General features: G+C 66.1%; 47 protein-coding genes and 1 tRNA gene (2 of these 48 cut by a window edge). 14 read left to right on the top strand and 34 right to left on the bottom strand.

Annotated features, from left to right (window positions below):
* The 17 genes from addA to ACZ1J6_RS09120 form a co-directional block, all read right to left on the bottom strand.
* Nucleotides 1-2,260, bottom strand: the 5' portion of a protein-coding gene (gene addA, locus ACZ1J6_RS09200) for a double-strand break repair helicase AddA (RefSeq protein ID WP_431568366.1). The gene continues 1,295 nt to the left of window position 1, outside the view; 2,260 of the gene's 3,555 nt are visible here — the first part of the coding sequence; the start codon lies at nt 2,258-2,260; its stop codon lies beyond the left edge, outside the window.
* Nucleotides 2,257-5,292, bottom strand: a complete 3,036-nt coding sequence (locus ACZ1J6_RS09195; RefSeq protein ID WP_431568365.1) for a PD-(D/E)XK nuclease family protein — start codon at nt 5,290-5,292, stop codon at nt 2,257-2,259. The genes addA and ACZ1J6_RS09195 overlap by 4 nt, the downstream gene beginning before the upstream one ends.
* Nucleotides 5,285-6,010 (bottom strand): nucleotidyltransferase family protein, encoded by a 726-nt coding sequence (locus tag ACZ1J6_RS09190; RefSeq protein ID WP_431568364.1) that lies wholly within the window; start codon nt 6,008-6,010, stop codon nt 5,285-5,287. The genes ACZ1J6_RS09195 and ACZ1J6_RS09190 overlap by 8 nt, the downstream gene beginning before the upstream one ends.
* Nucleotides 6,007-7,005 carry an aminoglycoside phosphotransferase family protein gene (locus tag ACZ1J6_RS09185; RefSeq protein WP_431568363.1) on the bottom strand — a complete coding sequence of 333 codons (999 nt, stop codon included), beginning with the start codon at nt 7,003-7,005 and terminating at the stop codon, nt 6,007-6,009. Before ACZ1J6_RS09185 ends, ACZ1J6_RS09190 begins: the two co-directional genes overlap by 4 nt.
* 98 nt (nt 7,006-7,103) lie before the next feature.
* Nucleotides 7,104-7,595: a tRNA (adenosine(37)-N6)-threonylcarbamoyltransferase complex ATPase subunit type 1 TsaE gene (tsaE, locus tag ACZ1J6_RS09180; protein WP_431568362.1), complete on the bottom strand. Its 492-nt coding sequence runs from the start codon at nt 7,593-7,595 to the stop codon at nt 7,104-7,106.
* On the bottom strand, nt 7,592-9,946 hold the full coding sequence (locus ACZ1J6_RS09175) for a sensor histidine kinase (RefSeq protein WP_132262090.1): 2,355 nt from the start codon (nt 9,944-9,946) through the stop codon (nt 7,592-7,594). The genes tsaE and ACZ1J6_RS09175 overlap by 4 nt, the downstream gene beginning before the upstream one ends.
* Before the next feature lie 207 nt (nt 9,947-10,153).
* Nucleotides 10,154-11,572 carry an adenosylhomocysteinase gene (ahcY, locus tag ACZ1J6_RS09170; RefSeq protein WP_207912788.1) on the bottom strand — a complete coding sequence of 473 codons (1,419 nt, stop codon included), beginning with the start codon at nt 11,570-11,572 and terminating at the stop codon, nt 10,154-10,156.
* Nucleotides 11,573-11,783: 211 nt separating this feature from the next.
* Nucleotides 11,784-14,000, bottom strand: a complete 2,217-nt coding sequence (gene katG, locus ACZ1J6_RS09165) for a catalase/peroxidase HPI (RefSeq protein WP_431568797.1) — start codon at nt 13,998-14,000, stop codon at nt 11,784-11,786.
* 736 nt (nt 14,001-14,736) lie between these two features.
* On the bottom strand, nt 14,737-16,239 hold the full coding sequence (locus ACZ1J6_RS09160) for an L-lactate permease (RefSeq protein ID WP_431568796.1): 1,503 nt from the start codon (nt 16,237-16,239) through the stop codon (nt 14,737-14,739).
* 8 nt (nt 16,240-16,247) lie between these two features.
* Nucleotides 16,248-17,294, bottom strand: a complete 1,047-nt coding sequence (locus ACZ1J6_RS09155; RefSeq protein WP_134094992.1) for a 2-hydroxyacid dehydrogenase — start codon at nt 17,292-17,294, stop codon at nt 16,248-16,250.
* A 149-nt stretch (nt 17,295-17,443) separates the two neighbouring features.
* Nucleotides 17,444-18,403: a L,D-transpeptidase family protein gene (locus tag ACZ1J6_RS09150; RefSeq protein WP_243654113.1), complete on the bottom strand. Its 960-nt coding sequence runs from the start codon at nt 18,401-18,403 to the stop codon at nt 17,444-17,446.
* Between the two features lie 122 nt (nt 18,404-18,525).
* Nucleotides 18,526-18,789: a GlsB/YeaQ/YmgE family stress response membrane protein gene (locus tag ACZ1J6_RS09145; protein WP_132262080.1), complete on the bottom strand. Its 264-nt coding sequence runs from the start codon at nt 18,787-18,789 to the stop codon at nt 18,526-18,528.
* A 281-nt stretch (nt 18,790-19,070) separates the two neighbouring features.
* Nucleotides 19,071-19,835: an enoyl-ACP reductase FabI gene (gene fabI, locus ACZ1J6_RS09140; protein WP_132262078.1), complete on the bottom strand. Its 765-nt coding sequence runs from the start codon at nt 19,833-19,835 to the stop codon at nt 19,071-19,073.
* 12 nt (nt 19,836-19,847) lie between these two features.
* Entirely contained in the window at nt 19,848-21,056 is a 1,209-nt protein-coding gene (locus ACZ1J6_RS09135) for an ABC transporter permease (RefSeq protein WP_431568795.1), read from the bottom strand.
* Entirely contained in the window at nt 21,056-21,832 is a 777-nt protein-coding gene (locus ACZ1J6_RS09130) for an ABC transporter ATP-binding protein (RefSeq protein ID WP_431568794.1), read from the bottom strand. Before ACZ1J6_RS09130 ends, ACZ1J6_RS09135 begins: the two co-directional genes overlap by 1 nt.
* 11 nt (nt 21,833-21,843) lie before the next feature.
* Nucleotides 21,844-23,175 carry an efflux RND transporter periplasmic adaptor subunit gene (locus ACZ1J6_RS09125; RefSeq protein WP_132262072.1) on the bottom strand — a complete coding sequence of 444 codons (1,332 nt, stop codon included), beginning with the start codon at nt 23,173-23,175 and terminating at the stop codon, nt 21,844-21,846.
* A 1-nt stretch (nt 23,176) separates the two neighbouring features.
* Nucleotides 23,177-24,658 (bottom strand): efflux transporter outer membrane subunit, encoded by a 1,482-nt coding sequence (locus ACZ1J6_RS09120; protein WP_431568793.1) that lies wholly within the window; start codon nt 24,656-24,658, stop codon nt 23,177-23,179.
* A 249-nt stretch (nt 24,659-24,907) separates the two neighbouring features.
* Between ACZ1J6_RS09120 and ACZ1J6_RS09115 the strand changes: the two genes are divergently transcribed.
* From ACZ1J6_RS09115 to ACZ1J6_RS09105, 3 genes are all read left to right on the top strand, one after another.
* Nucleotides 24,908-25,804, top strand: a complete 897-nt coding sequence (locus ACZ1J6_RS09115) for a LysR family transcriptional regulator (protein ID WP_132262068.1) — start codon at nt 24,908-24,910, stop codon at nt 25,802-25,804.
* Nucleotides 25,805-25,999: 195 nt separating this feature from the next.
* The gene (locus ACZ1J6_RS09110) at nt 26,000-27,187 is read left to right on the top strand and encodes a ThuA domain-containing protein (RefSeq protein ID WP_465128056.1); all 1,188 of its coding nucleotides are present in this window, start codon (nt 26,000-26,002) and stop codon (nt 27,185-27,187) included.
* Nucleotides 27,188-27,358: 171 nt separating this feature from the next.
* Nucleotides 27,359-28,222 carry an aldose 1-epimerase gene (locus tag ACZ1J6_RS09105; protein ID WP_431568791.1) on the top strand — a complete coding sequence of 288 codons (864 nt, stop codon included), beginning with the start codon at nt 27,359-27,361 and terminating at the stop codon, nt 28,220-28,222.
* Between the two features lie 34 nt (nt 28,223-28,256).
* Here ACZ1J6_RS09105 and hutC read toward each other — a convergent pair whose 3' ends face one another.
* Together hutC and ACZ1J6_RS09095 are read right to left on the bottom strand one after the other, a co-directional pair.
* A complete protein-coding gene (gene hutC, locus ACZ1J6_RS09100) occupies nt 28,257-28,985 on the bottom strand; it encodes a histidine utilization repressor (protein WP_132262063.1) in 729 nt (242 codons plus the stop codon).
* Nucleotides 28,982-30,364 (bottom strand): formimidoylglutamate deiminase, encoded by a 1,383-nt coding sequence (locus tag ACZ1J6_RS09095; protein ID WP_431568790.1) that lies wholly within the window; start codon nt 30,362-30,364, stop codon nt 28,982-28,984. The genes hutC and ACZ1J6_RS09095 overlap by 4 nt, the downstream gene beginning before the upstream one ends.
* 86 nt (nt 30,365-30,450) lie before the next feature.
* Here ACZ1J6_RS09095 and hutI point away from each other — a divergent pair, with 86 nt between their 5' ends.
* The 4 genes from hutI to hutU all read left to right on the top strand — a co-directional run bounded on the left by hutI (nt 30,451) and on the right by hutU (nt 35,891).
* Complete coding sequence (gene hutI, locus ACZ1J6_RS09090; RefSeq protein WP_431568789.1) at nt 30,451-31,665, top strand: imidazolonepropionase; 1,215 nt, start codon at nt 30,451-30,453, stop codon at nt 31,663-31,665.
* Complete coding sequence (gene hutH / locus ACZ1J6_RS09085; RefSeq protein ID WP_431568788.1) at nt 31,662-33,260, top strand: histidine ammonia-lyase; 1,599 nt, start codon at nt 31,662-31,664, stop codon at nt 33,258-33,260. Before hutI ends, hutH begins: the two co-directional genes overlap by 4 nt.
* Nucleotides 33,261-33,405: 145 nt before the next feature.
* Nucleotides 33,406-34,212 (top strand): N-formylglutamate deformylase, encoded by an 807-nt coding sequence (gene hutG, locus ACZ1J6_RS09080; RefSeq protein ID WP_431568787.1) that lies wholly within the window; start codon nt 33,406-33,408, stop codon nt 34,210-34,212.
* A gap of 14 nt (nt 34,213-34,226) precedes the next feature.
* A complete protein-coding gene (gene hutU, locus ACZ1J6_RS09075) occupies nt 34,227-35,891 on the top strand; it encodes a urocanate hydratase (RefSeq protein ID WP_431568786.1) in 1,665 nt (554 codons plus the stop codon).
* 25 nt (nt 35,892-35,916) lie between these two features.
* Here hutU and ACZ1J6_RS09070 read toward each other — a convergent pair whose 3' ends face one another.
* Together ACZ1J6_RS09070 and ACZ1J6_RS09065 are read right to left on the bottom strand one after the other, a co-directional pair.
* Nucleotides 35,917-36,972 carry a patatin-like phospholipase family protein gene (locus ACZ1J6_RS09070; protein ID WP_431568785.1) on the bottom strand — a complete coding sequence of 352 codons (1,056 nt, stop codon included), beginning with the start codon at nt 36,970-36,972 and terminating at the stop codon, nt 35,917-35,919.
* 101 nt (nt 36,973-37,073) lie between these two features.
* A complete protein-coding gene (locus ACZ1J6_RS09065) occupies nt 37,074-37,823 on the bottom strand; it encodes an SDR family oxidoreductase (RefSeq protein ID WP_431568784.1) in 750 nt (249 codons plus the stop codon).
* 101 nt (nt 37,824-37,924) lie between these two features.
* Between ACZ1J6_RS09065 and ACZ1J6_RS09060 the strand changes: the two genes are divergently transcribed.
* Together ACZ1J6_RS09060 and mtgA are read left to right on the top strand one after the other, a co-directional pair.
* A complete protein-coding gene (locus tag ACZ1J6_RS09060; protein ID WP_431568783.1) occupies nt 37,925-38,305 on the top strand; it encodes a winged helix-turn-helix transcriptional regulator in 381 nt (126 codons plus the stop codon).
* A gap of 133 nt (nt 38,306-38,438) precedes the next feature.
* Complete coding sequence (mtgA, locus tag ACZ1J6_RS09055; RefSeq protein WP_134095177.1) at nt 38,439-39,104, top strand: monofunctional biosynthetic peptidoglycan transglycosylase; 666 nt, start codon at nt 38,439-38,441, stop codon at nt 39,102-39,104.
* Nucleotides 39,105-39,116: 12 nt separating this feature from the next.
* On the opposite strand, the gene ACZ1J6_RS09050 is transcribed toward mtgA, so the two are convergent.
* From ACZ1J6_RS09050 to ACZ1J6_RS09040, 3 genes are all read right to left on the bottom strand, one after another.
* Complete coding sequence (locus ACZ1J6_RS09050) at nt 39,117-39,530, bottom strand: DUF1801 domain-containing protein (protein ID WP_431568782.1); 414 nt, start codon at nt 39,528-39,530, stop codon at nt 39,117-39,119.
* 114 nt (nt 39,531-39,644) lie between these two features.
* Entirely contained in the window at nt 39,645-42,158 is a 2,514-nt protein-coding gene (locus ACZ1J6_RS09045) for a TonB-dependent receptor (protein WP_314463496.1), read from the bottom strand.
* A gap of 315 nt (nt 42,159-42,473) precedes the next feature.
* The gene (locus ACZ1J6_RS09040; protein WP_279388296.1) at nt 42,474-42,608 is read right to left on the bottom strand and encodes a hypothetical protein; all 135 of its coding nucleotides are present in this window, start codon (nt 42,606-42,608) and stop codon (nt 42,474-42,476) included.
* Between the two features lie 51 nt (nt 42,609-42,659).
* On the opposite strand from ACZ1J6_RS09040, the gene ACZ1J6_RS09035 reads away from it, so the two are divergent.
* Nucleotides 42,660-43,496, top strand: a complete 837-nt coding sequence (locus ACZ1J6_RS09035) for a cation diffusion facilitator family transporter (RefSeq protein WP_465128055.1) — start codon at nt 42,660-42,662, stop codon at nt 43,494-43,496.
* Here ACZ1J6_RS09035 and ACZ1J6_RS09030 read toward each other — a convergent pair.
* Entirely contained in the window at nt 43,493-44,359 is an 867-nt protein-coding gene (locus ACZ1J6_RS09030; RefSeq protein WP_431568781.1) for a VOC family protein, read from the bottom strand. The genes ACZ1J6_RS09035 and ACZ1J6_RS09030 overlap by 4 nt on opposite strands.
* A 181-nt stretch (nt 44,360-44,540) precedes the next feature.
* Between ACZ1J6_RS09030 and ACZ1J6_RS09025 the strand changes: the two genes are divergently transcribed.
* Nucleotides 44,541-45,128, top strand: coding sequence for a nuclear transport factor 2 family protein (locus ACZ1J6_RS09025; RefSeq protein ID WP_431568780.1), 588 nt, complete (start codon nt 44,541-44,543; stop codon nt 45,126-45,128).
* 38 nt (nt 45,129-45,166) lie between these two features.
* Here ACZ1J6_RS09025 and ACZ1J6_RS09020 read toward each other — a convergent pair whose 3' ends face one another.
* The 6 genes from ACZ1J6_RS09020 to sppA all read right to left on the bottom strand — a co-directional run bounded on the left by ACZ1J6_RS09020 (nt 45,167) and on the right by sppA (nt 51,866).
* On the bottom strand, nt 45,167-45,460 hold the full coding sequence (locus tag ACZ1J6_RS09020) for a hypothetical protein (protein ID WP_465128054.1): 294 nt from the start codon (nt 45,458-45,460) through the stop codon (nt 45,167-45,169).
* Between the two features lie 72 nt (nt 45,461-45,532).
* Nucleotides 45,533-46,795: an ATP-dependent Clp protease ATP-binding subunit ClpX gene (gene clpX, locus ACZ1J6_RS09015; protein ID WP_132262033.1), complete on the bottom strand. Its 1,263-nt coding sequence runs from the start codon at nt 46,793-46,795 to the stop codon at nt 45,533-45,535.
* A gap of 151 nt (nt 46,796-46,946) precedes the next feature.
* On the bottom strand, nt 46,947-47,615 hold the full coding sequence (clpP, locus tag ACZ1J6_RS09010) for an ATP-dependent Clp endopeptidase proteolytic subunit ClpP (RefSeq protein WP_132262031.1): 669 nt from the start codon (nt 47,613-47,615) through the stop codon (nt 46,947-46,949).
* A gap of 173 nt (nt 47,616-47,788) precedes the next feature.
* The gene (gene tig / locus ACZ1J6_RS09005) at nt 47,789-49,366 is read right to left on the bottom strand and encodes a trigger factor (protein ID WP_134095014.1); all 1,578 of its coding nucleotides are present in this window, start codon (nt 49,364-49,366) and stop codon (nt 47,789-47,791) included.
* A gap of 77 nt (nt 49,367-49,443) precedes the next feature.
* A tRNA-Leu gene (locus tag ACZ1J6_RS09000) sits at nt 49,444-49,527 on the bottom strand.
* 455 nt (nt 49,528-49,982) lie between these two features.
* Nucleotides 49,983-51,866: a signal peptide peptidase SppA gene (gene sppA / locus ACZ1J6_RS08995; RefSeq protein ID WP_431568777.1), complete on the bottom strand. Its 1,884-nt coding sequence runs from the start codon at nt 51,864-51,866 to the stop codon at nt 49,983-49,985.
* A gap of 179 nt (nt 51,867-52,045) precedes the next feature.
* Here sppA and ACZ1J6_RS08990 point away from each other — a divergent pair, with 179 nt between their 5' ends.
* Together ACZ1J6_RS08990 and ACZ1J6_RS08985 are read left to right on the top strand one after the other, a co-directional pair.
* Nucleotides 52,046-53,041, top strand: coding sequence for an aspartate carbamoyltransferase catalytic subunit (locus ACZ1J6_RS08990; RefSeq protein WP_132262027.1), 996 nt, complete (start codon nt 52,046-52,048; stop codon nt 53,039-53,041).
* Entirely contained in the window at nt 53,038-54,279 is a 1,242-nt protein-coding gene (locus ACZ1J6_RS08985) for a dihydroorotase (protein WP_431568776.1), read from the top strand. Before ACZ1J6_RS08990 ends, ACZ1J6_RS08985 begins: the two co-directional genes overlap by 4 nt.
* A 255-nt stretch (nt 54,280-54,534) precedes the next feature.
* On the opposite strand, the gene ACZ1J6_RS08980 is transcribed toward ACZ1J6_RS08985, so the two are convergent.
* The 3 genes from ACZ1J6_RS08980 to ACZ1J6_RS08970 are packed head-to-tail and all read right to left on the bottom strand — an operon-like array spanning nt 54,535 to nt 57,038.
* Complete coding sequence (locus tag ACZ1J6_RS08980) at nt 54,535-55,788, bottom strand: SPOR domain-containing protein (protein ID WP_431568775.1); 1,254 nt, start codon at nt 55,786-55,788, stop codon at nt 54,535-54,537.
* Between the two features lie 15 nt (nt 55,789-55,803).
* A complete protein-coding gene (locus ACZ1J6_RS08975; RefSeq protein ID WP_431568774.1) occupies nt 55,804-56,310 on the bottom strand; it encodes a hypothetical protein in 507 nt (168 codons plus the stop codon).
* A 2-nt stretch (nt 56,311-56,312) separates the two neighbouring features.
* Entirely contained in the window at nt 56,313-57,038 is a 726-nt protein-coding gene (locus tag ACZ1J6_RS08970; RefSeq protein ID WP_132262023.1) for a ParA family protein, read from the bottom strand.
* Between the two features lie 398 nt (nt 57,039-57,436).
* Here ACZ1J6_RS08970 and ACZ1J6_RS08965 point away from each other — a divergent pair, with 398 nt between their 5' ends.
* Nucleotides 57,437-57,671 carry the start of an SPOR domain-containing protein gene (locus tag ACZ1J6_RS08965; RefSeq protein ID WP_431568773.1) on the top strand. The gene runs 770 nt beyond the window's last position, so the window shows 235 of its 1,005 coding nt (coding positions 1-235); it begins with the start codon at nt 57,437-57,439; the stop codon falls past the right edge of the window.

Here is a 57,671-nt window from a genome sequence, read left to right as displayed (position 1 = left end):
GCCAGTGCAACATGGCCTGCGGCGGCGCGAAGTCGGCCAGGGCCAGCAGATCGCCGAGTTGCTGCAGCACCGCCGCGATCTCGGCACCGGAACCGGCGCGCAAGTGTTCCCAGAGATGCCTGTGCCGGTCGCGATAGGCGTGGCGCAGCAATTGCTCCTGGCTCCAACCGACGAGCGGGGATACCAGCAGCGCGGCGAGGTTGAGATCGTCAAGCGGCTGCACCGCGAAACGCAGCGCCGCGATCAGGTCCTTCACGGCCAGCGGCGCACCCAGGCGCAGACGGTCGACGCCGGCCACCGGCACGCCGGCCGCGTGAAGCCGCGCAACGATCAGCCCCGCAAGTTCCTTGCGCTGGCGCACCAGCACCATCACGTCGCCCGCACCCGCACGGCGCGGCTTGCCCTTGTTCAGCGTGAAGCCCGGCCCCGAGGGATCGAGCCATTCGCGGACCTGCTGCGCGATGCGTTCCGCCATCTGCCGGTCCGGGCGGGAGAGCCAGTTGGGCTGCTGCCCGTCGTGCTCCTCCGCGCCCTCGTCATCTGCCAGCGGCGCGTCGTCGTCTTCGCCGCTCTGCTCCGAGACAGGCTGCCACAAGGCGACATAGCCCGGACGCTCCTGCCCGACATGGGGCTCGGCCGGACGATCGAGGCCGAAGCTGGCATGGCCGATGCCGGCAATGGCCTCGTCCACGAAGTCGAGCACGCGCTGCGCCGTGCGGAAGCTGCGGTCCAGCCCGAGTTCCACCAGCGGCCGCGCGGACAGGTTGCTGCGCAGCATATCGGCATTTTCAGCCGCCTCGCGCATCTTGCCCCGCACGCGGTCTGCCGCGCGGCGGAAGTTCTCGGGGCTGGTGCCCTGGAACCGGAAGATCGCCTGCTTGTAATCGCCCACGACGAACAGGGTGCGCAGCAAGGGGGGCTGCCCGTGACGTTCCCCGTGTTCCACGGCATGTTGACGCTCGTGCTGGCCCAGCCCGGCCCAGAACTCCTCCGCCATGGCGAAGACGATGTCCCACTGCGCGGCATTGGTGTCCTGCGCCTCATCGACCAGGATGTGATCGAAACGGCGATCCAGCTTGTAACGGATCCAGTCCGCCGAAGCCTGACCGCGCAGAAGATCGGCGGCGCGGCGGATCTGGTCGTCGAAGTCGATCAGGCCTTCGCGCTGCTTGGCCTCGTCCCAGGCAAGCGCGAAAGCCCGGCCGAGCCGCAATGCCGGCACGAGCCGCTCGGCCAGGCCGAGCAGCGCCTTGACCTCGCGAATGCGGGCAAGGCCCTCGCCGACGCGCAAGGCATAACCCTCGTAGTCGGGATCGCGCTTGGACAAGTGGTTGAGGCTGCGAACCGAATCGTCCTTGGTGAACAGCGCGGCATGAACATCGTCGATACCCTCCGCCCGGCGCGCCGGAGACTGGGTGAGCCAGGGCACCAGCACGTCGGTTGCCTTGTGGGCGGTGGCGGTGTTCCAATCGGCCAGGACTTCGCAGCACCGGCGCAGCGAGCGCACATCGAAGCCGTCGTCCGCACACATTTCCGCGAGCAGGTCGTCCCCGGCGTCGGCGGGCAGGCCGAGCAGGCGCACGACATGGCTGCGGATGTCGCCCGCCTGCCACGATCCCGGGCCGAACCAGGCCTCGCGCGCACCGGCGCAGCGCAGCAGGAACTCGACGACCGAATCCGGCCCGTGCCGCAGCGAGAGCTGGGCGATAGCTTCCAGCAGCGGCGCACCGTCGAAAGGATCGTTCTCCGCCGCGACCAGCAGATCCGCCAGGACCTGCCGTGCCAGCAGGGCGCGCTCGCGGTCCTCCATCGGCCGGGCGCCCGGCACCAGCTCCGCCTCCAGCGGGAACGTCGCCAGCAGCCACTGCGAGAAGGCGTGGATGGTGTCGATACGAAGCCCCCCGCCCGGACTGTCGAGCACCGCGGTGAACAGCGTTCGCGCACGGGCGCGCGTGTCCAGATCGGTCGGCGCGCCGATCGCGTCGAGCCGCTGGAATAGCTGGGTATCTTCCAGCCGCACCCATTCGGCCAGGGTGCCGTTGATGCGCGCGGCCATTTCGGTGGCGCCGGCCTTGGTGAACGTAAGGCACAATACCTGGGACGGCTCCACCCCCTCCTGCAGCAGGAGGCGCAGCACGCGGGAAGACAGCACTTGCGTCTTGCCCGTGCCCGCCGAGGCCGAAAGCCAGACGGTATCGCGCGGATTGACCGCCAGCATCTGGTTGCCGTGCAGCGGATGGACGGCGGCAGGACCGCTCATGCCCCCTCCTCCGTGGCACTGCCCTGCACGCGTTCACGGCTGCCGAGCGAAGTGATCCATTCATCGAGACGCATCAGCTGGTCGTAATCGGCATAGGACCCGAGCTCGGGGTTGAGACGCGCGGTGAAAGGCTCGTTGCCGAGGATCCAGCGGTCCAGTGCATCGTTCAGGTAGCGCTCGGTTTCCGGCAGGAAATCGTCCGGTTCGATCCCGGAGCGGCGCTTGCCGACCTTGAGCGGGGTGGCGGCGTAGCCGAACTGGTTCTTGTCCTTGGCCATCGACCAGTATTCGAAGCCCCCCGCCTCGCCTTCGATCTCGCGGCCCTGCATGTCCTTGAAGCCGCCGGCTTCGGCGATCAGCGCGATCAGGCCAAGCTGCAGCGCGAAACCTTCCTCCACTCGCCGCGGAGTGGGCGGCGAGCCCGTCTTGTAGTCGACCACGGCCAGCGTCCCGTCAGCCTGGCGGTCGATGCGGTCGGCGCGGCCGTGGATACGGATGTCGCGGTGGCGCATGTCGCCCCAGGCCTCGCTCGCCACCACACGCCGCCCCTCGGTCTTGTGCCGCAGCACGAGGTCGCGAAAGGTGTCGAGCGCGGCCGAGAGACGCGGCCACCACAGCGCGCGCATCAGCGGATGGGCGTTCTTCTCGGTCAGCACGGACTGGGCAATCGTGTGCAGCCCGTCGACCGGCTCACCCGCCTTGTGCCAGTCCTCCAGGATCTTGTGCGCCACTTCGCCCTTCCACGCCGCGCTCGGTTCGGCATCGAGCGCGTCGAGCTTGCGGAGGCGCAGGATCGCATTGGCGTAGAATTCGTAGGGATCGCCCCGCAGGCGGTCCAGCCCGGTGACCGCCAGGTCGACGCGGCGCTGCTCGGGCGCCGGCATGGGCTGCGGCCGAGGGTGCGGCGGCACCGGTGCGGCATCGTCCAGCATGCGTGCCAGGCGCAGCGCCTCCGCTTCGATATGACGCTCACCCTGCTCGCCGAGCAGCGCCTTGACCCGCAGCACGAAGCGCGAGGGGATCACCGGCCCCCCGGCATCGCGCAAGGCCCAGCTCAGCACGACGTCCGGCGCTCCCAGCGCGGCGGCCAGATCGTGCGCGGCAAGGCCGATGCGGAAATCGGCCCCCGGCACGCCGAGCGCGCGCAGCACAGCAGGCGGCAACAGGGCGTCCTGCGAGGGGGAAGCGGGCCAGACGCCTTCCACCAGCCCCCCGCAAATGACCAGGTCGGCGCGGCTCATCCGCGCTTCCAGCAGGCCGTAGATCGCCACGCGCGGATGGCCGCCCCAGGGCGGGCGCACCGAGACGCGGTCCATCGCATCGCGCAGCATGGCGTGAAGTTCGCGCGGATCGAACAGCGTTCCCGCAGAACCGGCCGCCGCGCGCAGTTCCTCGACCAGGGCGCTCAGTGCCCGGCCGTCGGGACCGCCCCAGATCGCTTCGCCGCACATCGCCTCGGCCGCGTCGGCAAGCCTTCCCAACATGAAGTCCAGCGGATCGCCTTCGCTCAGCGCGAAGAGCGGCGCGAGCATCGCCTCGACCTCGCCCCACCAGCCTTCCAGCTTTTCCTGCACCGCCAGTTCGGCCAGGGCGGCAAGACCGGCCCCGGGGCGCGGCCCGCGCAGTGCCAGGTCCAGTCGGCGGGCATTCTCGAGCCAGCGGGCACGGCCTTCGCCGCCCCCTGCCAGCGGATGGATCAGCAGGGCGATCAGCGGCACGGGCGCGGCCTGCTCCGCCATCACTTCGGCCAGCAGCAGCAGCAGGCGGCCAGAGGCGGTCTGCGCGAGCGGGCGTCCTGCGGTGTCGTCCGCCTCGATGCCCCAGCGGGTGAGATGGGCGACGACCCGCCCCGCAAGCCCGCGGTCAGGCGTAATCAGCGCCACGCGGCGTTCCGGGACTTCCAGCGCCTGGCGCACCAGCACCGCGATGGCCTGGGCTTCCTGCTCGGGATGAGTGCTTTCCATCAGCCGCACCCCGGCCAGCCGTCGCTTCTCGGGACCAAGCGCGACCCAGGCCGCCGATGCGCGGGGCGGCAGGAACAAGTTGGAAATCACGGTGCTGCGCTCGGCCGGCGAGGCGCCCAGCCCCGAACGGTGCCAATGCGCTACCTCCTCGCGCGAAATGCCCATGCGATTGAGCAGCAGCTTGAGGTGATATTGCGGATGGGTGACGGCATCGCCCCGGCCGAACGGCGGATCGTCCGGACTGTCGGGACGCCCCGCCGTGCCGAGTTCGTCCCAGACTTCCGGCGGCAGGGAAAGATCGAAATCGGGCAGGACCACGCTGCCGCCGGGCAATTCGCTGACCACGCGCAGCAATCTTGCCAGCGAAGGCGAGGCACTGGTCACACCGGCCGCAACGATGGGATAGGCCGGCGGCGAGGCCTGCCATTCGCGGGCGGCGTGCTCGAACAGGAGGTTGCGGCGCTCCGGCGCGTCGATCTCGCCGCGCTCGGCCAATTCCGCGATCCAGTGCTGCTGCACTTTCAGGAACGTGCGCGTATTGTCGGTCCAGTGGCCGGCCAGATCGCCGACGATGCCGATCACCCGTTCGCTCATCAGGTCGATCGGGGCGATGCCTTCCACCAGCAGGCGGTCCATCGTGCGCCCCAGTTCCCAGGCGCGGCGCAGCAGGGCGGCGCCCTTTCCGGCCTCGGCGCCCTCTACCTCGCGCAGGAAGTGAGCGATGCGGAGCCAGCGCCGGGTCGGATCGGCCGCGGGCGGGATGTCAGAGGCACCGAGCGGATCGAGCAAGGGCCCCAGCGTCTCGTCCAGATCGAGATCGCCCACCACCACCATGCGCGGCAGCAGAAGACCCGGCCTGTCGGTCGTGCCGGAAAAGCGCACGAAAGCCTCGGTCACCGTGCGGACCGTGCGGCGGCTTGGCAGCAGCAGCGTCAGCCGCGCCAGGCCCAGTTCACCTTCGGCGTAACGCGGCACCAATCCCGCCACCAGGGCGTCTGCGAAGCCGCGGTGAGCGGCAATCGAGAATACGCGCGGCCCTCTCTTGTCGGGCCCCGCCCTGTCAGGCACGGGTCAGCCATTCCTCGGTGGGCTTGATCGCGGTCGGCTCGCCCACTTCGAACCAGAGCCCGGTATGGGAAATGCCGTAGAGGCGCCCTTCCTTGATGGCGCGGTTCCACAACACGTTGGTCGAGAATGGTCCTTCCGGCGCATCGCGCAGGAGGCGCTTCGATACGATCTGGATGCCCGAATAGATGAAGGGCGCGATGCGGCCCTGCTTGCGGCGGGCGATGCGCCCTGCGGGATCGAGGTGAAAGTCGCCCTCGCCCCGATAATTCACCGCGCGCGGATGCGAGACCAGCAAGAGCAGTGCATCCATGATTTCCGGGTTCCAGGCCCGCGAAAGCTCGTGGAACACGTCTTCCGGTCCGTCGAGCCAGATATTGTCGCTGTTGAGGCAGAAGAACGTCTCGGGCAGCAGCGGCGCAGCCTTGACCATCCCGCCGCCGGTTTCCAGCAGGCGTTCGCGCTCGTCCGACACGGTGACCTGCGGCCCCTTGTGGCGCGCCTTGAAGTGGCCTTCCAGCGCGTCGGCAAGGTAATGGACATTGACCACCGCCTTCTCGACCCCGGCCGCATCGAGTTTGTCGAGCGCGTGGTCGATCAGCGACTTGCCGGCGACGCGCACCAGCGGCTTGGGCTGGGTGGCAGTCAGCGGCCGCATCCGCTTGCCGAGGCCGGCGGAGAGCACCATGGCCGTATCGCTGGCCAGCTTCACTTCGTTCATGCCGCGTAGCTCCCGCCATTGGCGTCGCGCAAATGGGCGGGGATATTGGCATCGAACCAGCGCGCGACCGGCTCCAGTGCCGGATGCGCCAGGTCGCGTTCGAGCATCGCCCAGACGCGGGGGATCAGTTCCAGATAACGCGACTTGCCGTCACGCCGCCAGAGACGCACGAAAATGCCGATGATCTTGGTGTTCCGCTGCGCGCCGAGGCGGGCATAGTCCGCCAGGAACGTCTCGGGATCGGCATCGGTGGCCTGGATGTAATGGTCGAACATCTCGGCCTCCAGTTCGGGCGAGACATCGCGGCGCGCGTCCTGCAGCAGCGAGACCAGATCGTAAGCGGGATGGCCGATCAGCGCGTCCTGGAAATCGAGCAGGCCCTGCTTTTCCAGCGCGCCGAGCAGCATGATGTTTTCGGCGTGGTAATCGCGCAGCACGGTCACGCCCGGGCGCTGGCGAGGCAGCAGTTCACCCATCACCGCTTCCCAGGCGGCGGTGAAGCCCGCGGAATCGACGTAGAGGTTCTGCGCCGTGCAGTACCAGTCGATGAACAGGCGCACCTCGCGCTGATACTCGCTCATCGAATAGTCGAGGAAAGGCCCCGGCGGCAGCTGGCGGAGCTGCGCCAGCACGTCCACGGCGCCGCGGTAGACGGCCTCTTCGTCGTCCTGCCACTGGTCGAGATAGTCGCGCATCCGTGCGTGGCCGAAGTCCTCGATCAGCACGAGCCCGCGTTCCGCCCAGTCCGCCAGGATGCGCGGCGCGCGCAGCCCGTTGGCATCGAGCCAGCGCGCGGCGCGCAGGAACGGCGTGGGATCCTCGTTGGGCGGCGGCGCATCCATCAGCATCGCCGTTTCGCCATCCGCGCGGGTAACGCGGAAATAGCGCCGGAACGAAGCGTCCCCGGCAAGCGGTTCGACGGCGGCGCCTGCCCATCCGGCGTCGGCCAGGAAGGGTTCGAGGTCCTCGGGAAGGTTCGCTGGGTTCGTGCTCATTTCGGGATTCGCCCTAGAGCATTTTCAAGTCGGGTGGAAACACCTGACGACTCGGAAAATGCGACAAACAAACAACGGTGATCGCTGTTCCGATAAAATCAGAACCCAAGGCGATCCCGCCAATCGGGCCCCGGCTCGACAATGGCGGTCCGCCCGTCGCCCGCAACTTCCAGCGTGATCGAGAGACAGGCCGGCTCATGGGCGAAGCCGCCCGCGTGATCGGGCCACTCGGCGAGCAGCACGGCGCCTTGCCGATAGTCGTCCAACCCGATCTCATCGGCCTCGGACGGATCCTGGAGCCGGTAGAAATCGGCATGGACCAGCGGCAGACGCACGCCCGGACGGCCGGAATCGGGCTCGCCTGCAGGAGACACGTCGCCCTGCGGCGGATCGTAGACTTCGATGATGGCGAAGCTCGGCGACGGCACTTCGCCTTCGTGCCCGAGGGCGGCGATGATGGCGCGGGCGAGCGTTGTCTTGCCCGCGCCGAGACCGCCGGTGAGGGCGACGACGTCATCGGGGCGCAACCGATCGGCAATGGCGCGGCCGAAGCGTTCCATCGCGGCAAGGTCGGGCAATGCAATCTTCACGGAAGCTCCACCAGCGCGCTGGTACCTTGGCCGGGCTCCGAAGCGAGGCGCAGCGCGCCGCCATGCGCCTCGACCAGTTGGCGCGCGAGCGGCAGGCCCAGGCCTTGGCTGCGCTCCACCGACTTGCCGTCGGCGCTGGCCTTCATGCCGTCAAGCGCCAGGGCCACGCTGCGGCTGTCCATCCCCGCTCCCTGGTCCTGGACCAGGATCTGGAGCCATTCCCCGTCACCCGACTTGCGGCGGCCGAGCTGCACCAGGATGCGCTGGCCCTGCCGGGAGGCGGCAATGGCATTGTCGACGAGATGGCCGACGGCCCGCGCAAGCCGCTTGCGATCGCCGGAAATCGGCCGCAGCAGGCCGCTCGCCTGAAGATCCAGCACCAGCCCCGCCTTCTGGAGCCGCGACGCGCGCTCCTCCACCACGGAGCGGATGAAGGGCATCGGGTCGATCTCTTCCTTCTTCAGCGGCAGCAGCCCCGCTTCGCCCTGCGAAAGGTCCAGCAGGCTGTCGATATGATCGCCCAGCGCTTCCACGGAAGTGAGGATCGCCTCGATATATTCGCGCCCGCTGTCCGAAAGCTCGCCGCCGACGCCCGCCTCCAGCAGTTCGGCGAAACCGCCGATCGAGGTGAGCGGCGTGCGCAGTTCGTAGCTCATCTTGGCAAGGAACCGGGTCTTGATCGTATCCGCCTCGATCAGCGCCGCATTGCTCTCGCGCAGCGCGGCCTCGGCCTTCTGCGAATCGGTAATGTCGAGCACGGCCAGCAGCCCGTTGCCATCGGGCAGCGGCACGCCCGCGAACTCCAGCATGCGCCCGTCAGCCAGCGCGATGCGGCCGCCCTTCTGCGCCCGGTCCAGCGTGGCGGTGCGCATGACGCTGCCCACCGTCTCCGCTTCGGCCGGCCGCTTGAGGCGCGGCGCGATCTTCTTGAGCAGGTCCTGCATATGCGGATGGGTGTCGAGAAAGTCGCTGTCGAGCCCCCAGTCGGCGGCGAAGCGGCGGTTCCATATCTGCATGCGCCCGTCCGGCGCGAAGACCGCAATCGATTCGAACAGACTGTCGAACGTGGCCGTGCGGGTGCGCAGAAGGGTATCGCGCACGGCCGACAGGCGCAGCTGCTCGGTGCGGTCCTCGGCGATCAGCATCAGCCCGCCATCGGGCACCGGCTGGGCGACGATGCGCAGATGCGTGCCGTCCGCCAGGGTCCAGGCTTCCTCGCTCGCTTCACCCGAAGCGAACCAGGCCGCCTTCTCACGGCGCCAGGCGGGGAAATCGCGCGCTTCGGGCACGCGCCCGGCATCGCGCGCAGCATCGAGCAGGCGCTCGAAGGCAGGAAGATCCTGCATGGCCTGCGCCGAGAGCTTGAACAGGCGCTGGAACGGCTGGTTGGCGAACGTCAGGCGCTTCTTGGCGTCGAACTGGGCCACGCCTGCCGAAAGCTGATCGAGCAACCCGCGCTGCGCCTCGCGGAAAGCGCGGAACGAGCGCGACATTTCCTCAAGGTCCTCGATATCGACCGCGTATCCCGCGACCCCGTCCTCGCCCAGGGGCAGGTCGCTGACGCGCATCGCGCGGCGCTGGCCGTTGATCGTGGTCGAGACGATGCGCTGGATCGGCGAGCCCTTGTCGGCCGCGACGCGCGCGACTTGCGCCGGGGTAAGGCCGTCGACGTTCTCGACCAGTTCGGTCCCACTGGCCACGACGCCTTGCGCGCTGTCGCCGCCGACCGCGGCGACATAGGCCGAATTGACCAGTTGCAGTTCGCCGTCCGGACGGCGGAACCACATCGGCATCGGCGCCGCCTCGATCAGCGAGACCAGCGCGGTGAAATCCCCCCTCGCCCGCGAGGCTTCGTCGCGTAGGCGGGTGAGTTCGGTCTCGCTGTCGGAAAAGTCGAAGACCCAGACCAGCGCGGCGCCGCCGGGCGAGACTTGCGGGTCGGCCAGATGCCCCCGCAGCGCCAGCGACCGGGTGGACCCGCGCGGGGTCAGCACCATGCGAAAGGGCGTCGCGGTCTTCTGGGTGCGGCGTACGGCCTCGGTCAGCTCTTCCAGCTTCTCTGCCGGCAAGCCCCGCTCGCCCGTGTCGAGTTCGGACAGGAACTGCGGCACTTCGTCCAGCCCCAGCCACTGCGCCAGGCGCGGACTGGCTTCGATTCGCCCGTCGGAGCGGACGAGCAGCGGCGATGCGGGCGATTCCTCGACCATGCGGCCAAGGCGCCGCGCGGAGCGAAGCTGGTTTTCAGCCCGCTTCTGTCGGCTGCGCGCCGTAAGCACGGCCCAGGCCGCCGCCAGCATCCAGGCAGCGAGCAGGAGACCGATCAGGAGGGGTACGAGGCGATCCTGGTCCATTCACCAACGGCTATGATGCGGGGAAGCCCTAAACACAATGGGGAGAACGTCTGTGTTTAGTACGCCTTCGACATCCGTCGAAGGCTTGCGGCACCGGCCCACGCCCCCACCCGACCTCCCACTAGCATATCCTGATGGGAGGTCGGGTGGGGGCGTGGGCCGGTGCCGCATAGGGAATGCCCGAATGGGCATTCCCTACCGAAAGCATCAATAACGGTAGTGGTCCGGCTTGAACGGACCGGCTTCCGGCACGCCGATGTAGTCGGCCTGCTTCTTCGACAGCTTGGTGAGCTTCACGCCCAGCTTTTCGAGGTGCAGCGCGGCGACCTTCTCGTCGAGGTGCTTGGGCAGCACATAGACTTCGTTCTTGTATTCGTCGTTTTTGACGAAGAGTTCGATCTGCGCGAGCGTCTGGTTGGTGAAGCTCGACGACATGACGAAGCTGGGGTGGCCGGTGGCGCAGCCCAGGTTCACCAGGCGGCCCTTGGCGAGCACGATGATCTGCTTGCCGTCCGGGAAAGTGACCAGGTCGGTGCCCGGCTTGACTTCCTTCCAGTCGTAGTTGTCGAGCGCCGAGATCTGGATCTCGCTGTCGAAGTGGCCGATGTTGCAGACGATCGCCTTGTCGCGCATCGCTTCCATGTGCTCGCCGGTGATGACGGCTTCGTTGCCGGTGGCGGTGACGAAGATGTCGCAGCGCTTCACGGCGTCTTCCATGGTGACGACTTCATAGCCTTCCATGGCGGCCTGAAGGGCGCAGATCGGGTCGATTTCGGTGACCATCACGCGGGCGCCGCCGTTGCGGAGCGAAGCGGCCGAACCCTTGCCGACGTCGCCGAAGCCGGCGACGCAAGCGACCTTGCCGGCCAGCATCACGTCGGTGGCGCGACGGATCGCGTCGACCAGCGATTCCTTGCAGCCATAGAGGTTGTCGAACTTCGACTTGGTCACCGAATCGTTCACGTTGATCGCGGGGAACGGCAGCTTGCCGTCCTTGGCGAGGTGGTAGAGGCGGTGAACGCCGGTGGTGGTCTCTTCCGAAACGCCCTTGATGGCCTTGACCGAGGCGGTCAGGTAGCCCGGCTTCGCCTTGAGGAAGGCGTTCAGCGCGCGGACGAATTCGATTTCTTCGGCGTTGGTGGGCTCGAACAGCGGCTCACCGGCTTCGACGCGGGCACCCCAGAGCGCGAACATGGTGGCATCGCCGCCATCGTCGAGGATGAGGTTGGCAGTGAGGTCAGGGTTCTCTTCGGTCGACCAGTCGAAGATCTTGCCGACATAGTCCCAGTAATCGGCCAGCGATTCACCCTTGATCGCGTAGACCGGGATACCGGCAGCAGCGATGGCGGCGGCAGCGTGGTCCTGGGTCGAGAAGATGTTGCAGGTGGCCCAGCGCACGTCGGCACCGAGAGCGACCAGCGTCTCGATCAGTACGGCGGTCTGGATCGTCATGTGCAGCGAGCCGGTGATGCGCGCGCCCTTGAGCGGCTGCGAAGCGCCGAATTCCTCGCGCAGCGCCATCAGGCCCGGCATTTCGGTTTCGGCGATGTTGATCTCGGTGCGGCCGAAATCGGCAAGCGAGATATCGGTAATGGCGTAGTCGTGGGCGATCTGGGCAGTGGCCACGGGAAGCTCCTGGTACGTTGGACGTTGCGTGGAGACGCCGAACGGCAAAGCCCGGCGTCTCGAATGCATGGTCCCTACCCCGTCAGCTTTCGCGACGCAAATATAAAGATATCTTTATATGGCTTCCCGCCCGTTCGCCAAATCCGCCCGAGGGGGCAAATTCGCTCGCAGAAGGCAGCGGAGCCCCCGCCTTCGCGGGGGCTCCCCGATCTTACGCCTTTCCGGCCAGATCGAACCGATCCGCGTTCATCACCTTGGTCCAGGCCGCGACGAAGTCCTTGAGGAACTTCGGCCCTGCATCGGCGCAGGCATAGACTTCGATGAGCGCGCGGAGCTGGGAGTTGGAGCCGAACACCAGGTCCGTCCGCGTTGCCGTCCACTTCTGCGTGTTGCTGGCGCGGTCGGTACCCACGAACGTCTCGTCGGCCTGGTCGTCCACCTGCTTCCACGCCGTGCCCATATCCAGCAGGCCAACGAAGAAGTCGTTGGTGAGCTGCCCTTCGCGATCGGTGAAGACCCCGTCCTTCGAGCCGCCGTGGTTGGCGCCCAGCACCCGCAGGCCGCCGACCAGAACCGTCATTTCCGGCGCGCTGAGGCCAAGGAGCTGCGCCCGGTCGATCAGCAGTTCCTCGGTCGGAACTGTGAAGGCCACCTGCAGGTAGTTGCGGAAGCCGTCGACGCGGGGTTCCAGCACCGCGAAGCCTTCCACATCGGTCTGCTCCTGCGTGGCATCTGTGCGACCGGGCAGGAACGGCACTTCCACGGGCGTTCCCGCATCGGCCGCGGCCTTCTCGATCGCGGCGTTGCCGCCCAGCACGACGAGGTCGGCCACGCTGACTTTCCTGCCTCCGGCCGAACCGTCGAATTCAGCCTTGATGCCTTCGTAGACCTTGAGGACTTTCGCGAGCTTCTCGGGTTCGTTGACCTCCCAGTCCTTCTGCGGGGCAAGGCGGATACGGCCGCCATTGGCGCCGCCGCGGTGGTCCGACCCGCGATATGTCGACGCCGAAGCCCAGGCGGTGGAGACCAGTTCGCCCACGGTCAGGCCCGAAGCGAGGATCTTCTGCTTGAGCGCGGCCACGTCCCCCGTCTCGATCGCGGCATGGTCGGCGGCAGGGATCGGATCCTGCCAGAGCAGGTCTTCCGCCGGAACTTCCGGCCCGAGGTAACGCGCCTTGGGGCCCATGTCGCGGTGGCAGAGCTTGAACCAGGCGCGCGCGAAAGCATCCGCGAAGTGGTTCGGGTCGGCACGGAAGCCTTCCAGGATCCTGCGATATTCGGGGTCGACCTTGAAGGCCATGTCGGCCGTGGTCATCATCGTCGGCACACGGCGTTCGGGGCTATGTGCGCCGGGCGCCATGTCCTCGGGCTTCTGGGCGACAGGCTGCCATTGCTGCGCGCCGGCAGGGCTGCGCACGAGTTCGTATTCGTAATCCAGCAGCATGTGCAGGAAGCTCATGTCCCACTGGATCGGCGTAGGCGTCCACGAGCCTTCGAGACCCGACGTGATCGTGTGATCGCCGAAGCCGCTTTCGTGTCCGCTCTGCCAGCCAAGGCCCTGCTGCGCGATGTCCGCGCCTTCCGGTTCGGCGCCCACTTTCGCCGCATCGCCGGCGCCATGGCATTTGCCGAAAGTATGGCCGCCCGCCGTGAGCGCGGCGGTTTCCTCGTCGTTCATGCCCATGCGCGCGAACGTCTCCCGGATGTCGCGAGCCGAGCCGACCGGGTCGGGATCGCCGCCGGGACCCTCGGGATTGACGTAGATGAGGCCCATCTGAATCGCGGCCAACGGGTTTTCGAGCGCCATCTCCTTTTCGGGCTGGATGCGTGTCTCGGCGCCCTGGCCCACCCATTCTTCCTCGGTGCCCCAGTAGACGTCCTTTTCAGGCTCGAAGATGTCCTCTCGCCCGCCGCCGAAGCCGAAAGTCGGGCCGCCCATCGATTCGATGGCGACATTGCCGGTGAGGATCAGCAGGTCCGCCCAGGAGAGCTTGGCCCCGTACTTCTGCTTGATCGGCCAGAGCAAACGCCGCGCCTTGTCGAGATTGGCGTTATCCGGCCAGGAATTGAGCGGGGCGAAGCGCTGGTTGCCGGAAGAGGCGCCGCCGCGCCCGTCGCCGGTGCGATAAGTGCCCGCGCTGTGCCAGGCCATGCGGATGAAGAAGGGTCCGTAGTGCCCGTAATCCGCCGGCCACCAGGGCTGGCTGTCGGTCATCAGCGCGGTGAGGTCTGCCTTGAGCGCCGCATAGTCGAGCGACTTGAAGGCCGCTGCATAATCGAAGTCGTCGCCGAGCGGATTGGCGCTGGCGCCGCTGGTGCTGAGGATGTCGAGGGAAAGCTGGTTGGGCCACCAGTCACGGTTGGTGCGGCCAAGCAGCGATCTTACCGGCTCGCCGTGCATCGGGCAGCCGCTGGTCTTCGCGTCCATGTCATTCTCCTTCCGGTCGGGTCTGTCGATTCCGTCCTGTCATCGAACGGTTTGGAACTGTCCGCGTCGCACCATCCGGCGCGCTATCGACTGGCCACGGGCGCGCCCGCTCCAGACCGATCCTGAATACCCTTGTCGTCTCCAACCAGGCCTGAAACCCGGCAAGGCCACTCTCCCGGCGCCCTTCGGCACCGCCTGCAGCTTGCCAGATATGCAGCCACGATCAAGCGCCGCACGCCTGCCGGCTCACGCAAAATTCCGATCATCGATCGGGGGGAAAGTGATGAGAGTTCGTTCGAAAGATCGTGACCCGCGAAGTTCGCGGCACCGATCGAACGAGATGCCGGGCCGGGCGTTTTTCCGCCTCCTGTCGCTCTCGGTGGACATGTGGACAGGAGGCGGAAGTGGCAAAGGCAGGTCAGGACCCGCCGTTGCACGCCTGGGGGGAAGGCCGCGGCCCTCCCGCATCTCTGGGACGATCACGTCGCTGCTCCCAACCCCTGCCTGCCGCCCTGCTGCGGCGGGAAGCCCGCGTGGCAATGCCGGAGGAAGAGAGGTTCGTGATCATGTCGCGCTCGCTATCAGCCGGGATTATTACACCCGCAAGACATAATACTCAACATCGTCTCAGGCGATATCGGTGAAGAATTACTGAATTAACCAAGACATCAGCAAATGACATGACTGCAGCATACCAAGATATCACTGCAACATGACTGAAATTCCCCGAACAATTCTAGGTGAGCAGGCCCAAGGCCCAGCGCACGATCAGCACGATCACCCCGCCCGCCAGCGCATAGGCAAGGCAGATCGGCGCCGTGCGGGCGAGTGCCCTCCCCTCGTGTCCGACCAGCCCGACCGTCGCCGTGCCCGCCACGATGTTGTGCGGCGCCATGATGTTGCCGATAGCCGAACCGAGGCTCTGCCCCGCCAGCGCGAGCCAGTGCGGCAGGGTCACGGCATCGGCCGCGGCCACCTGGAAGTTCGCGAAGATGATGTTGGAGGCCGTTCCCGATCCTGTCACGAACGACCCCAGCGCCCCCACCAGGGGCACGGCGAGCGGCCAGGCCTGACCAAACAGGCCGGTCGCCCCAACGGCCAGCGCATCGATCAGCCCGCCGTGAACCATGAAACGCGCCAGGGTCAGCACGGAGACGAGCGCAATCGCCACTTGCGGCAGGCGGCGGAGCGCGGCGAGCATCGACCCGGCGACGAGACGCGGGCGAAAGCCGTTGATCAGCGCCGTCAGCAGGAAGGCCAGCAAGAGCATCGTGCCGGGGTGGTAGAACGGCAGCATCTGGTCTCCGAAGCCCTGCCGGTAGGTCCACTCGACATGATAGGACCGCAGGGCCGTGCGCAGCGGATCGATCAGGCGGCTGGCAAGAATGAGCGCCACCAGCAGAAGATAGGGCAATCCGGCGCGCAGCAGGGCTTTCGTCTCCGGCCCTTGCGCCCGCGCTGTCGGCGGCGCTCCGCGGCGTAGCCAGACGATGAACAGGGCCCCGCCCAGCAGCGCACCGCCCAGCGTCGGCAGTTCGGGCCCGGCCAGCCCCGCGATCAAGGCGGCCGCCGGGAAGAAGCAGGCCGCCGCCATTGCCGCCACCTGCCACGAAGCGGCGCCGCCGTGCCGCAGCGTCGCACTGCCGAGCCTCACGACGATGAGCGCCAGGCTCCAGCCGATGCAGGCATGGAGCAGCAGGATGGCCAGCGATAGCCGCCGCTCGTCGACCGGCCCGGCCTCCACCAGCGGCACCATCGGCGCGCCCACCGCCCCGAAGGAAACGCCCACGACATGGCCGATCAGGGCGACCAGCAGCGCCCGCTCCGGCGCCACGCCCAGCGCGACCAGCATCGGCGCGACGATGGCCACCGGCGTGCCGAAGCCCGAGGCGCCCTCCAGGAACATCGCGAAGAAATAGCCCACCAGCAGCGCCGTGGCCGCCGGATCGGACGATATCGACGATAGCCACTCCCCGATCACCCCGGTGGCGCCGGTCCGCATCTGGTATTCGTGGATGGAGAGCGCGGGAAACACGATCCACAGGATCGTCGCTGCCGTGAAGCCCGCCTCCAGCACGGGCCCGGCCAGATCGGCGGGCGTGTCTCCGAACTGGAAGGCCGCGACCGAGACGATCGCCGCGATCACGGCCGAGGCCGTACCGGCCGCCGCCGCCGACCAGCGCAGCCCCGTCATCAGGAACACGAGCGCCAGGATCGGAACGAGCGCCAGCGCGGCCATCGGCGGGGCTAGTCCCCCTGCCCGGCGGCCAGCGGCTCCTGCGGCACGAGGTCCGGCTCGGGCGGGACGGGATGGCGCGGCGCGCCGCTGCGCTCGAACGTGCTGATATTGTCGATCGTGGTGCCGGCGATGGCGGTCATCGCCTCGCGCGTGAAGAAGCCCTGATGGCCGGTGATGAGCACGTTGGGAAACGTCATCAGCCGCACGAACACGTCGTCGCGGATCACCTGGTCGGACAGGTTCTCGAAGAACAGGTCCTCCTCTTCCTCGTAGACGTCCAGCCCGACATAGCCGACCTGCCCGCTCTTCAGCCCGGCGATCACCGCGCGGGCATCCATCACTGCGCCGCGGCTGGTGTTGATGAGCATGACGCCGCGCTTCATCCGGCCGATCGCCTCCCGGCCGATCAGGTGATGGGTGTCCGGCGTCAGCGGGCAATGGAGGCTGATCACGTCGCAGCGGGCCAGCAGTTCGTCCAGCGGAACATAGCGGCCGCCGATGGCCGTGAGTTCCGGGGTTTCGAAAGGATCGCTGGCCAGCACCTCGCAGCCGAAGCCCTTGAGGATGCGGGCCAGGTTGATGCCGATCTTGCCGGTGCCGATCACGCCGGCCACTTTGCCCCTGAGATCGAAACCGAGCAGGCCTTCGAGGGCGAAGTTGCCCTCGCGCACGCGGGCATAGGCCTTGTGGATCTTGCGGTTGAGCGAAAGGATCAGCGCCGCGGCGTGCTCGGCGATGGCGTCGGGCGAATAGGCGGGAACGCGGCCTATGCGCAGGCCCAGTTCGCGGGCGGCGTCGAGATCGACATTGTTGAACCCGGCACTGCGCAGCGCGATCATGCGCGTTCCGCCGGCGACCAGGATTTCCAGTTCCTCGCGCCCAAGCTGGTCGTTCACGAAAGCGCAGATACAGTCATGACCCCGCGCCAGATGGGCGGTGTGCGAATTCAGGCGCGGCTCCAGATAGAACAACGTGTGACCGGCACCGGCCTCGTCATTGGCCTTGTCAAGGAATTCGCGATCGTAGGGACGCGTGCTGAAGACCGCAACTTTCAAGGAAGTCCTCCTGTCATCAGGACAATTTTCAGATTACCACTGCAATCGGTCCGCACAACCGGAAGAGCCGGGTTCGGCAGACCGCGCCGCTCCGGTCAGCCCGGTGCATGCACACCCCATCCCGAGGCGTGAAGCGAGACCAGTAAGGTTCAGGGTTTGGGCATGACCGCGTCGATCACCGTCAGGTGCTCGGGCGGTCCTTCGGCCACGCGCGAATTGGTGACCAGGATCGTCGTGCCCGGCGCGAGCTGCGCCTTGACCTTCTCGTAGAAGGGGCGCGGCAGGCGCAGGCGATTGACGATCGCCTCGTCCACTTCGCGCCCTTCGTCATCGCCGTGGCCGGGCAGGCCGACATAGACCCAGCGCGGCTTGCCGTCCCGCAGGATCATCGTGATGACGTGGGAGCCGGGATCGTCGTCGTTCACTTCGGCCACGCTGCGGCCGATCTCGATGCCGTTGCGCAGCACGACCACCCGCTGGTCCAGTTTGGAGACGATGATCGACAGCGGCCCGCTGGGCGCAAGCTGCGGGCGCCAGCGATATTGCTCCCCTCCGGACAGCGGGGTGCGGTCGACCGGCCGGCCCTTGTCGTCGAAGGGGACGAGCAGGCTGTTGTCGCTGGTGCGGACGTGCTTCTCGGCATCGCCTTCCACCACGACCGTCACGCCCAGCTTGGTGATGGCGAAAAGCTCCTTCGCGAAGCCATAGGGCATGTGCACGCAGCCATGACTTTCGGGATAGCCCGGAAGTCCTCCGGCATGGAGCGCAACACCGTCCCAGGTCAGGCGCTGCTGATAGGGCATCGGTGCGTTGTTGTAAGTGCTGGACCGGTGCTTCGCGTCCTTCTGGAGGATCGTGAACACGCCGGTGGGCGTGGCATGGCCCGCCTTGCCGCTGGAGACCGTGGTCGCGGCGATCCGCACGCCGTTGCGGTAGACGATGCCGATCTGCCTTGAGAGGTCCACATAGACCATGATCGGCCCGGTCGGCGAAACGTCCGGTGCCCAGACCCATTCGCCGGGTTTGAGGTGCTCCATGCGCCGCGCGAATTCAGGCGGAGACGTCGCTTTCGCGCCCTGCGCATGAGCGGGTGCCGCCGCCAGGGCCATCCACCAGACCGCCGATGCGCAAAGCACCGGCACCTTCAATAGTCGCATCGAAATCCCTGTAGCAGATGAGTTCGCGCCGCCTGGACCGGTGCCGACCTGCTCCGAAGCAGGTCGGCATTCGATCAGCGCACGCGGCCGCGCTGGACCAGGTTCACTATTGCCAGAAGGACCACCGCCCCCAGGAAAGCGACCAGGAGGCCCACGATCGAGAATTCCTTCACCGATCCGCCAATGCCGAACTGGTTGGCGATGAGGTTGCCGATCACCGAGCCCACGCAGCCCACAACGATATTCCAGAAGATGCCCATCGAGGCATCGCGGTTCATGACCAGGCTGGCAAGCCAGCCGGCGATGCCGCCAACGATCAATGCGATAATCCAGCCCATGACGTTCTCCCGACCAATTCCTCGCGACGCGCGGGGACAACTGCTCTGTAGAAATGACTGCGAAGATCTTAAATACCGGGCCCAAGAGAATGAAATCGGCGACTTATCCGAACCTTGAACCCGTCAGACAGGAAGCTGCGCCCGTCTGTTCAAAACGTCAACAGATACATAGACGTTTCTACCGAATGCCCCGCGATCGCGGCGCATTCGGAACCCTGGCGATATTTCACGACGCGCGAATTCACTGTTTCAGTTCCGCCGCGGCATCCTCGAAAGGCCGCCTAGCCGCTCACGCTGTTGTAGCCGCTGTCGACGTAGATCGTCTGGCCCGTCACGAAACGGGCCTTCGGGCCGAGCAGAAAGGCCGCCATGTGGCCGATCTGCTCGATCGTCACCAACTGGTGGAGCGGCGCCTTTTCCGCCGCCAGCCGGATCAGTTCGTCCAGATGCGACAGGCCGGACGCGGCGCGGGTGCGGACAGGCCCGGTCGACAGCGCATTGACGCGAATGCCCGTCGGCCCCAGTTCGTCGGCCAGGTAGCGCACGCTGGCCTCCAGCGCCGCCTTTACCGGCCCCATCAGGCCGTAGCCCGGCACGACTTTCTCCGAGCCGTAGAAGCTCATCGTCAGGATCGAGCCGCCTTCGGCCATGAGCGGTTCGGCAAAGCGCGCAAGCCGGATCAGCGAGTGGCAGGACACGTCCATGGCCTTGGTGAAGCCCTCCACCGAGCTGTCCACGACCCGGCCGTGCAGGTCCTGCTTGGGCGCGAAGGCCACCGAGTGGAGCAGGAAGTCCAGCCGTCCCCAGCGGGCGGCGATCTCGGTGAAAAGCGCCTCCATCTGCTCCGGCGCGGTCACGTCGAGCGGCAGGAAGATGGGCGCGCCAAGGGCCTGTGCCAACGGCTCGACATGGGACCGCGCCTTGTCGCCCTGGAACGTCACAGCCAGCTCCGCACCGTCCGCGCGCAGCGCCTCGGCGCAGCCCCAGGCCAGGGACTGGTCGTTCGCCATGCCCACGATCAGTCCGCGTAAAGGCAATCCGGCCATGCGCCGCTCTCCTTATTCGTGACGAAGTGCGTCGATCGGGTTGAGGCTGGCCGCGCGCTGCGCCGGGAAATAGCCGAAGACCACGCCGATCACCGCCGAAACCGCGAAGGCGCCCAGGTTGACGACCGGATCGAATATCCAGGGCAGGCCCATCAGGGGCGTGGCCACACCCACCACGAGCTGTGCCAGCAGCAGACCGATGACCCCGCCGAGGCAGGAGAGCACCACCGCCTCCACGAGGAACTGCAGCAGCACCTCGTTGGCCACCGCGCCGATCGCGAGGCGAATGCCAATCTCGCGCGTGCGCTCGGTCACCGAGACCAGCATGATGTTCATGATGCCGATCCCGCCCACGACCAGGCTGATGGCAGCGACGGCGGCAACGATCTGAGTGAGCATCGACGTCGTCTGGGTCAGCGTGTCGGAGATCTGCTTGGTGTCGAAGATGTTGAAATCGTCGTCCTTGCCTTCGGTCAGGTGGCGGCGCTCGCGCAGCAGCCTGGTGAGGGTCTGCTGGACCTGCTCGGTGGAATAGTTGTCATCGACGCCGACGAGGATCGTGCGGATGGACGTCGTGCCCAGGAAACGGCGCTGCACCGTCTTGATCGGCATGATGACGATGTCATCCTGGTCGCCGCCGAAGCCGGCCTGTCCCTTGGTGGTCAGCAGCCCGATCACGTCGCAGGACACGTTGCCGATGCGGAAGCGCTTGCCGATCGGGTCGGCATTCCGAAACAGGTTGGTGCTCACTGTCGAGCCGATGATGCACACCGACTTGCCGGCGGTTTCCTCGTCCTCGTTGAACAGGCGGCCCTCCTGCAAGGGCCAGGGCTGGATCTTGAAATAGTCCGAGGTCGTCCCGTTGATCGTGGTGGACCAGTTCGCGCCCTCGTAGATCGCGGTTCCGCTGGAGGAAGCCTGCGGCGCCACGGCCATGACCCCGCCCACCTGCTGGCGGATGGCCACGATATCCGAAGGGTCGAAATCGCGCGGGGACGGACCGCCGCCGCCGCGGCCGAAGCCCTGGCCGGGACGCACCTGGAGGATGTTCGTGCCCAGCGCGGCGATCTGCTGCGTCACCGCCGCCGTCGTCGCCTTGCCCAGGGTCACCATCGAAACCACCGCACCCACGCCGATGACGATGCCCAGCATGGTCAGCAGCGAGCGCAACATGTGCCGCCGGATCGAGCGCAGCGCGAGAAGGAAGATCGTGCCCAGCATCAGCCCGGCACGCCATCGGGTGTTGCGGCCGATGGCCCTGCTGCCGATAGCCCAGCCGCCGGCGCCCCGTTCCCCTGCTCGATGCGGTCGATCAGGCCGTCCTTGAAGTGGACGATCCGCCGCGCATATTCGGCCATGTCGGGCTCATGGGTGACCATCAGCACGGTGATCCCGGAATCGCGGTTGAGCACCGAAAGGAACTCCATGATCTCCACCGAGCGCTGGCTGTCGAGGTTGCCGGTCGGCTCATCGGCCAGCAGGACCTCGGGATTGGTGACGATGGCGCGCGCGATCGCCACGCGCTGCTGCTGCCCGCCAGAAAGCTCTCCCGGCGTATGCCCCGCCCAGTCGGCAAGCCCCACTTTGTCGAGCGCGGCCATGGCCTCCTTGCGGCGGTCCTGCTTGACATCGCCCCGGTAGAGCAGCGGCAGTTCGACGTTTTCCAGTGCGGAAGTGCGCGCCAGGAGGTTGAAGCCCTGGAACACGAAACCGAGATAGCGGCGCCGCAGAAGGGCGCGCTGGTCCCGGTCGAGGCTCTCGACGTGATGGCCATGGAACAGGAATTCGCCGGTGGTCGATACGTCGAGACAGCCGAGAATGTTCATCATCGTCGACTTGCCCGAACCGGACGGTCCCATGACGGCCACGAAGTCTCCCGCCGCGATGTCGAGGTCGACGCCTTTCAACGCCCGGAACGCGGTGGCCCCGGTGCCGAACACCTTGGTGATCCCGCGCAGCGAGATGATCGGGGTGGCGACGGGAGCGCTGCCGGCCATGTGCCCTGCCCTCAGCTCCCGGTCCCGGCAAGCTCGCCGGTGATGACCGGCATGCCCGGCTTGAGATCGCCCGAAACCACTTCGGTCTGCTGGCCATTGGTGCTGCCGGTGACGATCTCGATCGCCTGCGGCTTGCCCTCGGCCGTCAGCACGTAGATCGTCTGGCGCGTCCCCCGGTCGAGCGTGGCGCTCTTGGCCGCGCGCTGGCCGCGGCGGGGCGGGCGGAACCCGATCGCGTCGGTCACGCCGCCGCCCTTCTTCTTGGCATTGCCCGTCGCCTGCGGGCTATAGGACAGAGCCGCGTTCGGGATCAGCATGACGTCCTTCTTGTCCGAAGTGACGATATCGGCCGTGGCGGTCATGCCCGGGCGCAGCTTGAAATCCGGGTTGGCCACGGAAAGATCGGCCGCATAGGACACCACCTGGCCGCTCGTGCTGGTGGTGGAACTGCTGGAAGAACTGGAGGAACTGGCCGAAGATGCCGTGAGGTTGGAGGCGATTTCCACCCGGGTGATCTTCGCCGGGAACGTCTGGCCGGGGAAGGCGTCCACGGTGAAATTGGCGCTCTGCCCCTCGGCCACGGTGCCGACATCGGCCTCGTCGATCGCCACTTCCAGCTTCATCTCGCTAAGGTCCTCGGCGATCACGAACAGGGTCGGCGTGTTGAACGAGGAAGCCACGGTCTGGCCGGGATCGACCTGCCGAGCCAGCACCACGCCCGATACCGGCGAGATGATCCGCGCCCGCGCCCGCTGCGTCTGGTTCTGCGCCAGCGAGGCCTCGGCCGCCACCACATTGGCCTGCGCCGTCTTCACCGCTGCGGCAGCGCGCTGCATGTCGGCGCGTCCGGCCTGAAGCTCGGTCTTCGACGGCACCTTCCCGCCGGACAGGCGCGAGACTTCCTCGAGCCGCGCCAGCTGGGCCTGCGATTCCGCCAGCGTCGCCTTGGCCTGGTCCACTTGCGCGCGATTGGCGTTCAACTGGGCCTGGCCCTGGCGAATCTGGTCCTCGATCTGCTCGGGGTCGATCTCGGCCAGCACTTGCCCGGCCTTCACCCGGTCGTTGACGTCCACCAGCACTTTCACGACGAGGCCGGAAAGCTGCGAGCCCACCGTCACTTGCGTGGTGGGCGCCAGCTTGCCGGTGGCCGAGACGCTGGTGACGAGACGGCCCTTCTCGGCCTTGGTGGTGGCGTAGTTCTGTTTCTCGGTCGTCCCGAAGCAGCGCACGAGCAGGAGCGAGAACAGGACGAGCACCACCAGGCCAGTCCAGAACACCCATTTGCGGCGCCATACCGGCTTCTTTTCCGCACCCAGGAATTCGTCGAGTTTTTCGTCGGCCATCTCAGTTGGTTCCCCGGGGCTCGGTTGCCAGCACGGTGTAGTCGGATGTCGGGTCCCAGCCGCCGCCGAGCGCATCGTAAAGCGCGATCAGGGCGGTCGCCCGGTCGGAATGCGCCTGTACCAACCCGTTGCGGGCGGAGATCAGCGCGCTTTCCTGCGTGTTGAGCGTGGTGAAGTCGGTCAGTCCGCTGCGATACTGCGCACGGGCCAGCAGGGCGGAATTGGTCGAGGCATCGAGCGCGATGGCGAATTGCCGCTCCCGCTCCTCGGCCGATCTCAGGGCGACCACGGCGTTCTCTATATCCTCCAGCGCCGTCAGCACCGAAGAGCGGTAGGCGGCAAAGGCACCGTCCGCCGCCGCCCGGCTGGAGCGGACTTGTGCGTTCAACCGGCCGGCGTTGAAGATCGCCTGGCTGATGCCGCCGAACAGGCCGCCGGTGATCGTGTCGAACAAGTTGCTGAAACTCGACGCATTGGTGTCGAGACTGCCGCTGATGTTGAGCTGGGGCAGCAGCTGCGCCTTGGCGACGCCGATCTGGGCGGTGGTGGCGGCAAGCTGGCGCTCCGCCGAGCGAACGTCGGGCCGCTGGCGCAGGACGTTGGCGGGAATGCCGGCGCCGACCTGGCCGGGGCCCTTGGGGATCGGCTGGACGGTCTGCAGCAGCGGCTTCACCGCCCCCGGCGCCTGCCCGGTCAGCACCGTGATACGCGAGACGGCGGCGTTATATTGCTGCTCGATCTGCGGAATGCCCGCCGCGGTCTGCGCGCGGCTGGCGCGGGCCTGTTCCTGGTCGAGCGAGGACACCAATCCGGCCATGACGCGCCAGCCGGCGATCTGCAGATTGTCGTCCTGAATGGCAAGGCTGGCCCGCGAATTGGCAAGCTGGGCCTGATAGGCACGCGCCAGCACATAGTTGCGCGCCACTTCGCTCTCCACCGTCAGCAGAGTGGTGGCATAGTCGAACCCGGAGGCTTCGAACTGGGCCTTGCTGGCTTCCACCGCCCGGCGATTGCCGCCGAACAGGTCGAGCTGATAGCTGGCATCCAGCCCGAGCGAGAAGCTGGAACTGCCCCCACCGCCGGTCTGCGTGACCGTGCCGTCCGGCAGGGTGATGACGGTGCCGCCGCCACGCAGCGCCTCGGTCCGGCTGACACCGGCCGATCCGCTCGCGGATGGAAACAGAGCGGCCCGGCTCACCACCAGCGATTCCCGCGCCTGGCGCAGGCGCGCCAAAGCCTGTTCGAGATCGAGATTGGCGGCGGCCGCCCGCTCCACCAGTTGCGTCAGGATGGGATCGTCGAAGTTGCGCCACCAGCGCGTCAGGTCTTCGGCCTGCGGGGGCGCCGTCACGGACCATTGGTCCGGCACGCCAAGTTCCGGCGCGCCATGGACCTTGTAATCGGGACCGACCGCGCAAGAGGCAAGCAGGCTTGCCGCGAGCGGGACGATTAGGAAACGATCGAATCCAGCTCGCAAAATCATCGGGCTCCAGGTGATCCCTCGACCAGGGCGAAGATGATCTGTTTCGGGAACAAAGGTCAAGAAGAAGCTTCGGCAATTACAAAGTCTTGTCATCGCCCGCGGTTCCCGACTATCGGCACTTGCGCCGCAGGCCGACCGTCGTACCGACGGGACGCGGCTTTCCGACGGAATTTCATCGGCTGTCGCCATCCCCGGTGCCCGTGCGTTATCCGTCGCCAAGTGCATGACAGTCATGATAAGCGCTCATCAATGCAACGCGAACACCTCGCCGATCTCACCGCCTTCATCGCCGTCGCCGACGAAGGCAGCTTCACGCGCGCCGCCGCCAAGCTCGGGTCCTCGCAATCGGCCTTGAGCCATACGATCCGCCGCCTGGAATCGCGACTGGGCGTGCGCCTGCTGTCGCGCACGACCCGCGCGGTATCCCCCACTGAAGCGGGCGAGCGGCTGCTCGGCACCCTGCGCCCCGCCATGGACGAGATCGCGATGGGGCTGGCCACCGTGAGCGAGCTGCGCGACAAGCCGGCCGGCACCGTCCGCCTGACAGCCTCGGAACACGCGGCCAATTCGGTGATCTGGCCGGCGCTAAGGGGGTTCCTGCCGCTCTATCCCGACATCAACGTGGAACTGAATATCGACGCAGGCTTCGTGGACATCGTCGCCGAACGCTTCGATGCCGGTGTACGGCTGGGCGAATCCATCGCGCGCGACATGATCGCCGTCCGCATCGGCCCGCACGCGCGGCTGGTTCCGGTCGCCTCCCCGGACTATGTCGCACGGCACGGCATCCCCGAAACGCCGCACGACCTCGCCGGCCATCAGTGCATCAACTTGCGCTTCCGCTCGCGCGGCAATCTCTATGCCTGGGAGTTCGAGAAGGACGGGCGCGAATTGACCGTCCGCGTCGACGGCCAGTTGACCTTCGACAGCATGGCGATGATCCTGCGCGCTGCGCTCGACGGAGCGGGGATCGCCATGATGATGGACACTTACGCCAGGCCGCACATCGAATCCGGGCACCTCGTGCCGCTGCTGGACGAATGGTGCCAGCCCTTCTCCGGTTACCACCTCTATTACCCCAGCCGCCGCCAACCTTCGGCGGCGTTCCGGCTGGTGGTGGACGCCTTGCGCTATCGCGGAGAATAGGGGCGGAAACGGATCTATCGGTCTCTTCGTGGCACTTGCCAAATCATGGCCCTGCTTTAGGCAGGACGGACCAGACCGGGAGAGCTGGAAACCATGATGAGACGGACCCTGAAAGCCTGCGCTGCGCTGGCCGCTTCCTTTTTTGCTGCGTCGATATTTACAGTCTCGACAATGGCAGGGCCTGCCCCCGCCACGATGGCTGGCACCGCCGTGCTCGATTGTCCGCTTCGCGATGCTCCGTTCTCCGCGGATTCCCCGCTGATAGACCTGCTGCTCAGCCCGGAGGCCAAAGCCATCGTCTCGCGTGACATGGGTGCCGCGCTGGACCGTGCCCCGCCGCGTTTCATGGGCACCCAGACGCCCAGCTTCGCCGCCATTCTCACTTTGCGCAAGGCCGCCGGGTTCTTCGGCATGCCCGCCGATGCGGTGGACCGCGCCGACGGCGAATTGCGCAAGCTGGCGGTCACCGACGCCGATCGCAGGGCCCGCTGCGCGCGCTACGACGACGACCGTCTGGAGATTCCCGCCGCCAGGAAATCCGCAGACGGCAAATCCGCAGAGGGCAAATCCGCAGACGGCAAATCCGCAGACGGCAAATCCGCAGGCGGCAAATCCGCAGACGGCAAATCCGCAGGCGGCAAATCCGCAGAAGGCAAATCTGCAGCCGGGGCACCGCGCCTGCTGATCTTCGAAAAGATCAACGGCTTCAAGGACACCCCCGGCGTGGAAGCCGCGCATGCCCTCTTCGTTGACCTCGCCCGGGAGAACGGCTGGAGCGTGACTTCCACCGAAAAGGGCGGGGCCATCCGCGCCGAGACCCTGCGCAATTTCGACGCGGTGATCTGGAACAACGTCAGCGGCGACGTGCTCACCCTCACCCAGCGCAAAGCCCTGCAGGCCTATCTCGAAAATGGCGGCGGTTTCCTGGCCGTTCATGGCTCAGCGGGGGATCCGGCCTATTTCTGGGACTGGTACGCCGATACCCTGATCGGCGCGCGTTTCGCCGGCCATCCGATGTCGCCCCAGTTCCAGGACGCGAAAGTCCGGCTGGAAACGCCTTCCTCGCCGCTCGCAAAGGGGCTTCCCGCGCAATGGACGATGAACGACGAATGGTACTCGTTCACCACCAATCCGCGCAAAGCCGGCGCCAAAATCCTGGCCACTCTGGACGAAAATACTTACGCCCCCAAGGGCGTGGGCGGGCAGGACCTGCGCATGGGCGACCACCCGATCGCCTGGAGCAAGTGCCTGGGCAAGGGCCGGATGTTTTACTCAGCGATCGGGCACCGGCCGGAAACGTACAGTATCCCGGAATACCGGACGATGGTGAAGAACGCCCTGGCCTGGGTTTCGCAGCGGGAGGCGTGCGTAGCAGGAGAATGATCGCTGCCGATCATGGCAGGGTCTTGCCACGTCCCCTTTGTTAGCGCTACCTCCACCCCGCCGAAAACCCGCCGCGCGATCTTGCAGGCAGATCGGACCTGTAAGTTCAGACCTGGACGTTCAGGCCCGAAACACAAGGTAGGCGCGTCCCATGGGAGTGGACCGGAAGCGATGATCATCCTCGAAGCGCAAGGCTATCGACTCGAACTGGCACCGGAACGCGGCGGCGCCGTGCTGCGGCTGGACTGGCATGGCGAACCCCTGATGCGCCCCGCCTGCGGCAGCACGATCTTCGATGTCGGGAGCTTTCCGCTGGTGCCCTTCTCCAACCGCATCTCCAAAGGCCGCTTCAACACCGGCGCGCGCAAAGGCACGATTGCGCCGAACTTCCCGGGGTCCGACCACCCCCATCCGCTGCACGGCTTCGGTTGGCTCACGGCCTGGTCAGTGATCGAACAAGACGACAACCACGCCTTGCTGGAGCACACTTACCCCGGCGGTGAATGGCCCTGGCCCTACCGCGCGCGGCAAACCTTCGAACTCGGTGCGCAAGGGTTGACCAACAGGCTCAGCATCACCAACCAGGGCGATGCACCGATGCCGGCGGGCCTCGGCTTCCACCCCTATTTTCCCCGCGACGCCGAAACCGTCTATCGCGGACTGCATCGCGGAGAATGGTACAACACGCCTGACTGCCTGCCGAGTTCGCTTGACGAGCATGAGGAAGCGATCGACTGGTGGCAGGGCGAACCCGTGGACACTCGCGCCGTCGACACCGCCTATACCGGCCGCGAGGGCATGCTCGAAATCGACTGGCCGGCACGCGGCCTCGGCCTGACGATCGCGCCTTCCGAGGAATTGACGACGACGGTGGTCTTCACGCCCGAGGGTCAGGACTACTTCTGCGTGGAGCCCGTCAGCCACGCCACCGACGCCATCAACCGCGCGCCGGAAACACTGGCCTGGCTCGAACCCGGCCAGACCGCCACCGTCAGCATGACCCTTTCCGCCCGCACCCTGCCCCCTGCCGCATAATCCTGTCGGGCCACGGCAAGGTCGGAGTGCCGCGTCAGGTGTCGCGGCGCGCGCCGGGTCCGAAATGCGCGGTCAGTTCGTAAGCCCCGGCGACGAAGAGCTGCCGTACATAAGTGATCGGCTCGGAGCCGCGCCACGTCTTGCGCTCCACGCAAAGACACGGCGCGCCGGGTTCGACCGCCAGCAACCGCGCCTCCGTCGCACCGGCACCCGTCGCGGTGATGCGGGCGTCGGCCTCGGTCCAGGGCACATGCTCCAGGAGCCAGGTTCCGGGCGAGGAACCCGTGAAATCGGCGTCGAGGATTTCCGGCACGGCGGTCAGGTTCACGAAGCGATGCTCCAGCGCAAAAGGCGCGCCGTCCGCGAAGTGAATGCCCTCCAGTTCCAGCAGCGGCACGGAACCATCGACCTTCCATTCCATCGGGGCCTGCGCCCGGCCCGTTGCCGCGTGCATTTCGCGCCGCAGCGCCAGATCGAAGCGATAGGCCTGGCCGCGCTCGGCCACTTGCGCGCCGAGGTCGGGAATATCCATGGCCATGGAATGCACGCGCGGGCGGGCGACGAAAGTGCCGGCCTTCTTGCGGCGGTCCACCAGGCCAGCCGTGGCCAGCGCCGAAAGCGCCTTGTTCACCGTCATGCGCGCACAGTCGTAATGCGCCATAAGCGCCTGCTCGGTCGGCAGCCGTTCGCCGGGCGCCAGCGCGCCCGCGAGAATCCGCGTCTCGAAATCCTGGCGGATGCGTTCGTGGAGCGGTCTATTCACCCGATCAGCCTGCCCAACCTGTCCCTGTAACGCCGGACGACCTCTTGTCGCGCGCGGTGCCGGCCACCGCTTACCACCTGCGCGCCGAAGCGCCACACGCAATCCACGGCCCCGCGCCCGGCCGCGAAGACCAACCCGTCGAGCAGCCGATCCGCGCCGCGCGCCGTGAGCGAGGGATGGTCGAGGTCCAGCGACAGGGCATCGAACGGCAAGCCGATGGAAAGCCCGCTCTTTACCCCCAGCGCCCGCGCGCCGCCGCGGAGCGCCTGGCCCCAGAGCGCCTCGCCCGTGGAGGGCATGGCGGGGCTGAAGAGGATATTGCGCCCGCGATGATGCAGCCGCTGGCCATATTCGAAAAGGCGCAGTTCCTCGGTCGCATCGATCATCACGTTCGAGTCGCTGCCGGCACCCCAGCAGCCGCCCGCGGCAAGGAAGTCCCGCGCCGGAAAGAGGCCGTCACCCAGATTGGCCTCGGTCACCGGGCATAGCCCCGCCACGGCGCCGCTGCGGGCCATCCGCCGCGTTTCCTCCGGGGTCATGTGCGTGGCGTGGACGAGGCACCAGCGATGGTCCACCGCGGCATTGTCCAGAAGCCAGGCGACCGGACGGCTACCGCTCCAGGCAAGGCAGTCCTCCACTTCGCGGACCTGCTCGGCAATGTGGATGTGGATAGGGAGGCCGCCTGCCATGCTTTCGAGCGCACCAAGCTGCTGCGGCGACACGGCGCGCAGGCTGTGCGGAGCAAGGCCGACCACCGGCTCATCCAGTCCCTTGACCGCCGATCGGGCGCCTTCCAGCAGGCGCGCAAAGCCGTCGAGGTCGTGGAGGAAACGCCGCTGCCCTTCGCTCGGAGCCTGCCCGCCGAAGCCGGAATGGGCGTAGAAAACCGGCAGCAAGGTCAACCCGATGCCGGTTTCCGCCGAAGCGCGGGCAATGGCGGCGCTCATTTCCGCCGGATCGTCGTAAGCCCGGCCGTCCGGGGCATGATGGAGATAGTGAAACTCGCCCACCCGCGCGAAGCCGCTCTCCAGCATCTCCACGTAGGCCATGGCGGCCACGGCCTGGAGGTCGTCCGGGTCCATGCGGTCGAGGAAGCGGTACATCACGTCCCGCCAGGTCCAGAAGCTGTCGTCGGTCGCCCCGCGGCGTTCGGCCAGGCCGGCCATGCCGCGCTGGAAGGCATGGCTATGCAGGTTGCCCAGCGCCGGGATCACGCAGCCATGACGCTCGTCGCCCGCGCGCACCGCCGTATCGCGCTCGATGGCGGCGATCCGCCCGTCCCGGAGTATGAACCGCACGTCACTGGCCCAGCCCTGCTCCAGCAAGGCAAGGTCGGCAAATATCGCGGAGGACGTGGCTTCGGGCGAAATGGCGGACATCGCTTTCGGGGCTCCTTCGCTATTTTGTCTATACATTAAAAACGACCGATGCAATAACCGGGGCAAGCAACAAGGATCGACTCGTCATGCGCTGCGACAGGCTCTGGAAACACGCCCGTTTGGCCACGATGGCCAGTGCCGGGTCGGCCCAGGAGCCGCTGGGCATTGTCGAGCAGGGCGTGATCGCGGCGCAGGACGGCGTGATCTTGTACGCCGGTCCCGAGGTCGATGCTCCCGCATTCGATGCCGCCGAAGTGATCGATTGCGAAGGCCGCTGGATCACGCCCGGACTGATCGACTGCCACACCCACCTCATTTTCGGCGGCGATCGCTCGCGTGAGTTCGAACTGCGGCTGGAAGGCGCTTCCTACGAGGAGATCGCGCGCGCCGGCGGCGGGATCGTCTCCACCATGAAGGCCACCCGCGCCGCAGGCGAGGACGAACTGGTCGCTACCGCCCTTCCCCGTCTCGACGCCCTGCTGGCCGAGGGCGTCACGACACTCGAAGTGAAGTCGGGCTATGGCCTCGACCTTGCCAGCGAACTCAAGATGCTGCGCGCCGCCCGCCGCCTCGGCGAGGTTCGGCCGGTGCGGATCGTCACTTCCTTCCTCGGCGCCCATGCGCTTCCCCCGGAATTCGCAGGCGATGCCGACGCCTATATCGATCATCTCTGCACCGTCATGCTCCCCGCCGCCGCGCAGGCCGGCCTTGCCGATGCCGTGGACGCCTTCTGCGAGGGGATCGGCTTTTCGCCCGACCAGACCGAGCGCCTGTTCCGCGCCGCCACGGCGCTGGGCCTGCCGGTCAAGCTCCATGCCGAGCAGCTTTCCAACCTTCACGGCGCCGCCCTGGCCGCACGCCACGGGGCGCTTTCGGCAGACCACCTCGAACATCTCGACGAAGCCGGCATCGCCGCGATGGCCGTTTCCGGCACGGTCGCCACCCTGCTGCCCGGCGCCTACTATTTCTGCCGCGAGACTGTGCTGCCCCCGATCGAAGCGCTGCGCCTGGCCCGCGTGCCCATCGCGCTCGCCACGGACTGCAACCCCGGCACATCGCCGCTGACCTCGCTGCTGCTGACGATGAACATGGGCGCCACGCTGTTCCGCCTCACCGTGCCCGAATGCCTGGCCGGCGTGACGCGCAACGCGGCACAGGCGCTCGGCCTCTCTCATCGGCTCGGCACGCTTGAACAGGGCAAGGCTTGCGACCTTGCGATCTGGAACATCGAGCGCCCGGCCGACCTCGTTTACCGCATGGGGTTCAACCCGCTCCATGCACGCATCTGGAGTGGACAATGACCGACAACCTGCTCACGCCGACACCCGTGAGCGACACGCTCACTCCTGGCAACGTGAGCGACACGCTTACGCCCGGCGAGGTAACCCTGGCCCAGTGGCGCGCGATCTACCGCGGCGCGGATGTGAAGCTCGACCCGGCCTGCGCCCCGCGCGTGGCCGAAAGTGCCGCTGCCGTCGCGCGCATCCTGGCCAGGGGCGAGCCGGTCTACGGCATCAACACCGGTTTCGGTAAGCTCGCCAGCGTGCGCATTGGCGACGAGGACCTGGCCACGCTCCAGCGCAACATCGTGCTCAGCCACGCAGCGGGCACGGGAGAGCCTTCGCCAGTGCCGGTCATCCGGCTGATGATGGCGCTCAAACTCACCAGCCTTGCGCAAGGCGCTTCCGGCGTCCGCCCTGAAACCGTGGCCCTGCTCGAAGCGATGCTGGACAAGGGCCTGACGCCGGTGGTCCCCTCGCAAGGCTCGGTCGGCGCCAGCGGCGACCTGGCACCGCTTTCGCACATGGCTGCAACGATGATCGGCGTGGGCGAGATCGTCCTGGACGGCGAGCGCATGCCTGCCGCCGATGCGCTGGCACGCGCGGGCCTCTCGGCGCTCGAACTCGGCCCGAAGGAAGGCCTCGCCCTCCTCAACGGCACCCAGTTCTCCACCGCCAATGCGCTTGCCGGACTGTTCGAGGCGGAACTGCTGTTCCGCTCCGCCCTGGTGACCGGCGCGCTCTCGACCGAAGCCGCCAAGGGCTCCGACACACCGTTCGACCACCGCATCCACGCCCTGCGCCGCCATCGCGGCCAGATCGAGGTGGCCGACGCCCTGCGCGGGCTGATGGCCGGTTCCGCGATCCGCGCCAGCCACGTCGAGAACGACGCCCGCGTGCAGGACCCCTACTGCCTGCGCTGCCAGCCGCAAGTCATGGGCGCCGCGCTCGACGTGCTGCGCCAGGCCGCGACGACGCTGGAGATCGAGGCGAACGGCGTTTCCGACAATCCCCTGATCTTCGTCGATGCCGATGGGGACGGGGCCGACGAGGCGCTGTCCGGCGGCAACTTCCACGCCGAGCCGGTGGCCTTCGCCGCCGACATGATCGCGCTCGCCGTCTGCGAGATCGGCTCGATCTCCGAGCGCCGCATCGCCATGCTGGTGGACCCGGCGCTGTCCGGCCTTCCCGCTTTCCTGACGCCGCGTCCCGGCCTCAATTCGGGCTTCATGATCCCGCAAGTGACCGCTGCTGCGTTGGTTTCCGAGAACAAGCAGAAGGCCTATCCCGCCTCGGTGGACTCGATTCCGACCTCCGCCAATCAGGAAGACCACGTTTCGATGGCCGCTCACGGCGCGCGCCGCCTGCTGTCGATGGTCGAGAACGCCACTGCCGTCATCGGCATCGAACTGCTCGCCGCTGCGCAGGGTATCGAATTCCACGCGCCGCTGGCCTCCAGCACCTGGCTCGATGCCGCGCGCGCCGTTCTGCGGGCCCAAGTTCCCGCACTGGACGACGACCGCCATTTCCACCCCGACATGGAAGCGGCCAACCTGCTGGTCCGCTCCGGCGCGCTGGCCGATACGGCTGCGGACCTGCTTCCGGGCATCGCATGAGGGCGGCTACTCTCTCTCACTTTCGTCATTGCGAGGCGGCGAAGCCGACGTGGCAATCCAGAGCGGCGCAGAACCGCTCTGGATTGCTTCGCTACGCTCACAATGACGAAGTGATGGGTAACGGCCGATACTTGGAGCAACGCACATGAGCCCAAGCTTCACTCTCCATCGCGGCGAAGCCCCGCTCATCGTCGCCTTCCCTCATGTCGGCACGGATCTGGCCGATGTCGCGCCCGCGTTCCGCTCCGAATGGCTCGCCCGGCGCGATGCGGACTGGTGGGTGGACGAACTCTACGCCTTCGCCCGCGATATGGGCGCAACGACGATTGCCGGGCGCGTCTCGCGCAGCGTGATCGACCTCAACCGCGATCCTTCGGGCGCCTCGCTCTATCCGGGGCAGGCGACGACGGAACTCTGCCCGACGACGACTTTCGACGGCGAACCGCTCTACCAAGGCGACGCGCCGGATGCGGCCGAGATCGCCCGCCGCCGCGCACTCTGGTTCGATCCGTACCACGCCGCCCTCGCCGCCGAGATCGATCGGCTGCGCGCCATTCACGGCAAAGTCGTGGTCTACGACGCCCACTCGATCCGCAGCCATGTGCCGCGCCTGTTCGACGGGGAACTGCCGCAGTTCAACCTGGGTACCAACCTCGGCCAGACGTGCGATCCGGCGCTTTCCGCCGCCATCGTCGAGGTTTGCGCCGCGAGCGGACTCAGCCACGTCCTCGACGGCCGCTTCCGGGGCGGCTGGACCACGCGCCACTACGGCCACCCGGAAAACGGCGTTCACGCGATCCAGATGGAACTCGCCATTCGCGGCTACATGAATGAGCCCGAAGCACCGGACGAAGCCAACTGGCCCGTCCTCTTCTCGGCCACCCGCGCCGCCGCCCTCACCCCGATCCTGCAAGACGTGCTGAAGGCGGCCCTCGCCTTCGCGCAATCCTGACCTGAGGAAACACAATGACCCGCCTCGACAACAGCCGCGTCATCAAGCCCGCGACCGGCACCGAACTTTCCGCGAAATCGTGGCTCACCGAAGCCCCGCTGCGGATGCTGATGAACAACCTCCACCCCGATGTCGCCGAGCGCCCCGAAGAGCTGGTGGTCTACGGCGGCATCGGCCGCGCCGCGCGCGACTGGGAAAGCTACGACAAGATCGTCGAGACCCTGCGCCGCCTGAACGACGACGAAACGCTACTGGTCCAGTCCGGCAAGCCGGTCGGCGTGTTCCGCACCCATGCCGATGCGCCGCGCGTGCTGATCGCCAATTCCAACCTCGTGCCGGAATGGGCGAACTGGGAGCATTTCAACGAACTCGATAAGCGCGGCCTTGCCATGTACGGCCAGATGACCGCCGGTTCGTGGATCTACATCGGCACGCAAGGCATCGTTCAGGGCACCTACGAGACGTTCGTGGAGATGGGCCGCCAGCACTACAATGGCGATCTTTCGGGCAAGTGGCTGCTGACCGCCGGCCTTGGCGGCATGGGCGGCGCGCAGCCGCTGGCAGCGGTGATGGCCGGCGCATCGTGCCTTGCCATCGAGTGCCAGCCCAGCCGCATCGAAATGCGCCTGCGCACCGGCTACCTCGACGTCGCCGCCAGCACCATCGAAGAAGCCATGGCCATCATCGAGAAAGCCAATGCCGAGAAGAAGCCGGTCTCGGTCGGCCTGCTCGGCAACGCGGCGGAATTGCTGCCCGAGATGTTCGCGCGCGGCATCCGGCCCGACTTGCTGACCGACCAGACCTCCGCCCACGATCCCGTCAACGGCTACCTCCCGGCTGGCTGGACCGTCGCCGAATGGATCGAAAAGCGCGAGCGGGAACCCGAAGCCGTTGCCAAGGCGGCCAAGGCATCGATGGCGGTGCACGTTCAGGCCATGCTGGACTTCCAGGCGGCGGGCGTGCCCACCACCGACTACGGCAACAACATCCGCCAGATGGCGAAAAACGAAGGCGTCGCAAACGCGTTCGACTTCCCCGGCTTCGTGCCCGCCTATATCCGCCCGCTGTTCTGCCGCGGCGTGGGGCCATTCCGCTGGGCCGCGCTCTCGGGCGATCCCGAGGACATCTACAAGACCGACGCCAAAGTGAAGGAACTGCTGCCCGACCACGCGCACTTGCACAACTGGCTCGACATGGCGCGCGAGAAGATCCAGTTCCAGGGCCTGCCCGCACGCATCTGCTGGGTCGGCCTGGGTGACCGCCACCGGCTCGGCCTTGCCTTCAACGAGATGGTGGCGAAGGGCGAACTCAAAGCCCCGGTCGTGATCGGCCGCGATCACCTCGACAGCGGCTCGGTCGCCTCGCCCAACCGCGAGACGGAGGCCATGCGCGACGGTTCGGACGCGGTTTCGGACTGGCCGCTGCTCAATGCCCTGCTCAACACCGCCAGCGGCGCGACCTGGGTTTCGCTGCATCACGGCGGCGGCGTCGGCATGGGCTATTCGCAGCATTCGGGCATGGTGATCGTCGCCGACGGCACCGAGGCGGCGGCCAAGCGGCTGGAGCGTGTGCTGTGGAACGACCCGGCGACGGGCGTAATGCGCCATGCCGATGCGGGATACGAGATCGCGTTGGATTGTGCGCGGGAGAAGGGGTTGGATCTGCCGGGTATTCTCTGACGATCCGATCGAGAGACCTCGAGCCCTAACCCGGTCCGAACCGGCTCGCCAGGTCGACAGTGCTCTCCTGGCCAAGGCTCTCGATCGAAACCTCGCACCAGCGCTTTGCCGCCGCCTCTCCCACGTCGCGCAAGGTCAGCAGGATCTGTCGCACCGGCAGGAGTTTGCTTTGCGCAGGCATGGCGGAAAGCGCAGCCTCGTCGTGGATCTCGTGGAAACGCAGCCGGTCGACCCGGGCGATCAGTCCGTCCGTTTCGCGGTGCCGCCCGATCGACGATTGCAGCAGGAACAGACCCTGCATTTCCTTGCGCATCGACTGGTTGAAGCCGATCTCGGTGATCCGGTCCGCAATACCGGCAGCATTGCGCGGCGTTTCGCTCCGCAACTGCGGATTGACCGTGATGAGCAGCAGATCGTCGTTCGGACTTTCCAGCACCAGGGGCACGAGCGGGGGATTGGCGCTGTAGCCGCCGTCCCAATAGTCCTTCCCGTCAATCGTGACCGGCGGAAAATAAAGCGGCAGACAGGCCGAGGCGAGCAAGGCGTCGGCCGTCAGGTCATGCTTGCGGAAGATGCGCACCGCGCCGCTCTGCGCATTGGTGGCCGAGATGAACACCGGCGGCGCATCCTCGCTGGCGATGGCGGCGAAATCGACGTGGTCCTCGATAACCTTGCGCAGGATCTCCTGCATGTCCCGGCCCATTTCCGGCGACGCATGCGCCATGCCGAGATCGCCGAACACGGTGCTCCACCATGAACTCATCGCGCGGGTGGCTTCCGGGAAGGCCTCGATCATCGGGATCAAGGGCCCGGCCTCGCGCCCCGAACGGTTCAACGCCTTCCAGAACGAGCGCAGGCGTTCCCGCGCCCCTTCCCGGCCGCCCGCCACCAGGCCCGAGACGAGGACCGCCGCATTCATCGCCCCCGCGCTGGCACCGCTGAGCGCGCCGATCGAGATTCGGGGATCCTGCAGCAAACCGTCCAGCACGCCCCAGGTGAAGGCGCCATGCGCGCCTCCGCCCTGAAGCGCGAGGTCCAGCCTGTGGGGTGAATTGTCCTTGCGGGCCATGTCACTGCTCACTCATGCTGCAATGCAACATCAAAAGCCATAGCAGTCGCGCCGCGCCCTGACCAGCGGCGGCGCTCCGCCCGAGACCTCCAGGGCCCCGGGCGGAGCGACGATCAGTGCGGCGCCGCGTTCAGCGCGGCGAATGTCTGCGCATAGCGCCCTTCGGCTTCGGCATTGCGCAGGAAACCGAGGCGTTCGACGCCAATCAGCTCCGGCGTCGGCTGCTGCCCGATGAGCCCCATGACCTCGTCGATGAACGCGTCCAGCGGCATGTAGCCTTCGCGAGTCGACTGGCCTGGCGTCAATTCGGTCTGCACCGCCGGGGGCGCCAGCTCGATCACCTCGACCGAACCCTTCAGGGCAAAGCGCAACGAATCGGTCCACGAATGGATCGCCGCCTTGGTGGCCGAATAGACCGCCGCGCCGACCAGCGGAACGAAAGCAAGACCGGAGCTGACATTGATGATCGCCGCACCCTCCTGCTCGCGCAAATGCGCCACCAGGGCATCGGTCATGCGGATCGGGCCAAGCAGGTTGGTCACCACGCACGTTTCCGCGCGCGCAAGGTCGCGCGGCACGGAAATGTCTTCCAGCGGCATGACCCCGGCATTGTTGACCAGCACGTTGAGTGCCGGAAACCGCGCGAGAATGTCCTTCGCGAAAGCCGCGATCGCGCCCGCATCGGTAACGTCGAGCGCCACGGGATGAATGCCCGGCCGCCCCTCCGCGGTCTCTTCCAGGCTGGCGAGCGTCCGCCCGGTGACAATGACCTGGTTGCCGGCATCGTGCCACCGCTGCGCCAGTTCGCGCCCGATGCCGGTGCCGCCGCCTGTCAGAAGGATAATGTTGCCGCTGGTCTTCATGGGAACGCTCCTGTGAGAAAGATTGCGAAACGGAATGTAGATCTATACTCTCTTTTGGAAAGTAGGCACCTGAACGTGCTGTAGCCACCCAAGGGTAAGAAATGGAAAATCCGCCGACCACCAGCTATTCGACCGTGCCGGGCGTCGATGCGCTCGTCAATGAGCTGATCGGCCGCGTGGCAGACAAGTGGACGCTCCTGGTGCTGGAAGCGCTGGAAGAAAACGGCGAAACCCGCTTCAGCGCCCTTGCCCGCGCCGTGCCGGGCATCAGCCAGAAGATGCTCACGCAGACACTGCGGCAAATGGAGCGGGACGGTTTCGTCCATCGCACGGTTCATCCCGTCATCCCTCCTCACGTCGATTACCGGCTGACCCCGCTGGGTCACGGCCTGGGAGAGGCGTTCTGCAGCGTCTGGCTCTGGGCCGAAGCCAATCTGCAAACGGTGGCCGACGCCCGCGCCGATTTCGACGCGCGCGACTGAATCCCGATCACGATCCGCATCTCGCCGGGGGAACCCGAGCGCAGGCACCTTTTCCGCCGCGCGCGATATCGCTAGGCATGGCCCCGGACGGCGGCATTCCCGCGCGCCGGTCATATGGGGCTCCCTTCCTTTGCTGCGCATCCTTGCCAAGATCGTGTTCTGGTTCGTTGCGATCAGCGTGGGGCTGACCGTGCTCTACCGCTTCGTTCCGCCGCCCGTGACGGTGACTATGCTGGTGGACGGCAACGGCATCACCAAGGACTGGCAGCCGCTCAGCCGGATCGACCGCAACATGGTCGCCGGCGCCATCGCCGCCGAGGATGGCAAGTTCTGCACGCACAACGGCTTCGATACCAACGCCATCGAAAAGGCCTTCGAGCGCAATGCCGCCGGCGGCCGCCTGCGCGGCGGATCGACGATCAGCCAGCAGACGGCCAAGAACGTCTTCCTCTGGCAGGGCGATGGCTGGACGCGCTATCTGCGCAAGGGTCTGGAAGTCTGGTTCACGTTCCTGATCGAGAACCTGTGGGACAAGCGGCGGATCATGGAGATCTATCTCAACGTCGCGGAAACCGGCATCGGCACTTACGGCGTGGAAGCCGGGGCACAGCGCTACTGGGGCAAGTCCGCCTCGAACCTCACGACCACGGAGGCTGGCCGCATGGCGGCCGCCCTGCCCAGCCCCAAGACCCGCAGCGTGAAGAGCCCCTCCGGCTTCACCCGGCGCTATGGCAACACCATCGCCGCCCGCATCGGCACGGTGAAGACCCAGGGCCTCGATGCCTGCGTCTACGACTGAGGCACCTCGCCCCTAGCGGGATGTCTTCGACCGCGCAGGCTTCTTCGCCAGATTGAGTGCTATGGCGCTGCGGACCAGCGCCGTCAGCGCAGGCTCGTCTACCGTATCGCCTTCATGGAAATCGATGGCCCGGCGCTGGTTGCCGTCGAGGCTGGCATTGAAGAGCCCAGCCGGATCGTCGAGCGCAGCGCCCTTGGCGAACGTCACCTTCACCGCCGCCTTGTAGGTCTCCCCGGTGCAGATCATGCCGCCGCAATACCAGACCGGCACCCCCCGCCATTTCCAGTCCTCGGCAACACCGGCATCGGCCGCCAGGACAACCTCGCGCAGCCGAGCCAACAGAGCCCCCCGCCAATCGCCCAGCTCCGCGATGCGGGCATCGATCTGCTGCGACGCGGATTGCTCCGCCTTTTCTGCTTTCGTCAACGCCAGCCTCTCCGCTTGCCGTAACGGTATCAGGCTAGCGCGGAAAGCAGGCACGCAAAAGGGGAGGGAACTCGCGTTCCCTCCCCTCTTTGTTCTTATACTCTGGCTTGAGCTTTAGAAGCCCATCACGAGAGTAGCGCTGACGGCACGCGGCGAACCGAAGTTCACGAAGGCCGAGCTCGATGCGGTGGCGAGAGCGCCGCTGAACGAGCCGACGTAGTACTTGTCGAACAGGTTGGTAACGTTCAGCTGGATTTCGCTGTTGGCGAGGCCAAGACCCTCCAGCTTATAGGCCATGTTCAGGTCGACAACCGTGTAGCTCTTGAACTTCACCGAGTTGATGTCGTTCAGATAGCGATTGCCGGTGTACTTGGCCTGGGCACCAATCAGGAAGTCGCCAGTGGTGTACTGGGCGCGGCCACCGAACAGCCACTCGGGAGCAGCGCGTTCACGCTTGCCGCTGGTGCGCAGGAACGCGTCACCACCGCTGACATAGCAGAGGTTGGCTGCAAGCTGGGCGGCCGAGCAGCTACCCACCAGTGCGTCGTTCTGGATTTCCGACTTGATGTAAGAAGCGAAGGCGTAGAGCGAAGCGCCCTGCACCGGCGTCACGCCGACGCTGGCGTCAACGCCGTACTTCTTGACCGGACCAAGGTTGGTATCGGTCGAGTTGCCGTCAAGATCGGTCGCGGTAACGATGCGGTTCTTGTACTTCGAGTACCAGCCGGTGAGAGCGGCCTGAACGATCGGGCTGCTGTAACGCAGGCTGACATCGAAGCTGTCCGAAGTTTCTGCAACGCGGCGCGCGAGCGGGTCGCTGGCATCGTAGAAGAAGGTGCCATAGAGCGCGTCGGTGCTGGGTGCCGAGATGTTCTTGGCGTAGCTACCCGCGATGCTGATTTCCGGCGTGATCTTGAAGACCGCACCGACGTTCGGAAGCACCTTGTCGTACTTGATCGAACGCGAACCCGGTACGCCGTAAGTCGGGTTGGCGGTTGCATAGGCATCCACCTGGTCGGCTGCGGGGCAGTTCACGTTGCCGCTGGCGTCAGTGGTGACGCAGTACTGGTTCAGGTCACGCTTGAAGAACGGTGCGCGTACGCCCAGCAGGACGGTCAGCTGGTCGTCGAAGAAGCGGCCACGATATTCGCCGGAGATCTGGTTCAGCGTAGCGAAGGACTTACGATCGCGCTTGCCGATGCTGTAGCCGTTTTCGTCAAGGATCGGATCGTTGATCGGGAAGACGTCGAACGGCTCGCCGTTGGTCTTCAGGAAGCCGCCGGGGCCGGTCTGGCGATGACGGGCGCGATCGTAGCTGTACGACAAACGAACGCTGTTGCTGTCGTCGATCTCGTAAGCGAGGTTGGCAATGCCGATCCAGCGCTTGGTGATCGTCTGGCTGGGCGAGAGGATGCGTACCGCATCGCCCGAACCGGTCACGCCGTCGCCATTGAGGTCCACGTCACCGTAGAAGTAATAAGCTGCGCTCGAGCTGCTGACCGGCGCATAGCGCTGGAAGAACACGCCGGTGTAACCGCCGGTGCTGTAGCCTTCGACGCCGATCGAGGTGCCGCCACCGTTTGCCTTGGTGTACTGGTAGGCGCCGTCAACCGAGAAGGTCAGCTTTTCGGTGAGGTGGAACAGCGAATTCAGGCGGAGGTTGCCCGTGTTCGACGGATTGTAACGACGTTCGAACTGCGAACCGCACGAATTCGGCACGCTGGTCGTGCTGGTGGTGCAGGGAACGCCGCCCGCGACGTCATAGAAGCGCTCATCCTTGTTGAGCGTGATGGCCTGCGCGCTCAGTGGCGATCCACCGAAGTTGTTGCGGTTTACGTTGTAGTGACCAGCAAGCGAGATGAAGTCGCCGTCGCTGCCCAGCGGCTGGTAGATCTTGCCGTTGAACTGCTTCTTTTCGACCTTGCCGTAGTTGGCGAACGTCGCGCCATTGCGAGCGTAGGAACCCGAGAACCAGGCCTTGGTGCCGACCGAGGTGAACTCGCCGGTTTCGACCTTCGCGAAGAAGCGCTGGAACGAACGATCTTCGCCGCCCGAACCTTCGGCAACGATGTCGCCATAGGACATGCTGGTCATGACGCCGAACTTGTCGTCCGGAACCTTGGTGTTGATATTGACGGTACCACCCACGGCCGCAGGGGTCGGGCTGTCGACGTCGGTCGAGCCAAGATTGACGTTGATGTTTTCGATCAGCTCGGCGTCTACCTGCTGGTTCGAATAGACCGCGTAGTTACCCGAGTCATTCAGGGGAATGCCGTCGAAGGTCTGCGAAATACGGGTCGAGTCGAAACCACGGATGGTGAACGAACCGCCGGCCGAACCCCACGGGTCGTTGTTGGTGAAGCTCACGCCCGGAACGAGGTTGATGATTTCGTTGACCGTCTGACCGGCGCGCTGCGCACCGATGATTTCCTGGCCAATCTGAACTTTCGCCTTCGGCGAGTCAGGAATGCGGATGCCGGCTACGCTTTCATCGCGAGCGCCGGTAACGACGATCGCATTGTCGAATTCGTTCGAACCGGTCGACTGTGCGAAAGCGGGAACGGCGAGGAACGCTGCGCCGACGGCGAGCGAGCTGGTCGCGGTGGAGAGAATGGATTGAAACTTCATCTTAGCCCCCTGGAAACCTTCAGAGTGTTTTCGCCAAATGCGGAAGAGTTGCCCTGCCGCAAAATTTGCTGCGGCTGCTAAGAGCAGCGCAATATGACAATCTTCTGACGCACGGGATTCATTTCCGATCTTTGTTGCGCAATTTTCTGACTCAAATTGCGTTCGATTGCAGAGATCGCCTGTTTTTCCTGAGAATTCCGTGTTTTATGCGCCAATATGACAATCTTTGGTGCGGCATAAATGTCACGCGGCGCGGCATCAATGTTCGGCGGCGCAATCGCGTTTCGGCATGTGATGATACGTCATAGCTTGCTGTTAAGGTCCGGCGCATGCGATGAAATTGTCATGGGCGTCGCACATCAGCATCATCACGATCAGGCCGATAAGGGGCATGGTCATGGCCATTCGCATGGTCACGGACATGCACACGGTCACGGGCATCATCACCATGGTCCGCCCGCTCCTGGCGACGTGGGCAAGGCATTCGCAGTTGCGGTAGGATTGAACGTCGCCTTCGTCATTGCCGAGGGCGCGGCGGGCTTCTTCAGTGGCTCGATGGCGCTTCTGGCGGATGCCGGACACAACCTTTCCGACGTGCTGTCGCTGCTCCTCGCCTGGGCTGCCAGCGTGCTCGCGGCGCGTCCGCCCTCGGAGCGCTTCACTTACGGCCTCAAGAGTTCCTCGATCCTCGCCGCCATCGCCAATGCCGCTTTGCTATGGGTGGCGATCGGGGCGATCCTGGTGGAGACGATCCGGCGCTTCACGGAACCGGCGCCGGTGGCCGGAACCACCATGATCGTCGTCGCGGCCCTCGGCATCGCGGTGAACGCGCTGTCGGCGCTGCTCTTCGCCAAGGGGAGCAAGTCCGACCTCAACCTGCGCGCGGCCTTCGTGCATCTCATGGCCGACGCGGCGGTCTCGGCCGGGGTGGTGATCGCGGGCATCGTCATCATGTTCACGGGCTGGCAAGTGGTCGATCCGATCGCCTCGCTGGTGATCACTGCCGTCATCGCCTGGTCCAGCTGGGGCCTTCTGCGCGAATCGCTGCGCATGGGCATGATGGGCGTGCCCGAGAGCATCGACATCGCCGCCGTCCGCCAGTTCCTGGCCGCGCTGCCGGGCGTCACCCGCGTGCACGACCTTCACATCTGGCCGATGAGCACTACCGAAACGGCGCTCACCGCCCATCTCGTCATGCCCGGCGCCGAACGCGGCGACGCCTTCCTTCACACCCTGGCCCACGACCTCGAGCACCGCTTCGGCATCGGCCACCCGACCGTACAGATCGAAACGGACGCCGAATCGCCCTGCGCCCTGGAGAGCGAAACCGTCGTCTAGGCCTCGGTGAACTCGTGCCGGGCGCCCAGGAAGTCGTCCGGCTCAATTGCCAGGCCTGCGGGCACGCAATGGGCCTGGCCCACGCGGAATTTCAGCTTCCCGGTGAAGTGCGCCTGGGCCTGTGCGAGATCGTCCACCTTCCAGACGAGCGCATAAATGCCGTTCTGCGCCTTCGCGAGAAAATCCTTGAAGACCCCGGCCTCGGGTTCCTCAGGTTCCTCAGGTTCCAGGAACGCCACTTGCGTATCGCCCAGCCGCAAGAGCACGCGGCGCGCCCTTTGCGGCGATACGATGCGTTCGTCGCTGAGGACTTCGCCGTCCACCACTTCGGTAAAGAACCGCAGGGCCCCAGCCATGTCGCGCGTGACGCAGGCGATATGATCGAGGCCCGTGACCCGGCAGGGGTGCCCGGCTCCGACCCTGGGATCCCAGTTGCCCCGCTCCCACGGATCGTTGGGCATCGGCAGTTCGCAGACTTCCAGCAGGACGCCGCCGGTCGATTCGGGTCGGACGAAGAAGAACACCCCGTAGTCGCTGGCGACCGTGCAGCCCGCCTCGCGGAAGGCCGCGCTGGCCGCCTTGCCGTCCGCCACCTTGATCTCGAACGAGTGAAAGCCCTGGCCGATCCGCGCGGCCTGGCGTGCAAAAGGCTTCGTCAGGTCCTCCGGATGGCGGGCCGCCATCGGCTCGACCATATGATCGGTCACATAGAGCAGCGCCGCATCGCGATCTTCGGCGGGGAAGAAGTTCTCGGCGAAAACCAGCCCGCCCAGCGCATCCTGATAGAGCGCGCGGCTGCGATGAATATCGGTGGTGGCGTGGATCGTGTGGATGATCCGCGAAACGGCGATAGGTCCGCCCATGTGCTCTCCCCTGCCCGGCGTCGATCCGACTGCCCGTCGGGCCGCAGCGTGGGCAAGGCGCGCCGAACTGCCAAGCATGAGCGCGACAATCAGGTACAATATCGTGATTGCGGCATCGCAGCCTGCCGCTAGGACTTTGCACCAGCCACTGCTCCACCCGCGACATGGGGACACGATCGACATGACCCGCAAACCCTCTACCCGCCTCCTGCTCTCTCTGGCCCTCGGCTGGGCCTTCGTCCCGGGACTGGCCCAGGCCGACACCAGGAGCGATATCGAGGCTCGCTACGAGCAGCTTCGCGCCGCGATGGACAGCCGCGAGGCAGACCGCATCAAGCCCCTGCTCGCTGGCGATTTCGTCCGCACGGACCTGGGCGAAAACAAGATGAGCGCGGACGAACTGATCGCAGGGCTCGCGAAAATCCCCGTCGATCCGGATCGCACCTCGAAGACGACCATCCAGTCGGTGACCGTCAACGGCAAGACCGTTGAGGTCGTCCAGCAGCAAGTCGCCAGCGACAAGCGCCAGGGGCGCGACGGAGAAACGCATACGTTCGGCACCACGTCGCTCTCACGCGACACCTGGGTGCAGAGCGACAAGGGCTGGCTGCTCAAGGCCACGGACGCCCAATCGACGACGATTACCCGCGACGGCGTTGCCTTGCGCACCATCAAGAAGGGCGATCCGGTTCCGCAAGGTCGGCGCGGACGGATGGGTCCGGGCGCCCGCGGTACGATGGGGCCGCCGCGTCCCGTGGGCGAGGACTGAGCCTAAGGTCCGCCTTTCGGCCCCGGTCCTTCCGAGCCTCACTCGTCGTGATGCATCGGCAGGTGAGAAAGATGGCGCGCCATCCTGGTTTCCAGCAAGAGGACCAGGTCGGGATCCATGAAGGCATAATGGTCGGGAATGTCGAGGCAGATCATGCGCTGCAGGTTGAGGTGGCGCCGGAAGGTCTGCTGCACTTTACGCCGCTGAACCTTTTCCATGACCACGATCACATTGGCCCTATGGGCGAGCTCCCTTGCAACTTGTTGCGGCTGCAGACGAACAGGTATCGCGTCATCGCCCCACACCAGAGCATGGTCAGACCAGACCGGCACGTTGCGGGCAACGAAAAGGCCCGCCCGGAAGAACCGGACGGGCCTTTTTCGTCTCCACCTGCTTCGCAGGGATCAGGCTGCGGCCTCGGCCTTGTCGCCCTTGAGCACGCGAACCGGTTCCTTGCGGCCTTCGACCACGTCCTTGTCGACGACGACTTCGGCGATATCGCCTTCGGTCGGCAGGTCGAACATGGTGTCGAGCAGCAGCCCTTCCACGATCGAGCGCAGGCCGCGTGCGCCGGTCTTGCGGTCGATGGCCTTCTGGGCAATCGCTTCGAGCGCCTCGTCGGTGAACGTCAGTTCCACGTCTTCGAGGTCGAACAGCTTCGCATACTGCTTGATCAGCGCGTTGCGCGGCTCCTTCAGGATCTTGACCAACGCCTCGATGTCGAGGTCGTTCAGGGTCGCGATCACCGGCAGACGGCCGACGAACTCGGGGATCAGGCCGAACTTGAGCAGATCTTCCGGCTCCGCCTTCTGGAGCAGTTCGCCCACGCGGCGCTTGTCCGGATCGGCGACATGCGCGCCGAAACCGATCGAGCGCTTCTGAAGGCGATCGGCGATGATCTTCTCAAGACCCGCAAAGGCACCACCGCAGATGAACAGGATGTTGGTCGTGTCCACCTGCAGGAATTCCTGCTGCGGGTGCTTGCGGCCGCCCTGCGGCGGAACCGAAGCGGTCGTGCCTTCCATCAGCTTCAGCAGCGCCTGCTGCACGCCCTCGCCCGAAACATCGCGCGTGATCGACGGGTTCTCGGCCTTGCGGCTGATCTTGTCGATTTCGTCGATGTAGACGATGCCGTGCTGCGCCTTCTCGACATTGTAGTCGGAAGCCTGGAGCAGCTTGAGGATGATGTTCTCCACGTCCTCGCCCACGTAACCGGCTTCGGTCAGCGTGGTGGCGTCGGCCATGGTGAACGGCACGTCGAAGGTCTTGGCGAGCGTCTGCGCGAGCAGCGTCTTGCCCGAACCCGTGGGACCCACGAGCAGGATGTTCGACTTGGACAGTTCCACGTCGCCCTGCTTGCCGCTGTGCTTCAGCCGCTTGTAGTGGTTGTGCACCGCCACTGACAGAACACGCTTCGCGCGTTCCTGCCCGATCACGTAGTCGTTCAGCGTCTCGCAGATTTCGCGGGGAGACGGCACGCCGCCGTCCTTTTTGCCCGCGATCCCGGCCTTGGTCTCTTCGCGAATGATGTCGTTGCAAAGCTCGACGCATTCGTCGCAGATGAAGACCGTGGGTCCCGCGATCAGCTTGCGCACTTCGTGCTGCGACTTGCCGCAGAAGCTGCAGTAGAGGGTGCTTTTCGCGTCAGATCCGCTCAATTTCGTCATTTTCCGTCTTTAGGCCCATTCGAGGCGACTCGTCGAGTCTACCTTGGACGGGGCCGGTTTTGCAATCCTGAGACCGATATGGGTATCCCCGCAACCGTTGCAAAGGACTGAAGGTCGGGACTCCGTTGGAGCCCCGACCTTGCGGTCATGCTCAGGCTTCGGTCGGCTTGTCGCCGTCGGGCCGCGTTTCGAAGACCTTATCGACGAGGCCGAACGCCAGCGCTTCCTCGGCTTCGAGGAAGGTGTCGCGGTCCATCGCCTTCTCGATCTCGTCGAGCGACTTGCCGGTGTACTTCACGTAGAGATCGTTGAGGCGCTTGCGCATCCGCAGGATCTCGCGCGCCTGGATCTCGATGTCGGACGCCATGCCCTGCGCGCCGCCCGAAGGCTGGTGCACCATGATGCGGGCGTTCGGCAGCGCGATGCGCATTCCCGGCTCACCGGCGGCGAGCAGGAAGCTGCCCATCGAGGCGGCCTGGCCGATGCAGACCGTGGAAACGCGCGGCTTGATGTACTGCATGGTGTCGTGGATGGCCATGCCGGCAGTCACCACGCCGCCCGGCGAGTTGATGTACATCGAGATGTCCTTCGAGGGATTTTCCGACTCGAGGAACAGTAGCTGCGCAACGATCAGCGAGGCCATGTGGTCTTCGACCTGGCCGGTGATGAATACGATGCGCTCGCGCAGGAGGCGCGAGTAGATGTCGAAGCTGCGCTCACCGCGGCTGGTCTGCTCGACGACCATCGGCACCAGCGCGCCGGTCACGGGATCGGTAGTGAACTTTCCTTGGGCGCCCGCGGCGCCAAACAGGTCGAGCATGGGAGTCCTCTTCTGGTTTGGACCGCCTATGTCGCGTGCCCTTCGCCGATGTTCAAGGGCTTTAACGATCTAACGCGGATGGGATGTGGGATAACATTCTCCATCCTCGATAAGAAAACGGCCCGGCGCAATCTCCGCACCGGGCCGCTTCGCGCATCAGCCTGAAAGAAGGATCAGTCCTTCTTGGCAGCTGCCTTCTTGGCGGGAGCCTTCTTGGCAGGCTTGGCTTCCGCCTCGCCTTCAGCGGCTTCCTCGGTCTTCTTGGCGGCAGCCTTCTTGGCCGGAGCCTTCTTCGGCTTTTCCTCGGCAGCGGCTTCGTCGGCGTCGGCAGCGGCGTCTTCCGCAGCGTCTTCCTTCTTGGCGGCAGCCTTCTTGGCCGGGGCCTTCTTGGCCGGAGCCTTCTTGGCTTCCGCCGGCTTGTCGCCGTCGGTGTCGGCTTCGATAGCGGCCTGCAGTTCGTCGCGGGTCACTTCACGCTCGGTGACGTCAGCCTTCTCGATCAGGAAGTCGACGACCTTGTCTTCGTAGAGCGGGGCGCGCAGCTGGGCGGCCATCATCGGGTCCTGCTGGACATATTCGAAGAAGCGCTGGCGATCTTCCGGACGGTACTGCTGAGCGGCCTGCGAGACCAGCATCTGCATTTCCTGGGCGGTCACTTCGACGCTGTTGGCCTGGCCGATTTCCGACAGGAGCAGGCCCAGACGCACGCGGCGCTCGGCGATCTTGCGGTAGTCGTCCTTCTCGGCTTCGATCTCGGCGAGAGCGGCCGCGGGGTCTTCCTCGTGGCTGGCTTCGTGCGTGAGCTGCTGCCAGATCTGCGAGAATTCGGCTTCCACCATGGTCGGCGGCACGTCGAAGTCATGACCGGCGGCAAGCTGGTCGAGCAGCTGGCGCTTCATCGCGGTGCGGGTCAGGCCGGCAGTTTCCTGCTCGAGCTGGCCCTTGAGCAGGCCCTGGAGCTGTTCGAGGCTCTCGAGGCCCAGTTCCTTGGCGAAATCGTCGTCGATCTTCGATTCGGCAGGCGCCTTCACTTCGTGCGCGACGATGTCGAAGGTGGTTTCCTTGCCGGCGAGGTTCGCGGCCTGGTAGTCCTCGGGGAAGGTCACGGTGATGGTGCGCTCTTCACCGGCCTTGATGCCGCCGAGCTGCTCTTCGAAACCAGGGATGAAGCGACCGGCACCGATCACCAGCGGAGCCTTCTCGGCCTTGCCGCCTTCGAACTCGACGCCGTCGAGCTTGCCGGTGAAGTCGATGATCACCTGGTCGCCGTCTTCGGCCGCACCGTCCTTGGTCTCGAAACGCTGCTGCTGCGAGGCAATGCGCTCGACCGCTTCGGTCACGGCGTCTTCGGCCACAGGCACGACCAGCTTCTCAAGCTTGAGGCCGTCCAGCGAGGGCGCAGCGATCGTCGGCAGCACTTCCAGGCTGACGGTCAGCTCGGCGTCCTTGCCCTGCTCGTAACCTTCGCCGAGAGCGACGTCGGGGTTCATCGCGGGGCGCAGGGCGTGGTCGGCGACCAGCTTGTCCATGGCTTCGCGGATGGTCGCGTTCAGCGCGTCCTGGTGGATCGCTTCGCCGTGCATCTTCTTGACGAGATTGGCAGGAACCTTGCCGGCGCGGAAGCCGGGCATCTTCACCTGCGGCGCGATCTTCTTGATTTCGCCTTCGACGCGGGCCGTGATGGTCTTGGCGGGAATGGTCACCGTGTAGGCGCGCTTCAGGCCTTCGTTGGTGGTTTCGACGATCTGCATTTCAAATGCCTTCCTGTGCAATTCAACGGGCCTTACGGGGCCAATTCTCGCGACTCATCTCCCCCAGGGCGGCGTAATGGTGCGGGCGAAGGGACTCGAACCCCCACATCTTTCGATACTGGTACCTAAAACCAGCGCGTCTACCATTCCGCCACGCCCGCAAAGATCAAGCCTGAAACTCAAGGGACGTGCCCTTATAAGGACACGCGGAAAAGGGCAAGCGCCGCGAGTCGCACCGGAGCAAGTCGCGCACGGATCCGCTGCGGCGTTCCGGCCCGCCGCGACGGCATCGCATGCGAAGAACCGATGCGCCAGTCGGCCTGCACCGGCCATGCAACCAAGCCTCTCCGCCACGGGTTGCAACAGCATCAGCAAGAGAGAGGCGAACATGGCAACCCAGCCTGCCGACAATCCCGGCGACACTCCCCCCGAAACTCCGGTACCCCCGAGCGACCCGAACGAACCCACGGCCCCCACGGAAATTCCCGAGACCGGACCCGATTTCGACCGCCCTGAGAGAGGCCCGGTCGAACTTCCACCACCTGACTGATTCCATTCAGGAAATTCAGGCGCCGCGTTCCATCCCCGGGAAGGAACACGGCGCCTTTTTTGCTGCTCAGTCCTTGCGCAGCCAGTGCGCCAGGCTTTCCAGAGCCGAGAGTTCGCGCAAGTCGTTCGGCCTGGTACGGCCCGGAACGATCGGGCATTCCAAGCAATAGGCCTGGGTTCCGCGCGCCGTGAACATCGCGCTGACCTGTTCCGTCACGCGAGCGAACTGCTGCTGGCGGCGCAGCGCCGTAAAGCTGGCGAAATCGAGGGCGGCGGCGGATTGTCCTTCGGAATCCGATGTCAGCCCGCCCAGGAATTTCGAGAACGAATCCGTCTCGTCCTTCAGGTAGACCGCCTGATACTTGCCATTCCCGACGCCGCCGAGACGGGCCGCTTCTGCCAGCGCCGCGTCGAGATTGCCGATCTTGTCCACCAGACCGATGCGCAGCGCTTCCTGCCCTGGCCAGACCCGGCCCTGAGCGATCGAATCGAGCTTCTCGGGCGTCATCTTTCGCGCCGCGGCGGAAATGCCCACGAACTTGCGGTAGGTATTCTCGACAGAGGCCTGGAGCATGCCTTCCACTTCGGGCGTAAAGCCGCCGAGAATGTCGGGCTGGCCGGAAAGCGCCGTGGTCTTCACCCCGTCGCTGGTGACGCCGTAGTCGGCCAGTGTCTTCTCGAAACTGGGGACAACCGCAAAGACGCCGATCGAACCGGTGATCGTCTCGGGCTGCGCGAAGACCTGCTGGCCGGGGGTGGATACCCAGTAGCCGCCGCTTGCCGCCATGTTGCCCATCGATACGACGATGGGGATCTTGCGCGCCTTGTAGCGGTCTATGGCGCGGCGGATGCGTTCGGCCGCCATGGCCGAACCGCCCGGCGAATCGACGCGGACGACCAACGCCTTGAAGCCTTCGTCGATATTGTCGTCCAGCAGGTCGGCAATCCGATCGCCCCCCGCCTGTCCGGGACCGGCATCGCCGTCGACGATCTCCCCGGCCACGGTGATGACGCCGATCTTCGCGCCCTCACCCTTCTCGGGATTGGCGGCAAGCCATGCGGCCAGACGATTCGCCTTGAAGGGCAGGTCTCCGTTCTCGTCCTTCCCGGCGACCTCGGCCACGCGATTGCGGAATTCGGTGATGTCGCCGATGCGGTCCACCAGGCCGGCGGCCTTGGCGCCCTGCGCGAAGTCGCCGCCCGACGCCTGCGACCAGGCCATCGGATCGCCGGTCATCTGGTCGAGCCGGGCCTTGGGTCGCGCCCGCTGGATGTCGGCCTTGTAGCCGCTCCACAGCGCGCCGTAGATGTCCTGATAGGCTTCGCGCGCGGCCGGCGACATGTCGTTGCGGAGATAGGGTTCGACGAAGCTCTTGTAGGTGCCGGCGCGATAGACGTGGGCATTGACCTTGAAGCGGTCGAGCAGTCCCTTGAAATAGACCTGGTTGCCGCCCGGCCCCGCCACGAAGGCGCCGCCCATCGGATCGACCCAGACCTCGCTGGCGTGGGAAGCGAGCTGCACGCCGTCATCGGCGTAGGCGTTCGCGAACGTCAGCACCGGCTTGCCCGCCTTGCGCACTTCGTCGAGCGCCTTGCCGATTTCCTCGATATGCACCATGCCGCCGCCCAGGAAGCGCGACATGTCCAGCACCACGGCCTTGATCCGCGAATCCCTGGCGGCCAGGCGCAGGGCGCGTTCGAGATCGCGGGCCTGGAACTCGCTCGAGGTGGATTCCGTGCTCATCAGCAGGCTGAGCGGATCGACGTTGCTCTTCTCCTCGACGATGTTGCCATCGAGTTCGAGCAGCAAGGCCCCGTCCACGATCTTCCCCGGCGAAGGGCGCGATGAAAGCGCGGCATAGAGCAGCGCGAAGAACAACAGCAGGAAAATCAAGGCCAGGGCATCTTTCACGCCCACCAGCAGCTTCCAGATCTTGCGCGCGAACGTCATGAATTCACCAGCCTTTCGATCCCCTGCCATAACGCCCTTATCCGGGCGCGGCCATAGCGAGGGCGCCATCGGCCAATCCGGTCTCCCGCCCATGCGAAAGGGTGCGTGCCCATAAGATCCGCCTTGGCGCTAAAAACACCTTGAGCCGACTCCGAGCCGAGCCTAAGGCCTTGTCTTCGATGACAGCTCCAGAATTCACATATCCGGAAGGCTCCGCAGCCTTCCCGCACCGCAGCCTCGTGGGCATCGGCGGCCTGGCCCCGCACGAGATCATGTTCCTGCTGGACGAGGCCCAGCAATGGGTCGACCTCAACCGCGGCACGCAGAAGCGGCGCGACCTGCTCTCCGGCCTGACGATCATCAATGCCTTTTTCGAGAATTCGACGCGCACGCTGCTGAGCTTCGAGATCGCGGGCAAGCGCCTCGGCGCCGACGTCGTCAACATGGCGGTGGCGAATTCGAGCGTGAAGAAGGGCGAAACCCTGATCGACACGGCGATGACGCTGAACGCCATGCGCGCGGACGCCATCGTCATTCGCCACGCCAGCTCGGGCGCCGTGCACCTGATCTCGAACCTCGTCGACTGCCCGGTGCTCAATGCCGGTGACGGCCAGCACGAGCACCCGACACAGGCCCTGCTTGACGCGCTCACCATCCGCCAGGCCAAGCGCGCCTTCAACGGCCTGCGCGTGACGATCTGCGGCGACATCCTGCACAGCCGCGTCGCCCGCTCCAACATCCTGGCGCTCAATTCGCTGGGTGCCGAAGTCCGCGTCTGCGCACCGCCGGCCCTGCTGCCCGCCGATATCGAGCGCATGAGCGTCAAGGTCTTCCACGATTTCGATGCCGCGCTGAAGGGCGCCGACGTGGTGATGATGCTGCGCCTCCAGCTCGAACGCATGGAAGGCCAGTTCATCCCCTCGCCGCGCGAATATCGCCATCTCTACGGCCTCTCGCTGGACCGTCTTGCCAAGGCGGAAGGCAATGCCCTCGTCATGCATCCCGGCCCGATGAACCGCGGCATCGAGATCGACAGCAATGTCGCCGATCTCGTCGGCCGCTCGCAGATCACCACCCAGGTCGAAATGGGCGTGGCCATGCGCATGGCCTGCCTCGATGTCCTGACCCGACGAGGGCGCGGAATGCCCGGATGGGCTGGGGAGGCCCGGGCATGAGCAACAATACCCCCCTCACCGTGACCGGCGGCCAGCTGATACTGCCCGATGGCACCATCGCCCCGGGCGCGCTGCGCAGCGAAGGCGGCTTCATCACCGCCGTCGGCGCTGACGTCACGCCCCAGCCGGGCGACGAAGTTCACGACGCGCGCGGCCGGCTGATCGCCCCCGGCCTCGTCGACATCGGCGTCTTCGCCATCGACAAGCCCGCGTTCCACTTCGGCGGCATCACCCGCGCGGCGCTCATGCCTGACCAGAACCCGCCGCTCGACGTGCCGGCGCGCGTCCGCTTCGCGGCGCAATCGGGCAAGCCGGACCTCTGGGTCCATCCGCTCGCCGCGGCGACCCAGAACCTCGAAGGCAAGGCACTCGCCGAGATCGCGCTCATGCGCGACGCGGGCGCCAAGGCCGTGACCACCGGGCGCCAGTGGATCGCCGATTCGGGCACCATGCTGCGCCTGCTCCAATATACCGGGATGCTCGGCATGGTCGTGCTGGCCCATCCGGAAGATGCGGGAATCACCGGCAAGGCCGTCGCCACTTCCGGCGAAATGGCCACCCGTCTCGGCCTGCCGTCCGCGCCTGCCGAAGCCGAAGCCCTCGCCATCTCCCGCGATATCGCCCTGGCCGAACTGGCCGGCGCGGCCATCCACTTCCGCAAGGTGACGACCGCAAGAGGGCTGGACCTCGTGCGCCGGGCCAAGGACCGGGGGCTCAAGGTCACGGCAGGTGTCACGCCAGCCTACTTCATGCTCTCCGACCTCGCGCTGGCGGGCTTCCGCACTTTCGCGCATCTTTCGCCTCCGCTGCGCTCGGAAGACGACCGCAAGGCCGTGATCGCGGCGATCGGGGACGGCACGATCGACGTCGTCGCCTCAGGTCACGATCCGCGCGGCCCTGAGGACAAGCGCCTGCCCTTCGCGGATTCCGCGCCGGGCATGGCCGGCGCCGAGACCTTGCTGCCGCTGACGATGAACCTCGTGCGCGACGGCGTGATCTCACTCTCCCGCGCCTTCGAACTGATCGCGACCAACCCGGCGAAGCTGCTCGGCGTCAATGCGGGCAAGCTCGAAGTTGGGGCCGAGGCGGACATTGCCGTGATCGACGCCGATCGGCCGTGGATCGTCGATTCGGACAAGATGGCCGCTGCCGCCGGCAATACGCCGTTCGACAAGCAGCCTGTCCAGGGCCGCGTGCTGGCGCTGTTCAAGGGCGGGGTCGCCGTAAAGGCCAGGTAAGCAGGCGCGTGATGGCAGGGGCAAATGACCCCTGCCCCCTCCGCCGACCCTCCATTTCTCGCGGAATATGTCCGTCTGCCGCCCCTTTGTGGCCCCGGCAGGCGTTCTGCTGGCATCGCGAAGAGCGCCTGACCGGCCGCCGCTTTCACTTTTTTAACTTCCCTGAAACCAAAAAAGACGGCCCCTGTCCGAAGACAGGAGCCGTTTAGGTTCACATGGAACTCAAGTGCGAGGGGCAAAGCCCCCGCGGAAACTCTAAAGCTCGGCGCGGCGCATCTGATTCGCACCGACGCCGCCGGGTAGCGGCCGTTGCTGCGCATAGGCAAGGCAAGGATTGCCGGCCTGCCGGACGCTGGCGCAGACGGACTGGGCCGCACGCTGGTCGAAACCGCCCGCCGCGACGCGGTAGTAAGTCTGGCCGTTCACTTTCGCCTCGGTAATCCGCAAATCATGCCCCCGAAGGGCCGGGTTGCGCGACTGAAAAATTCCCCAGGCCCGCTTGGCGCCGTCCATGGTCCGGAACGAGCCGAGCTGGACGAGATGCGTAGCCGAAATCAAGGCCTTGGCCGGAGCGACCTGCGGCTTGGCCGCCGCCACCGGACGAACCGGACGCGCGGTGGCCACACGCACAGGCGCGGCGACTCGGGCAGCCGGCATGGGCGCAGGCGCCGGAGAAACCGGCTGAATCTCTTCGGGCTGGTTCGCACCCCAGAAAGTTTCGCCGGTTTGAACGGGTGGAAGTTCCGCTTCGGGCGAAGCCGATGCGGGCGCTTCGGCCATGGCCATCCGCGGCCCAGCGGCAGGAGCATTGAGCGCAAGCATCGCAGGCTGCCCCGGATCGGCGCGCAGCGGCGCACCGATCAGGCCGGCGATCCGCGCCTGCGACTGGTCCGGGCGGGCTGCACGCGCCCATTCACCAAGACGGGCGTCGAGCTGGTCGGCCGGAACGTCCTGCGAGGCGATCAGGCGGGCCTCGCGCCAGCGGCCGTCAAGGGCATAGGCATAGGCCAGGTTCTGGCGCGCCTTGGGCGTATTGTCACCGCCGCGAACGACGCCGGTCAGGATATCCACGCCAGTGGCTGGACGACCGGCAAGAGCGACGGCAAGACCGTAGTCGCTGGCCGGCAGCTTGTTCTGGAAGCGCTGGAGCACGGCCATGGCCTCAGCCCCGCGACCCGCGCCGACATAGGCCAGCACGGCGCCAAGGCCGGTGCGCGGGCTCTGGTCGCCCAGCGCAATGGCATCCTCGAAAGTGGTGGCGGCCGAATCGAAGCGTCCGGCAGAGAGGTAGGTCTGGGCCAGCGCAGCGCGGGCCGAAGCATCGCGCGGCGAGCGGGTGACACGCTGCTCCGCGCGGGCAAGATCCTTGTCCCCCGGCTCAACCGGGGCGGCCGAAGCACCGGCGCGGGCGAAAGGCGCCTGTCCTGCGCAGCTCACCAGGAGCGTCGCGGCCATCGCGGTGCAGATCGCGAGAGCGGCGCTGCGGGCACGGAAGTTGAGGGGTTGCATCGATCGGGCCCTGGCTCAGCTGCGCCCGCCGACGGGCATGGCGATTTCCGGCATTTCGGAAAGGAATTTGTCGAGCGCCTCGGTAACCAGCACTTGCGCGCTGCGGTTCAGCAGCACGCCGGCCATCTTCAGCCGGAAGTGACGATCTGCATCGAGGCGCAGGGTAAAGGCGGCGCGTCGACCCTCGACAGCAGCCGAGCGGCTCTGGACAGTCATGCGGCCGAGGCGCTGGGCAAGCTCGTCGATCTGGCGCAGCACGTCGGGCGCGGGCGCCGAAGCGGGCAGTTCGGCACTCGGTCCGACCAGCTCGACCACATCGTTTTGGCCCCCATCGGTCTGGACCTCATCGTTCTGGCCCCAGTCGTTCCAGCCAAGGTCTTCCATCCGCGCACCGGCGACGGAAAGGCTCGTGGCGCCGAGGTTGACGGCATCCTGGCGCCGCATCGCCGGGCGGGCGCGCCCCTTGCGGGCCAGCAGCCCGGGCGTCAGCGAGGCAAAGCCGTGTTCGCTCAAGCCGGTCACGATCAGGATCCTGCCACGCGGCGGCCGAAGCCACCGATCGGTCGTGCCGCGCCGGGCATGATCGGCTGGCCGGTCAACTGCGGTGCCGAGAAGACGGTGCGGCGGAAATTGCGTTCGAGACGGTCCGAAACGTAGTTCCACAGCGCGGTCACTTCCTGCGCGGAACGGCCGTTGGGATCGACTTCCATGACGGTGCGGCCGTCGATCATCGACGCCGCGAAATCGGTGCGCTGGTGCAGCGTGACGGGAGCGACGGTGCCGTGCTGGGAAAGCGCGACGGCGGCCTCGGCCGTGATGCGCGCTTTCGGGGTGGCGGCGTTGACCACGAAGATCAGCGGCTTGCCCGAGCGTTCGCAAAGGTCGACGGTGGCGCCCACCGCGCGCAAGTCGTGCGGGCTGGGGCGCGTCGGCACCACGATCAGTTCCGAGACCGAGATGACGCTCTGGATCGCCATGGTGATGGCGGGCGGCGTATCGATCACGGCCAGCTTGAAGCCTTGCTGGCGCAGGACCTGAAGGTCGCTGGAGAGGCGGGCCACGGTGGTCTGGGCGAAAGCAGGATAGTCGGCCTCGCGCTCGTTCCACCAATCGGCGAGCGAACCTTGCGGATCGATGTCGATCAGGACGACCGGCCCGGCGCCGGCGCGCTGCGCCTGCACGGCGAGGTGCCCGGAAAGCGTGGTCTTGCCCGAACCACCCTTCTGCGATGCCAATGCCAGTACGCGCAAAGCCGTTACCCCCTGAGGAACCCCGCGCCGAAAGATCGGCGGCTCGGAAAATTCAGTTTCTCACAGAGGGCTGGATCGCAGATCGTTCCTAATTTAGAGTTAACCCCGCCGCCGTTTCAGGCACTTGCCGCTTGGCCGCCTACGCCAGGTCCGGGATTTTTCGTTTACCATCGGAGTTAACGCGAATTTCGCCCTTCCATGGGCATCTTTCGGGATATCCGGATGATCCGGTGAGTGCCTTCGCTTACCATGTCCGGACCTTAGTCAGGAAATCGAGGCCAGCAGACGTGCGGAAAAATCGAAGCGCCCTATCATGTCTCCCCCTGCACCTCGGACTGGCTGCCGCGCTTGCGAGTCTTGCCGCTGCTCCTGCCCTGGCTGACGTAAAGGCCGGGAGCGTGAAGGCAGGAGTCGAGGCCTGGTCCGCCGGAAACTACGCCGCCGCCGTCCAGCAATGGCGCCCGCTGGCCGACAAGGGCGATGCCGACGCCCAGTTCAACCTGGCTCAGGCCTACAAGATGGGGCGCGGCGTTCCCGAAGACCTCGGCAAGGCGGAAGAACTTTACGGCAAGGCCGCCGCGCAAGGCCATGTCCAGGCTTCCGACACTTATGGCCTCATGCTGTTCCAGCGTG

Source organism: Novosphingobium sp. BL-S-21 (assembly GCF_055521655.1).
This window is presented reverse-complemented; position numbering and strand designations above follow the sequence as displayed.

Excerpts from the sequence above, each read along its gene's own strand:
- ACZ1J6_RS09190 (WP_431568364.1), bottom strand. The coding sequence starts at position 6,010 with ATGAACGAAGTGAAGCTGGCCAGCGATACGGCCATGGTGCTCTCCGCC.
- ACZ1J6_RS09185 (WP_431568363.1), bottom strand. The coding sequence starts at position 7,005 with ATGAGCACGAACCCAGCGAACCTTCCCGAGGACCTCGAACCCTTCCTG.
- ACZ1J6_RS09175 (WP_132262090.1), bottom strand. The coding sequence starts at position 9,946 with ATGGACCAGGATCGCCTCGTACCCCTCCTGATCGGTCTCCTGCTCGCT.
- katG (WP_431568797.1), bottom strand. The coding sequence starts at position 14,000 with ATGGACGCGAAGACCAGCGGCTGCCCGATGCACGGCGAGCCGGTAAGA.
- ACZ1J6_RS09160 (WP_431568796.1), bottom strand. The coding sequence starts at position 16,239 with ATGGCCGCGCTGGCGCTCGTTCCGATCCTGGCGCTCGTGTTCCTGATG.
- ACZ1J6_RS09150 (WP_243654113.1), bottom strand. The coding sequence starts at position 18,403 with ATGGCCCTGGCGGCGGCACCCGCTCATGCGCAGGGCGCGAAAGCGACG.
- ACZ1J6_RS09145 (WP_132262080.1), bottom strand. The coding sequence starts at position 18,789 with ATGGGCTGGATTATCGCATTGATCGTTGGCGGCATCGCCGGCTGGCTT.
- fabI (WP_132262078.1), bottom strand. The coding sequence starts at position 19,835 with ATGGCCGGATTGCCTTTACGCGGACTGATCGTGGGCATGGCGAACGAC.
- ACZ1J6_RS09135 (WP_431568795.1), bottom strand. The coding sequence starts at position 21,056 with ATGCTGGGCACGATCTTCCTTCTCGCGCTGCGCTCGATCCGGCGGCAC.
- ACZ1J6_RS09130 (WP_431568794.1), bottom strand. The coding sequence starts at position 21,832 with ATGGCCGGCAGCGCTCCCGTCGCCACCCCGATCATCTCGCTGCGCGGG.
- ACZ1J6_RS09125 (WP_132262072.1), bottom strand. The coding sequence starts at position 23,175 with ATGGCCGACGAAAAACTCGACGAATTCCTGGGTGCGGAAAAGAAGCCG.
- ACZ1J6_RS09120 (WP_431568793.1), bottom strand. The coding sequence starts at position 24,658 with ATGATTTTGCGAGCTGGATTCGATCGTTTCCTAATCGTCCCGCTCGCG.
- ACZ1J6_RS09115 (WP_132262068.1), top strand. The coding sequence starts at position 24,908 with ATGCAACGCGAACACCTCGCCGATCTCACCGCCTTCATCGCCGTCGCC.
- ACZ1J6_RS09110 (WP_465128056.1), top strand. The coding sequence starts at position 26,000 with ATGGCTGGCACCGCCGTGCTCGATTGTCCGCTTCGCGATGCTCCGTTC.
- ACZ1J6_RS09105 (WP_431568791.1), top strand. The coding sequence starts at position 27,359 with ATGATCATCCTCGAAGCGCAAGGCTATCGACTCGAACTGGCACCGGAA.
- ACZ1J6_RS09095 (WP_431568790.1), bottom strand. The coding sequence starts at position 30,364 with ATGTCCGCCATTTCGCCCGAAGCCACGTCCTCCGCGATATTTGCCGAC.
- hutI (WP_431568789.1), top strand. The coding sequence starts at position 30,451 with ATGCGCTGCGACAGGCTCTGGAAACACGCCCGTTTGGCCACGATGGCC.
- hutH (WP_431568788.1), top strand. The coding sequence starts at position 31,662 with ATGACCGACAACCTGCTCACGCCGACACCCGTGAGCGACACGCTCACT.
- hutG (WP_431568787.1), top strand. The coding sequence starts at position 33,406 with ATGAGCCCAAGCTTCACTCTCCATCGCGGCGAAGCCCCGCTCATCGTC.
- hutU (WP_431568786.1), top strand. The coding sequence starts at position 34,227 with ATGACCCGCCTCGACAACAGCCGCGTCATCAAGCCCGCGACCGGCACC.
- ACZ1J6_RS09065 (WP_431568784.1), bottom strand. The coding sequence starts at position 37,823 with ATGAAGACCAGCGGCAACATTATCCTTCTGACAGGCGGCGGCACCGGC.
- ACZ1J6_RS09060 (WP_431568783.1), top strand. The coding sequence starts at position 37,925 with ATGGAAAATCCGCCGACCACCAGCTATTCGACCGTGCCGGGCGTCGAT.
- ACZ1J6_RS09045 (WP_314463496.1), bottom strand. The coding sequence starts at position 42,158 with ATGAAGTTTCAATCCATTCTCTCCACCGCGACCAGCTCGCTCGCCGTC.
- ACZ1J6_RS09040 (WP_279388296.1), bottom strand. The coding sequence starts at position 42,608 with ATGGTGATGATGCCCGTGACCGTGTGCATGTCCGTGACCATGCGAATG.
- ACZ1J6_RS09030 (WP_431568781.1), bottom strand. The coding sequence starts at position 44,359 with ATGGGCGGACCTATCGCCGTTTCGCGGATCATCCACACGATCCACGCC.
- ACZ1J6_RS09025 (WP_431568780.1), top strand. The coding sequence starts at position 44,541 with ATGACCCGCAAACCCTCTACCCGCCTCCTGCTCTCTCTGGCCCTCGGC.
- clpX (WP_132262033.1), bottom strand. The coding sequence starts at position 46,795 with ATGACGAAATTGAGCGGATCTGACGCGAAAAGCACCCTCTACTGCAGC.
- clpP (WP_132262031.1), bottom strand. The coding sequence starts at position 47,615 with ATGCTCGACCTGTTTGGCGCCGCGGGCGCCCAAGGAAAGTTCACTACC.
- tig (WP_134095014.1), bottom strand. The coding sequence starts at position 49,366 with ATGCAGATCGTCGAAACCACCAACGAAGGCCTGAAGCGCGCCTACACG.
- sppA (WP_431568777.1), bottom strand. The coding sequence starts at position 51,866 with ATGACGTTCGCGCGCAAGATCTGGAAGCTGCTGGTGGGCGTGAAAGAT.
- ACZ1J6_RS08990 (WP_132262027.1), top strand. The coding sequence starts at position 52,046 with ATGACAGCTCCAGAATTCACATATCCGGAAGGCTCCGCAGCCTTCCCG.
- ACZ1J6_RS08985 (WP_431568776.1), top strand. The coding sequence starts at position 53,038 with ATGAGCAACAATACCCCCCTCACCGTGACCGGCGGCCAGCTGATACTG.
- ACZ1J6_RS08980 (WP_431568775.1), bottom strand. The coding sequence starts at position 55,788 with ATGCAACCCCTCAACTTCCGTGCCCGCAGCGCCGCTCTCGCGATCTGC.